Consider the following 42,726-nt stretch of genomic DNA (forward strand, 5'->3'; position numbering starts at 1 on the left):
TGGCGATGGCTACAGAAGAACCGAAATATGATGTCCTTGATCGGCACGGCAATATCGAATTGCGCTTATATCAGCCGATGCTAGTTGCGGAAACGTGGGTAGATGGCTCTATGAATGAAGCTTCTGGCAGAGGCTTCCGGGTGCTGGCTGATTTTATTTTTGGTAATAATAGAGCGGCTACGGGCGTTGGCCAAGAAATAGCCATGACGGCACCGGTAACTATGCAACCTCCCGCAGAAGAAATAGCCATGACTTCGCCGGTAACGATGGAACAGAAAGATAACCGCTGGCGAGTGCACTTTGTTATGCCGAGCGAATACACATATGAAACACTGCCGAAGCCAAACAACCCGCAAGTAAATATTCGACAAGTTCCTGCCACAAACTACGCTGTAGTATCGTTTTCAGGCCTTGCCGGAGAGAGTAAAACTGCACAAATTGCTGCGGAATTAATCACTTGGATGGAAGCCAATGGGCTAACCCCGATAGCAAGCCCGCATGTGGCTCGGTATGACCCGCCATGGCGCTTACCATTTATGCGCCGCAATGAAGTAATGGTAGCTTACCAACCGGATTGAAGTGACACGGGTTTAGTGATTGCGCAATAACTTCCCATGCTGGGTTAGATATTGCGCATAATAATTGGAAACAACCCTATAAGCTTATTGGCGTTACGCTAACTTATCCTCGGTGCGTAGCTCAAAATCACTGGCATCGTGGCGTTCATGTAACTGCTCGTGTGCTTCACCCCAAGCGCGGTTCACTATGCGGCCGCGCTTTACTGCTGGGCGTGCGGCAATTTCATCGGCCCAACGCAGCACATTTTTATAGGTGTGCGCTTCAATAAATTCCGCCGCTTCATACACTTCGTTCTTAACTAAGGCGCCATACCAAGGCCAAATGGCCATATCGGCGATGGTGTATTCGTTACCAGCGATAAAACGGTTATTGGCTAACTGTTTATCGAGCACATCTAACTGGCGCTTAACTTCCATGGTGTATCGATCAATTGCGTATTCAAACTTTTCTGGAGCGTAGGCGTAGAAATGGCCAAAACCGCCCCCTAACAAGGGCGCGCTGCCCATTTGCCAGAATAACCAATTCATACACTCTGTGCGTTGAGCAGGTGCTGCTGGAATAAACTTACCGAATTTCTCGGCCAAATAAAGCAAGATTGAACCCGATTCAAATAAGCGTGTTGGTGGCGTGGTGGTGTTATCGAGTAGCGCTGGAATTTTAGAATTTGGGTTTACTTCAACAAAGCCAGAGCTAAATTGCTCGCCGTCCATAATGTTTACCAACCAGGCATCGTATTCAGCTTCACTAAAACCAGCCTCGAGCAGCTCCTCGAGCAGAATCGTTACTTTCACTCCATTCGGGGTAGCGAGTGAATAGAGTTGAAACGGATGCTTACCCTGCTGTAAATCTTCTTCAAACGTAGCGCCGGCAATGGGGCGGTTAATATTGGCGAACTTACCACCGCTTTCTTGGTTCCACTGCCATACTTTTTGGGGGGTGTAGGGCTTATTCGGCATAGTGAACCTCGCTTATGTTAAACTAAAAACAATCATTACATAGTTCGTTATATAGTTCATTACATAGCTCACTACGTAACTCACTACGTAACGAGCTATGTAACTCACTACGTAAGCAACCATTACGCACCTTTTGGGAAATTAGTTGTATTTGTATGGCAAAACCACGGAAAAAACTACCCGCTCGCGCTGTGGACATCTTTTGCGCCAACTGCAAAACCAAACTATTCAAATATCGTAAGGGTGGGAAAGGCGCGCTCATTAAATGCTTTGTTGAACGCATCACTGAAGATTTCACAACAACACCCTGCCATTGTCCCCATTGTGAACAAGAATTTGCTCGCGAAACCATGATTCGAGGCACCCCCGCGTACAAAATTATCGGTGGTAAAGTTACCCATAAGTAAGCAACATTTAGAAACAAAAAATTCGTGGCATTAGTATGGTTAGCGAGGTTTAATAGCGGCCGAAAATAATAGCGTACCTGCTCGATTGATGTTGCTGTAGAGGTAAAACAGTATGATTAGCCGCATAAAAAGATTCCCGCGCCGTTACCGTGCTCTCGTATTATTACTTTTAGTTATCCTTACCTACCTTTTGCTCGGTAGCGAAATGCTGCGCTATTTAGGTATGTGGACACTGATCCTCTTTTTGTTATTTCCAGAAATGATGAGCCACAAAATACCTGCCGATAAAACCAAAGATATGCTGGGCTTACTCTCCCGCGAAGAAGATCGGCTGCGAGTGGGTATGGAGCAGGTAGCTATCAGCATAGTTAGAAAAGTAGCGATTGATGAATACGATAATCGCTACGGTATCATTTCATTCCCCTATACCAACAAAATCAGCGCCAGCTATTACTTTCCTATTGAACAGCTTCCGGCAGTGTGTGCTTGGTTTAAAGAAAATGCACCAGAGCTAGAGATAGTTCGTTAACGTTTAATCAGAGTGGAAGCGCCATTAGTCTATTTCTATAGTTTGAGTTGTGGCGTTCGAGAAGCGCATTCATTTCGTTCATCGCGGTTTCGGGATCAATATCGAATAGCTCTACAGCAAGCGCAAGCGGTGTGTTGCCTGCTTCGAGCTGAGCGCGCCAATCATAATCATCAGGCGAATACTCGTTTAATATGTCTACAAGAAAAGCGCCCGTAGCGTAAGCCGACGTGCGAACATGGTTGCTGTTTTCAAATCGAGCCTGAAAATGGCGAAGAAAATCGCCCAGCTGGTTACGAGAATGTTCAGCGTAAGCGGCCTGAATACCAACCCAATGCGCGGTACCCTCAAGATGCTCGAAACTCGCCAATAACTCGCCAATTTCGGGGGCTATGGCATGCTGAAACGCAACTCGAAAGGTAAGCCAATCTCTCACCAGCTCTTCACCCTGCTCTGCATGCGCTTTTTGCGCTAAAGAAAACTGAAAGCGCAGCAAACCTCGAACCGTAGGCTCACTAAAGTAACTGGGCTCTAAAAATGAAGAGGCATGTAAATTATTAAAATGCAGGCTTTGATAACCATGAAATGCTTCGTGCAGCAACGTATCTATTACCTCGCTGTTCAAATCATGAATGCGCACGGCAGTAGCTAATTGATTATTAGGTAATGGGTAATTAATAAAGTATGCAAAGTCGGTAGTATTCGGTAGGCGCTCGGTATAGTAGTAATAATTGCTATGCTTAGCCTCGTAGCCGGGAAGCGGTTCATCGGTGGTAAACAGCAACGTTTCACCAACAGTATTGAATACTATGAAGGGCTGATTTTCCGGCCAAAAGCCCGGCCATATTTGCGCCAGCCACGGCGATTTACTCCGAATTTTTTCCGCTTCTTGGCGCAGCTCTTCCGCTTGCTTGGGCAGTTCAACGGCGAATAGAGAACCATGAAATAAAAGCATAGCGGCCGCTAAAGAGGAAAATAGGATTGATTTCAAAGCGAGGCCCCAAAAGTTAATGGCAACGAGTTATAAAGCTTAATGTAGCTTGGGTTTTCGAACACTTCATGTAGGAAATTGTAAGGAAATGTATGCGCAATGTTTACGCAAAGGACATAATGCACCCTTCCATTAACAGTTGCTAATATAACTGAGTACGTTATGCTTTCAGTAACGGAACAAACGAGGTATGACAATGAAAAACGCATTAGATTTAGTGGCGGAAGCTAAAAGTAAAATCAATGAAGTATCGGTAACCGATGCGCCAAGCGAGATACAAAAAGCAGATGTGTTGATTGATGTGCGCGAGCCGGATGAATTTCGCGCTGGGCATATTGCTGGGGCAATAAATATTCCGCGCGGTATGCTTGAATTTAAACTGAGTGGAACGCCGGAGCTGCAAGATCGCGATAAACATATTGTGCTGTATTGCAAAACGAGTGGCCGCGGTGCTTTATCTACAGTGGCGCTTCAGGATATGGGATACATAAAGGTAAGCTCAATCGCAGGTGGCTTAGATGCGTGGATAGAGGCTGGCAAGCCCACAGTAAAAGCAGACCTGCCAGATTTTGGTTAAGTAGAACATTAGAAATCGATAACTTGCTGCACAACGCTCTTGATTTGTTTAATGTGCGCATCTTCTTTTAATGCGCCATTATCATCGAAGGCCTCGTGGGCTTTCCCAAGTGCAAACTGCGCTGGCGCCACCCACAGGCTTAGTTTTGCCAGTTCATCGCGTAGCTGCAGCAATGAGCGTAAGCCGCCTAATGCGCCCGGTGAAGCGGAAACAATACCCACCACTTTGCCTTTAAATAGTTCAATACCAGAATCACCACTGGCTTGCTCACGGGTGAGCCAATCAAGGGTGTTTTTTACCAGCGCAGGAACGGCACCGTTGTATTCCGGTGTGCTGATTAGCAAGCCATCGTGGCGCGCTAGAATGTTTTGTAGCTCACGTACTTTCGCAGGCATACCTTCTTCTTCAATATCGCCATTGTAGATTGGCAATGGAAAATCATTTAAATCAAGTAAGGTAACTTCCGCGCCAGCCTTCTCGGCTTCTTTTACAACACAGGTAATGAGCTTCTTGTTGAACGAACCGGCTCTTAGGCTGCCAGCAAAGGCTAAAAGCTTTTTGGGTTGTTTATTCGAATGCTTATCTGCCATGAATTACTCCTTCGGTTACTTAAAACGAATGCTGTTCTGATCTACGCAAAGCGTGTGGTTATTGTTCATAATTTGATTAGCGCCAAGGCACCTCCGGCCCGAGCATACGCGGTGCATTGGGGGTTTCTATACCCCCAAAACGTTCAGCTTCAGCGTGCCAATCTTGTTGCGCTTTGCTGATGTATTCTTTGCTGTGGCCCACGTAGTTCCACCAAATAGTAACGTTTTCCGCAAAGGGTTCCCCACCGATGAGGAGTATCCGTGAGCCTTTTTTGGCATTAAGCGTAAGATTGGTGTAGCCGCAACACAGAACGCAAAGCTCATCTTGCTCATAGTATTGATCACCAAGTTCAAAGCCACCTTCGAGCGCCAGCACGCCATATTCAAAGCCACGTTCCAGCTCTAAAGTTAAGCTCGCATTCTCAATAAATTGAAAATCTACCCCTACGATCGGCGAGAAGCATAGAGTTGGCGCTTCATGCCCTGCATAGGTGCCAATCAAAACGGTGCCAGACACCGATTTCTGGGTGAAGGTTGGGAGGTTTGGGTAGTGATCAAAGCGTGGGGCAATATCGGCCTTATCTTCCGGCAGGGCTATCCAAAGTTGCGCGGCGTGTAATTCTCGCGCTTCCCCTTTGGTAAACTGAGAAGATTCGGTGTGGCTAATGCCGTGGCCGGCCGTCATTAAATTTACTTGCCCCGGCTTTATGATTTGCTCTGAGCCTACGCTATCGCGGTGCAATATTGTTCCGGCCAACATCCAAGTAAAGGTTTGCAAGCAGGTATGGGGGTGCGGCCCTACTTGCATACCAGCAGAATCTTCGCTGAATTGCACCGGCCCTGCATGATCGAGAAAACACCAGGGGCCTATCATGCGTTGTGCTTTCGTGGGCAACGCACGGGTTACCGGAATACCGCCTACATCTGATATACGCGATTGAATTCGCTTACTTTTGCTTGCCGCTCCGGTGGTTGTGTAGCTTTGATTATCGTTTTCATGATTGCTCATAACGTTAACCTTCTTGTGCTTGTTTCTTTGCTTTAGGGCTATGTGGCGATAGTTGCTCGGATTTCGAGAGCACTTTGTAAACGCCCTGCATACTTGGAATATGGCTCACGATTACCATGATCACCGTCATCAACGGTACCGCAATAAACACACCTATGGGGCCCCATAACCAACCCCAAAAGAATATGGAGACAAAAATAATCACCGGGTTTACCGCTAAGCGCATGCCATGGATATAAGGTTCAAGGAAGAAGCCCACCAAGGTGCTAATAATCATGAAGCTTGCAGGCACGATGGCAATCATCCAAAGCTCATCGAAGCTCGCTACCGAAACAATAGTGAGCATGGTAAAGGCAATCATTACGCCAAGGTATGGAATAAAGCGCGTAAGCGCCACTACAACACCCCACACAAACGGAGTGGGCAAGCCCACCAACCAAGCAATTAAACCAATAGCGGCACCGATTGCCGTATTGGTGAGGGTAATTACACCCAAGTAGCGCGCTATTTGTTCTTGGCCGCTGCGAACAATGCGCATCATAATCGCCTTTTTGCGGCGCGATAGTTGCGCAGCTAGGTTTAGCAGCATGCGATCGCCACTGACAAGCAGAAAATAGGTGAGCGCCAATGCCAAAGTTACACCGGCAATCGTTTGATAGGCCCCTTCCGCTAACTGGCTGCGCCAAGATTCCGTTTGCAACACAACCGTTTGCGTTGTTTCTCCCTCCTCGTCGCCCATTTCTCTATTTAACTGTTCTTCTAACTGCTTGGCGGTGCTGGTGAGTTGTTCGATACGTTGCTGAACTTCGCTTTCGCCGACAAAGAGCTCTGATACCGTAGCCGGGGCACGCTCAGCCCATTGCAGTATGGGCCCGCTCATGGCCGCGCCAATACCAATAATGCCGCCAATCAGGCCAAGCAATAAAACTAATGCAGAAATGGCTTTAGGAATTCCGAACCGCTTAAACATACCTTCAACTGCGGGCGAAAATAACAAGGTTACCAATAGCGCCAAAACGATAGGTAAAACCACTTCATGCGCCAGATAAAAGGTATATAAAATGGCAAGAATAAATAGGCCATATATCGGTGTTGAAAGGTCGGCAATATTGCTTTTTCGTTCCTTACTCATGCAATGGCTCCATTCATATATGAGCGAATTCGGTAATATATAAACTATAGAGCATTGAAAACCTCGGTAAAGCCTTTATTTTAGACGCTTTTAGCGCGTGGCGGCTTTCTGGCATATGCCAGTTTGCTGCCTGGCAGGTGTTTGTCGGCGTATTTTGCGCGATATAGCGTTGTAATGGGTGCATGGTGATTGGCACCAGAAACAACTTGAATATCGTTAAATTTATGGAGAACATGATGAACACTAATGATAAACACAATGCTGAACAGCAAAATACGCAAAAGGAAACCCGCATAATGCCAGGTAGTTCATTTGAATTACGTAAAGGAGGCAACTTCTACTTTGATGTAAACGGGTGTCAAGTGCGCGTTTGGTTTGCCAGTTTTTCAGGCAAGCAAGAAGTTTACGTTGAGGATACCTTAGTTTCGAGTAGTCGATCTTGGCGCAAGATGGTTACTCATAATTTTGAAGTTGCAGGCCAGCCTTATAAATTGCTCGTTGGTATTCATAATTGGAGTGATGCTTCTAAAGGATTTTATCTCGCTGAGCTTTATCATAATGAAAAATTAATTGATAAAGATGAAATATTGATGTTTGAGGATGCAAGGAACGGAGCACCGTTTAGTTGGCGTAAATTTGCGATTGGCATTGCTCCTTGGCTCATCGGTGGGTTCATTTTTGGTTTTTTCACAACCAAGTTTATTTTTTCTCTATTTTCGTGAGGAGGCACCATGATTATTGATGCTTCCAAAATTCGTGAAGCCCGCCTTGCTAAAGGCTGGACCCAGCAACAATTAGGTGATGTAAGTACACTGAGCTTGCGCACGATTCAGCGCATCGAAAGCCAGGGGCAAGGCTCTATGGAAACTTGTAATGCATTATGTGCTGTTCTGGAATTAGAACGTGCCGAGGTAATGGTTGCTTCCCGAGCCCAAGGGAATGTGAAGAGCTCGATAAAGGTGTGGGTGATTACAGGAACTTTGTTGGGCGGCTTCCTTGCTGGCGTAGTGTTCACCCTAATCATTACTTATTTTTCGTAAGCTTTTACTCGCACCTAGTAGAGAGCTCTTTGGCAAAAAAACATGGGCTATCATTTTCGCTTGCTAAACACACCAGAACCAATGCGTGGCCGCGGTTCGCCGGCCACTGTAGTTCGGCGCCGCCATTGTTGCACCAGCAAGCCAAAGATAATCAGGAGTAAGCCGAAAATAGTGGCGGGGTAAATGGTTTCGCCGATAATAAAGGCCAGCAGCATTAGCGAAATAAACGGTGAAATAAAGATAAGGTTGCTGATCTTCGCGGTGTTGGTGGCTAGCTTCATGGCATTAAGCCACAACACAAAAGTAAGGCCCATTTCGAATAGCCCCACGTAAGTTACTGCGGCCCAGCCCTGCCAGGGAATACCACTCCAATCGGTGAAAATAAAGCTGGCGCCCAGCGAAAATGGCAGCGAAACCAAAAAGCAGATTAACAGCGTAAGCACCGCATCGGTTTGATGGCGGGTGTTTAGAATCCAGTAGCCAGCCCATAAGAATGTAGAGATCAGTGCAAGCGCTACCCCTGGGCCGCTCGTGAACTCCAGCGCCAGCAAATTGCCTTGAGTTGCTATCACTAACACCCCTAAATAACCAAATGCGCAGGCTACCCAATCACGCTTGCGAATTTTTTGCCCAAGAAATATCGCCGCCATTAACGTGAGCGCAATAGCCCACGTGTAATTCAGGGGCTGGGCTTGCGAGGCGGGTAGCAAGGTATAGGCTTGAAACAATACCAAGTAATACACTAAGGGGTTAAGCAGGCCGAGGCACAGATAATACAGCGGGTATTTTTTAAGTTCGGGTAGTATTTCTGGCAAACGCCCTTGGTAGAGCATTACCGCAAATAAAAACAGAAAGGAAACACAGCTCGCCGCCGCCACCATTTGGAGTGGGGTGAGATATTGCAGAGTGATTTTGAATGCGCTGGCCACGGTAGACCAAAGCAATACCGCCGCAAGTGCATACCCTAGTGCTTTTTTATCGTTTTGTGCGTTCGCCATTACCCGCTCTTTGGTTCCGAAAGCGGCTTGCTTAAGCCGCTGGTGGCGCAGTTGCAATAAACGAAGGTTGTTTCGCGGCTTCGGCCAAAAACTTCAATAGGTTCGGATAGCCGGAGAAATCGAGGCGGTTCCGATAAATAGCCCAATCTAAAAAGCACGCTAAACGAATATGGCCATCATCCCACTGAATTTCAGAAGGCCAGTGCCGCGCTTCTAACGTTTTTAATGTGCTTTGAATGCGCGCTGCTTGCCGCTGTAGATATGAATTAGAATTGCTACTCAAACCTTCGCGCTCAAGCAAAAATAAATTAATTGCGGTATCTAAGCAGGTGTTGGCCAAGCAATAGAGCTCTAGATTATCGGTATCGGCAAAAACCGGCTGCCCGGCTTTATCGCGTAAGTGCTTTAAAATCGAGGTGGAATCGGTAAGTTGTACATCGCCATCTTGTAAAAAAGGCACGCGCTGCGCTGGTGATTTAGCTGCACTTTGGGCGTAATCGGTTTCTACAAATTCGAAATCTAGGCCGGTTTCTTCGAGCACTACGCGAAGATGGCGCACGAACGGAGAGGTAAAACTGCCGAATAATTGCATTGGCACTGCTTTTGGCGTGGTAGTCATTTGAGCTTCCTTAATCAGAGGGTATTCAGTTAGATCTGAAACTAGGCAAAGGCCCGTTTGTACAAGGCCTGCATCATGCCACTTCCGCAAGCTTCTCAGCAAGTATTTCTGGATCCATAGAGTGTTGAATAATTAACCGAATCATCACCCCGCTGTAACAAAAGTGTCATTGTATGCGCCTACACTTCATTCACGTTCGCTAATGAGGAAAGCTAATGAAATGGCTTATGCAACTACCCTTGCAACTACAGCGCGTTGATGAAATTTCGTTCTTCTGGCTTAGTCGGCATTTACGCCGCCCATCGGGGGGCTCTTTAGCGCGCTGGATTTCGAAAAGTGGCGATGGCTATGGCTACCTGATCTTCTGCCTTTTAGCGTTTGCCGTGGGTGATGCCGATGCCGGCACGCTATTAGCCCTACTCTTATTAGCTTTTTTAATTGAATTGCCGGTTTACTGGTTATTAAAAAACACCTTGCGCAGAACGCGGCCTTACGAGCGTTCAGCGAAGTTTACCTCATTGATCAAAGCCAGTGATAAGTTCAGTTTTCCTTCTGGCCACACCACCGCAGCTTTTATGTTCGCCAGCCTCTGCGCCACGCTAATGCCAAGCCTAACATTACTCGTGTTTGCTTGGGCCAGCTTAATTGGCCTTTCACGAATTGCCCTTGGTGTGCATTACCCCACCGATATTCTTGCGGGTGCTGCATTGGGCTCAGGCCTTGCTTCACTAACGCTTATTGTGGCAACTGGCTGGTTAATTGGATGATTAACGGCCGCGCATTTAGCAGAACTAACGGTTTGAAATAAAGTTTATGGCTCCGTATTCAATAGAGATACAGATATGAAAATTTTAGTTGGCGTTCAAGGTACAGGAAATGGCCACATTAGCCGTTGCCATGCATTATCCGAAGCTTTTTCTGCGCACCCTGAAGTTGAGGTTGATTATTTAGTATCAGGCCGGGCGCGTGAAAAGCTTTTTGATATGGATGCATTTGGTGATTTCCAATGGCGCCAAGGCTTAAGTTTTCAGGTGCGCGAAGGCAGAATTTCGGTTCTCGATACCTTGAGCCAAAATCCATGGGGCCAGTTCTGGCAAGATGTGCGCGATCTCGATTTAAGCAGCTACGATTTGGTGGTAACTGATTTTGAACCGGTTACCGCGTGGGCTGCTCGTCGGCAAGGTGTGCGTTGTATTGGCCTTGGCCGGCAATATGCCTTCTTCAAGCAAACTTCGGCATTACCTACGAATATTTTGCAACGCGCGATGATGCGCCAGTTTGCGCCGTGCGATACCGTGGTTGGTATGCACTGGGAAGATATTGGCACGCACGTATTACCACCGTTGATTCACCACGCACCAAATGCAGAGCCGACGCTGGCACGAGAAATCTTGGTGTATTTACCATTTGAACCACTCGATCAAGTGTTGGCGTTATTGCAAGATTTCCCTGAATACCAGTTTTCGGTTTATCACCCGGAAACAAGCCGCGCCGATCTCGGCCATATTCAGTGTTACCCGCCCTCTCGAAAAGGCTTCGCGGAATCTTTTGCGCGTGCCGAGGGCGTAATCGCCAATGCCGGTTTTGAAACAAGTAGTGAGGCGCTTGCTTACGGCAAAAAACTGCTAGTAAAACCCCTTTCAGGGCAATTCGAACAGCTCGCCAATGCGCACTGTTTGGAACATCGCCAACTCGCTTCAGTAATGGAATCACTGAATGCCAACTACGTAGAAAGTTGGCTCGAAAACGCATTAGCGGTGCGCATGGATTGGCCCGATGTTGGCCCAGAGCTTGCTACTTGGTTGGCTAATGGCGCGAAAGAATCGGTACTTAGCCTGCATGAACGCCTTTGGCAAAGCAGCCAAAGAATCGCGCTCTCGGCTTAGGGTTACTAGTAATGGCTCGCTAGCATCAGCGCAGCGAGTGTGATGCCGCAGCTTAAGCGGCCGTTGGCGATATAGTGGGCGAGCTGTTTTGGGCTTGCCAGTTCAACTTTAGATACTTCGTTAAAATCGCTAGCTGCAGAGGTATGCTGAATGGGCTGGGTGTTCGCTGGTAAATGGCAGCGAAACACATTCACATTGGTAGTGAGTATCGCAGTGTTTGGCTTTACTACGCCGAGGAATTCAAGTTCACTGGCTTGATATCCGGTTTCTTCAAAGAGTTCCCGTGCGGCGGCTTCTACCGCTTTTTCTCCGGGCTCACCATATCCGCGAGGCGCTTCTAATAGCTCGGCTCCATGGGCTGCCCGTGGCACTTCAACGAGCACCAAATCGTCACCTACATAACAAAGTATCATAGCCCCGTTATCTGAGTTTTTTTCCTGTACATAGTGCCATTGCCCATCTTGCTCCACTTGGAACCAAGGGTTTTCGTATACTGTTTTTTTCATTATTTTTTAATTTCCAAACCAATGTAGTTCCGCATTTTCGGGTATAGCCCAAACCAATTCTTGCGAGTAGCAAAATCGTAGCCACGATCGGTAGCCTGAGTTTCGGCATAATCGATTCCTGATTCCACCAAAAACTTTAGCACTTCACCCGCGCCTAATGCAGAAACAAACTGAAATAACTTATAGGGAATCGCTAATAGTGAAAGCTCGCGTTGTAGCCCTTTTATTGAAAGCCCAACATCTAAAAGCCTGTGAGGAATCTGGGTAAGGTGTTTAATTTGATCTTGTAAAAAGCCTTCGCCAGAACTAATAAATAACGAATGATAAGCCGGATCTATTACTTCGAGGCGGAAACGTGCCGAGGCATCGATCGTATAGCGAGTTTGCTCAGCAAAATAAGATTGGGTGAAGTGATACCATTCAGAGCGGCTCACTACATCGCGCGCTGCATGCAAAAACAACTGGCGTTCGCCATCGCTTTGAAAGAAATGGTTAAACACATCAGCATCATCTAAGCGTAGGGTTATTTCTTGCTGCAAACTGGTGGGCATTAACTGCACGCTTTCGTAACTTGGATTGAGCGCTGTAAGCACTTGCTGAGTTTGATTCAAACGTGCAATCAGCGCCCGCGCTTGTACTCCGGTAAGCTGCTCTTTGCTAGGTGAGCCATCAATACTGGATACAATATAACTGCCGGGCAAAGCCTCGAAATAATCGTTCAGGGTAATATCTTGCTCAAGATTAAAACCGCGCAATACCAGCCTGCCGCGGCCTTCTTCATTGAGATACTTGAGCACATTGGCTTTGGCCAAGGTATCGCTAATATCGCGGTTATCGAGCACGGTGTTAGGCGATAGCACCACGCCATTTGCGAGTGTGAGGCCAAGTAAGAATCGCTTATGGAGCTCTTCAGAGGTGAGCGCACGTACCGAATCGCAATTCGATAAAAACATTTTTTCTTTTAGTAACATAAATGCAGCTCCAGGATAGATACTGCATCCTAACCAACAGCCTATATTCCGGCAAGCACCGAATGCGCTTTGTTTGCCTCTGGGATGTGAATAAACATGTTTTCTGGATTTCAGGAGCTCTTGGTTTCAGGTAATAAAAAGCCGGAGCAACATGAGCTGCCCCGGCTTATGCATCAAATTACGAATTTATTAGTTACGTTGCGCTTCGCTTTCTAAACGCACTGCCTCAAATTCGTTGCCTTCAGCCCACTGTGGCCATACGCGGCTGTTTGCCAGTTCGTTACCAACCCGGAAAAACACCCACATATCTTGGTGAATACCGCGTAAATCCCACTCTGGGTTAAATTTATCTGCTACTTTGTGGTAACGATTCGCTAAGAAATCGCTGGCTTCACGTTGGCCGTATTCAGGGCCTTCGAAGAAGTGATCAACACCACCTTTCGCATACATAACCGGCACGCCTTGCTTGGCTAAACTAAAGTGATCTGAGCGATAGAAAATGCCTGCTTCAGGGTTCGCTTCTGGCGCCAAATAACGGTTCTGTGCAATTACATGGGGCTCAGCAAAATTTTGCATATTGGAGTTGTTCCAACCCACAACAACAAAATCTTTTACTGGGCCGTGCGCATAGAGCATATCGATATTAATGCCGGCTACGGTTTTTTCTAGTGGTAGCAATGGGTTTTCGCCATACCAAGCCGAGCCCAATAGGCCGCGTTCCTCTGCGCCTACAAAAGCAAATACAATTGAGCGCTCGGGTGTTTCACCGGCTGCGAACTTCTCAGCCATGGCAAGTAAACCTGCGGTACCTGTGGCGTTATCTTGCGCGCCGTTAAATATTTCACCGCTGATTGGGTCAACACCCATGTGATCCCAGTGCGCCATATAAATAATATGCTCTTCTGGGTATTTGCTACCTTCAATCATGCCCACAATGTTGTAGGTATCGAGATCAGAGAACTCGTTTTCTACAATCATAGAAAGTTCGGTATTCAACGATACTGGAGCAAAATCGCTGCTCAGTGCCAACTCATGAGCTTCTGATAAGCTCATGCCGGCATTGGCAAATAATTTTTCTGCTGCATCGGCGTTTACCCAACCTTCGAGTTTTGCGCGGTGCATGTTGCGGTTTTCAGTTTTCATGGTGAAGCGAACTGGCGAACCACCAGCGATAACGCCCCAGCCATAACCTGCTGGGCCATCTTCATGAATAACAATAGCGCCGGTAGCACCTTGGCGTGCTGCTTCTTCGAATTTGTATGTCCAACGGCCGTAATATGTCATGGCGTTGCCATTAAATACGGCTGGATCTTGCGTGGCATAACCTGGGTCGTTTACAAACATCACCACGGTTTTACCTTCAACATCGAGGCCTTCATAATCATTCCAGCCGAACTCTGGCGCTACAATGCCGTAACCCACGAATACCATTTCGCTGTTCTCAACGCTTACGGAATCAACTACGCGGTTGGTCCAGCCCATCATTTCAGTACGATATTCGAGGCTGCTTTCTTCACCATTGTGGCTTAACGCCATATCCGTTACTCGGCTCGGAGCAATGCGTACAAGTGGTACAGCTTGGGTGTAATCACTGTTGGTTAGCGATTTAACACCTAAATCACGGAAGATATCGGTAATGTATTCAATAGTGAGTTCTTCACCGCGGGTGCCTGGCGCGCGGCCCTCAAACTCATCTGATGAAATCGTTTCTAAATGCGTGCGGTAGGTATCGGTAAAATGGCTATCAACTAAGCCATCGGCATCAGTTTGCGGTGGGTAAGGTTGTGTATCAGTTTCTGGAGCTGGTGCGCAAGCGGTTACCAACAACAAAGCCGATGCACACAGAGTTAAATGGCGCATGAATAATTCCTCTTTTATTGTGTAGCTTATATTTGTAGCACAATAATAGCGCACTTAGAGAAAAATTGAGAGTGGCAATTGGGGGAGTGAAAAGCACAAAAAAGAGGCTGCAGAGCAGCCCCTTCTACTTTAGCTTGCGCTTTCGTGCGGATGAACACGATTCGTTAGTTCAGCGCTCGCTTTGTAGTCACTTTCTTTGTAAGCATAAGCTTAGTAAGCATTGCGGTCGTCATCTTCCCGCATCTCTTCAACTTTACGCTGAATTTCTGGATCGTTCTGGAGGCGATACGCCATAGCGTTGTATTCTTCTACCGTAAGGCCTGAACCTTCAACCGATTCTACCATCTCACGCTGAGCATTCATTTGTAGCTCTTGCGCTTCTTCCTGTGTTTCCACTTCTTCAAGCGCTTCTACAAATTCATTATTGATACGCTCAATGTGATCAATAGCCACAACAAACATTTCTAACTGCTCATCGGTGATAGGCTGGCTAGCCATCTCTTCCATTTGCTGCTGTGCATATGCTTGTGCATCTTGATCTTGCGCAACTGCTGGCATTGAAAACATGGCTGCTGCTAAGGCTGAAAGTGCAAATGTGCGTTTTAACATAGTGTCCTCCTTCAAGAACTCTTTGGTTTAAAATGTTGTCACTTAGATATAAAGCGAAAACCGTGCCAACTTTTGTTAATGGCTCATAAGGTCATGATTTTAATCTAATAAATAATTAAGATAGAGGGCAAGCTCAACCATGCAGGTGTCAACGAAGCAATAAAAGTGTATATTAATGTCACATGTGACACCTTTGGTTGTGCCAAAAATGACACTTTCGGCCTAGTTTGTGGGTAGTAGTGCATTAAATACGAACTTTGTGAATAGTATTGCTCTGATTAAAAGGTAAACGTAGATCTCAAAAAAGGTGAGTAAATGACAAACTCTAAAGCACCGGCGATATGGCGATTATCAGGAATTCAGCGGGCCTTGCTGATTTATGTTGTGGTGCCGATTCTGGTGATTGTAGGCTTCGGTATTGGCATTGGCCTTGATCGTATAAACGTGCAGGAGCAAGAACGGTTAAAAGATGATTTAGAGCTTCTTGGCCGAGCTATAAGAGTGCCTGTGGGTGAGGCTTTAGCCGCAAACGATGAAGCCGCGGTGCAACGAGCGTTAGATTCAGTATTCGAAATTGGCCGGATTTACGGTGCTTCGGTTTTTGATGTGAATGGTAATCGAATCGCGGTGGCGGGCATTGCTGAGCGAGATTTATCGCGTAGCCGAGTTGCGCAAGAGTTGGTGATGACCGGGGAACAACAAGAGCGGGTTCGGCAGATTTCTGGAGTGCGAATGTTCTCGCATTTCTTACCGGTATTTGATGATTTACGCCAAGCTAACGGTTTTATTCAAATTAACCGCCAAGCTAGCGATTTCGATGCCACCTTTGCGCGGTTAAGCGCATGGGCTTGGGGAATATGGGTAGCCATGGCATTACTTACCCTTACCATTGTTATTTTTGGCCATTACCGCGGGGTTGGCCGTTATGTAAACGTACTTACCCAGAGCATGCACAGAGTAGAGGCAGGTGAACGTGATTACCGAGCGCCTGAAAATGGCCCGGGTGAGCTAGCGGATATTGCGCATGGCTTAAATAGTATGCTCGATAGTATGCAGCGTGGTGAAGTGGAGCTTGAGGCTCACCGCCAGCATGAGCAAGAAATGGAACGCAAGCTGCAGTATCAAGAGAAAATGGCGGCAATTGGTGGTGTGGCCTCTGGGGTGGCGCATGAACTTGGTGCACCACTTACCATTATTGATGGCCGGGCACGGCGATTACTAAAAAATAGCAATGATGCCGAATCTGAGCGCCAGCTAACCGCAATTCGTGGCCAAGTGGCAAGGCTCACACGCATTGTGCAGCAGCTCCTTAATTACTGCCGGCCAGCAGCCGAGCAGGAAACTCTCATTTTACCTGTGGCGATTACCAAGTTGTTGCCAGAGATTATCGATAATGTGCGCCATGAACAGCCAGAAAATGGGCCTGAGTTTATTGTTGCAGCTACGCCTGTTCCGGCAGAGCTCGAACTAATAGCCGATGAAGCACGGTTGGAACTGGCGTTGGTAAATCTGGTGCGTAATGCTGCACAAGTAGCGAAAAAGCAGGTGCAGCTTGGCAATGAAGTAGTTCAAAAGCCAGCGCTGGAAGGCAGTGATGAAATTAGCCACTGGCTGCAACTAGATGTGCTTGATGATGGCCCGGGGTTAACACAAGGCACTACAACCGAAGAATTGGTTACGCCTTTTTTCACCACAAAAGGGCAAGGCGAAGGTACCGGGCTGGGCCTCGCTATTGTGGATAATGTGGTGCGTGAACATCGAGGCTCGTTGGTGATAGAAAACCGAACTGATATTGCAAGCGGTTGCCGAGTGCGCATTCAATTACCATTACAATTAGTAGATAAGGATTAACTATGGCGCGCGAGCGAATATACGTTGTGGAAGACGACCCTGGCCTTGCCGAACTATTGGTAGAGGAGCTCGATAGCGAGGGCTTTAGTGTGCGCCACGCCGAATCGGTAGAAGCTGCTTGGCCGGAAATTGAGAGCTGGCAACCGGCGTTGGTGATTAGTGATTTGCGCTTACCCGGTGCCGATGGCATGTCGTTGATTCCGAAGATTAAGGCCATGCCAGATGCGCCAGCGATGCTACTAATTACTGCGTTTGGTACGGTAAACCAAGCGGTAGCTGCATTGAAACAAGGAGCGGATGATTTTCTTACTAAGCCGTTGGATATGGAATATCTTCTGCATACCGTAACGAAACTTTTAAAACATCGGCGCCTTACTTCAGTGGTGGCGGCGATTCGTACTAATAAGGCCGTAGAAACCTACCATGGCATGCTGGGCAAAAGCCGCGTAATGCGGGTGCTTTATCAGCAAATTGAGCAAGTGGCGAACGCCGATACGCCGGTACTTATTCTAGGCGAAAGCGGTACCGGTAAAGAGCTAGTGGCGCGGGCCATTCATACCGAAAGTGAGCGCCGTAAAGCCCCTTTTATTGCCGTTAATTGCGCGGGTATTCCTTCTGAGTTAATGGAATCTGAATTTTTTGGCCATGCAGCCGGTGCTTTTACCGGTGCGCAAAAGGCTCGTTCTGGTTTATTGAAAGAAGCTCAGGGCGGTACTCTATTACTTGATGAAATTGGCGAAATGCCCTTGGAGTTGCAGGCTAAGTTGCTGAGGGTATTGCAAGAAGGAACCATGCGGCCCGTGGGCACCGATCAAGAAGTTACGGTTGATGTACGAATTATTGCGGCTACGCATCGAGATTTAGAGGCGCGGGTGCAAGCAGGTTCATTCCGTGAAGATTTATTTTATCGTTTAGAAACACTGGCGCTTTCGGTGCCGGCTTTGCGTGAGCGTGGTGATGATCGTGAGCTGTTGGCGCAGAATTTCTTAGCAGAACTCACGGCTGAGAGCGAGCAACAACCGGTGTTTAGCCCACAAGCAATGGATTGTTTGTACCAATATCCGTTTCCGGGCAATGTGCGTGAACTGCACAATGCAGTGGAGCGCGCGGTAACGTTTTGTAATGGCGAAGTAATTGAACGCAGCCATTTGCCAGAGCGGGTGCAGAACAATTTAGCCGCTTCGGTGGCGGAATTAAGTAGTGATTCTAAATCATCAAACGATTCGGAAGCAGCAGCGCCGGAATTGAAACCGCTAAGTGAGGTACAACAAGATTATGTGCAATATGTACTGCGTGAAACTGGCGGCAACAAACGCAAAGCGGCAGAAATTTTGGGCGTTACGCGCCGCACGCTATACCGGTGGTTAGCCGAGGAAGCCTAAATGTAGGCTTCCTCCGGCCTCTCTAAAATATGCGTGCGGCTCGTTTTAAAACTCAAAGTGCGCTAATAACTAAGGGTGATACCAGCCATCCAAATACGGCCTGGAGCCGGTTCAAACGAGCGGCCGTTGCCTTGGTTTACTACTACCGAACCCACGTGCGCTTTATCAGCGATGTTTTCAATACGGAACCATGGTTGTAGTAACCAAGAGCCGTAATTAACTTCGCCTCTTATTGCGAAATCCCATAGGGCATAACTTGGGGCAAAGCTATCGTTGGCATCGCTGGTAGCAACGCGTGAACGGAAACGCTGTGTGAGCATTAATTGTAAACGTTGATCGCCATGCGGGCGCCATTCCAATTGTTGAAATACATTACTGCGGGCTAACCCAGGTAAGCGTTTGCCGCTAGCGTTATCACCAGGTATCTGGCCATAGCGTGCATTTAACCAAGTGTAACTGGCTTGCCAAGAGGCATTGGGGTGGAAATCCCAATGGCCACCTAGCTCAAAACCTTCGCGTTCGGTTTCCGCTGCATTACGATAAGTAGTGCGGCCATCGTTGTTCTGGTCCACTACCAAATCGTTTCGGCTATCGATCACAAACAAGCTGCTTTGTAAGCGTAGATTTTGTTGTTGCAGCTTAAGGCCTATTTCATGTTGACGAATGCGGGCTGAGCGCAAATCTGTATTCAACCCAGAGCCCTCGTTTCGGTATGCCATTTCGGTAAGTGTAGGGGTTTCAAAACCTTCCCCACTAGCCACAAAAACACTTAGTTCTGAGGTTAATTGATAGTTCAGGCCACTACTCCAAGCGTTTTCACGGTAATCTACCGCGCCACTATCATCGGGATTGCCCGGAACAATAAAGCGATCATCAACGGTGAAATCTATTTGGCTGGTGCGCACACCAGCAACCCAAACCCAACGCTCAGCAAATTGCCAATCGCTAATGATCGAAAAATCAGTGCTTTCTACACGGCCCGTTTCATCGCGGCGTAAATCACCACGGTTACCAAAATCATTTACAAAGCCTAAGCGTTCATCTTTTTGGTATTCGTGATCTACGGCAACGGTGAGTTGCCAAGGAGTTGCAACAAGGGGGTTAACGCTAGCGCTGGCATTTACACCAGTGAAACTGCGCTGCAAATCAATGACAGCGCCAGAGGCGGTAATTGCTGAACCAGGAAACCCTAAATATTGTTCAATATCGCGTTGGCCATTCCACACTGAAGCTTGCCAGTTTAGGCGCTGATCGCTTGCAAGCTGGCGCAAGGTGATCGATTGCTGTTGGTGGCGAATAGTTTTTCGTGTATTAAAAGTAAGCGCTTGGCTGGCGGTTTGCGTTGGATCTTCGCGCCATTGCGCTGGGCTTAACGCCGATGGATCTTGCAACAGCGGTGCGTTGTTATCATCGATACGAACAATCATTTCTATCGTATCAGTAATATCGCGATACCAGCGTAATGCCCACTGATCACGCTCAACATTCCCTTGCTCTCTATCACCATCGGTACGAAAGCGAGCGTAATCGGCACTAATGCTTTGTTGATCATCTACATACACACCCCGCAGATGCTGGCGCTCACGGTTAGCACTGCCGGCACTTAGATTCGCCGAAACATAGCTTTGCCATGGGCGCTCGCTTTGTAGATCAATAACACCACCGGCCGAATTACCATGAATAGCTGCGAGCGGGCCACGAAGTACTTCTACTGAACGCGGTTCATCTAGCAAAATGCTCGATGTTTGCGCTTGGCCATCGGGCATTGAGAGCGGAATACCATCGAGGCGTAAGCGCACACCACGCACACCAAAGGCAGCGCGAGCACCAAAACCACGTAAAGTAATGCGGGTATCTTGGGCGAAATTAAAGCGCGTATCTACCTGTAAGCCAGCAATACCTTCGAGCAACTCCGCCGCATCGGTACGCATACCAGGAGCTTGTTGGCTGATATCTACTCGCTCAACTGATGCGGGGGTGGAAAGCCACGGCCGCGCTGAACGAGTAGCGGTGATCACAATGCGCTCTTCCACTTCAACATTGGTATCTTCTTCGGCTTCTTGGGCCAATACTGCGGCGCCTAACGGAGCATTGAAAAAAAAGCCCGCGAGGATCGCGAGCTTTGTATATTTACTACAAGTTAACAACATGAAAAACCTTATTTAGCTGGGCGTAAACGTAAGATTTTGGCGTTATCGCGTTCATCAGTAAGTAGGTAAATATAGCCATCTGGCCCTACGCGTACTTCCCGAATGCGGTAATCCATTTTCATTACTTCTTGGTGAATAACTCGATCACCATCTACTTCTAACCGGGCTACTTGTTGGCCGCGTAAGCCGCCAGCCAAGATATTACCCTGCCATGCTGGAAACTTATCGCCGGAATAGAAGTTCATGCCCGATACGGCAATAGAAGGTGTCCAATGCCAAACTGGCTGCTCCATGCCTTCATTTTTGAAACCAACGGCCTCAGCTAATTCACCGCCGCCATATTGCTCACCGTGGGTGATTACTGGCCAGCCATAGTTTTTACCGGGCTCTGGCGAATTTACTTCATCACCACCTTGTGGGCCATGCTCAACCGACCAAAGCTTATTAGTACCCGGTTGTAAATCGATACCTTGAATGTTGCGGTGGCCATACGAATAAATTTCTGGCAATGCGCCTTCATGATTCACGTAAGGGTTATCACTTGGCACTGAGCCATCTGGGTGAATACGAATTAACGTACCTGTATGGCTATCAAGTTCTTGTGATTGCTGCATTTGATGGCCGCGATCACCCAAACCAACAAACAAGTGTTCGCCATCGGCACTAAATACCATGCGGCCACCGTAATGTCGGCCACCATCTACTTTCGGGTAACCACTAAACACACGGGTAAAATCGTGCAATGCACCATCTTCTAAGCGAGCATGAGCAACCGCTGTACTGGTTACATTGCTACCTGCACTTTCTGGTTCTGACCAGCTAATATAAATGCGTTTTGATTCAGCATAATCAGGTGCCAAGGTAACATCGAGCAGCCCGCCTTGGTTGCGCACACGAACTTCGGGTAGGCCGGTGATAGGCTGGCCTAATGTGCCATCGGCTTCAACGATACGTAGGCGGCCTGGTAGCTCACTTACTAACATGCGGCCTTCACCAATAAAGGCGATACCCCACGGGCGCTCTAATCCTTCGGCTACGGTTTCTATTTCAACATCAACCCAGCGGGTTTTAATTGGTTCGGCGTTGGCCGTGGTGATACCTGCACTGCCAAGTGCGATAATTGCGGCGATACTTACACTCGATAATTTCATCTGCGGTAATCTCCTGCATTTAAATACTCATAAGTATTATTTTAAAGTGGATTCAGGTAATAACTCAGCCAGCGTTTCTGCAAGTTTGCGGAACGTTTGCCTGCGGCTGGTGGTGGGCCTAAACACTAACCCAATTTCACGATAGGCTTCACCATCACTTGGATCCGTTATGATTAAATCTGTGCCATCTAAAATGCCTGCGTTTATCGCTAATTGCGGCACAAAAGTGGCGCCATTTAAAGATTCAGCCATTTGAATCAAACTGTGCAAGCTAGAAGCAGTAAATGGATTAATTTTTTCTTTGTTACCAAGCCTGCAGGCAGTAACTGCATGCCCGCTCATGCAATGCTCTTTTTCTAGTAAAAAAATGCTTTTGTTAGGTAATTTATCATAGGCTACAGGGCTTCCTGCCGCCACTGAGAGGCTCGGTGAAAGCGCCATCTTGAAATGATCTTTACCTACAGTCCATTGTTGATTGCCTTGTAAATCAATAGGTAATGCAAGAATAAGTACATCAAGCTCGCCATCGCGCAAAAGGTTCATTAACTGCTGTGTAGTATCTTCACGAATTAATAGCTCTAGTTTTGGATACTGCTGTTGCAGAGATTTGCTAAGAATACCGAGTAAGAATGGGCCAATAGTAGGTATGCAACCAATTCGCAGCGGGCCTTCCATTACGTTGCCTTGGCTTTGTGCGTAATTTGTTAACTCTTCCGTGTACGTAAGAATTAACCGTGCCCGATCAACTATTTCTTCACCCATGGCAGTAAACAAAAACGATTTATGATCACGTTCTATTAACTGGCAACCAAGTTGATCTTCTAGATTTTGAATACCGCTACTCAGCGTAGATTGGCTCACAAAACAGGCTTGTGCGGCGCGATTAAAGTTCTGATGCTGATGTAGCGCCAGCAAATAGCTTAAGTTTTTCAAGCTGGGAAGTTTGCTCATTCAATCCTCGTTACTTGTTTGGTCATCTTATCCAATCATCTTATTCGATTATATTAATAGCTTTTATTCGCTTTAATCAATAGTAGCACGCCGCTACCATACAGCTCGAATTTAACGGCACTCGCGTTTAAAAGCATTCTTTGAAAGCCTTTCATTTTGCTTTTGGTATGCTTCGAAGCGCGGGAACAAACTTAGTATTTAGGAGAAGTAATGTTAACAATCGGCGATAAATTACCTGAGTTTTCAGTAGTAGCAGCTAAGCCTGGCTTCAATATGCCAGAAGAAAACGGCGAAAGCGCGTTTGAAACTATCACGCAAGATAGCTTCGAAGGTAAATGGAAAGTAATTTTCTTCTACCCTAAAGATTTCACGTTTGTATGCCCAACTGAAATCGTTGAGTTTGCAAAATTAAACGATGAATTTGCGGATCGTGATGCAGTTGTTCTTGGTGGCAGTACCGACAATGAATTCGTGAAATTAGCATGGCGCCGTGAGCATCCAGATCTAAACGGTTTGAACCAATACTCATTTGCTGATACTTCAGGCCAGTTGGTAGATGGCTTAGGTGTACGCGATAAAACTGGAAGCGTAGCGCTTCGTGCAACTTTCATTGTAGATCCACACAATGTAATTCAACACGTTTCTGTAAACGCATTGAACGTTGGCCGCAACCCAAATGAAATCGTACGTATTTTAGACGGTTTGCAAACTGACGAATTGTGCCCATGTAACCGTCCATTAGGTGGCGATACTTTATAAGCCGAAAGCTTATGGCACATTAAGTATTTGAAGGGCAGCAATGGCGCTGCCCTTTTCTTAGCAGATAATGGGTATGAGAGGCATTATGAGTATTGCAGATTATAAACAGTTGCTTGGCGATCACGGTAAAGATACTAAGTTAAACTTATCAAACTTATTTAGTAACGTTGATTCTTCAGGCTTAACTGCAGACCAGTTTTACGGCACTGCGCTTTCTCTAGTTTATAGCATGGAAGAGAAAGAACTTATTGCAGCGGTAGAAGCTGAAGCTGAAGGAAAGGTAGAAGCGAACGTATTTAGTGCGGCAAAATTAGCAGCTACGTTGATGTCGATGAACAACATTTATTATCGCTTTTTGCACCTTTGTTCAGATAGCCAATTTTCAAAACTTCCGGCAGGCCTGCGCATGAACGGCATGGCGAACCCGGGCGTAGATAAAGCTGATTTTGAGCTCTATTCGTTAGCAGTTTCAGCGTTGAACGGTTGCGGAATGTGTATTGATTCGCACGTAGGTGTATTGCTCAAGCACAACATTTCGGCGCAAGCGATTCAAACCTCGATTAAATTAGCGGCAGTATTGAACGCAGCGAAAACTGCGCGTGCACTATCTTAAAAAAAGCTGAGTGTTTTTTCAGCGAGTGTCATAAATCTGACACCTCAGGGAGCTAATATCTCTCCTAGTTTCCCTGGGGTTTAAGTGAACCACGGTTGTTCCCCCATAAAACCGTACCTTTGGCCCGCCATCCCCATGGCGGGCTTTTTTTATTCCTAATCTTGCCACACCAGCACAATGCGTTGTTCTTCTCCAGAGCCCACCAAGTGCAAGCTGCTAGCGCCAAAGTGGCTTTCGCCCTGCTCCATCATCACTCGGTTTAATCGCATAAGTTCAGCAATCGGCTGAGTTTCCTTATCGATACTGAGTTGGCAGCCATAACTGCTGCATGCCTCAACCTGAATGCCTAAACCACGCGCATGTTCGCTGGCGATCAAGAAATCGCGGAGTGCGAGTTCTGTATCTGGGCGAGGTTCACTGGTTTCGAACTCGGTAATATCGGTGTGATTGATAATGCGTATGCTCTCTGCAAACGCCTGTATAGCCTGATCTCTGCGCATTTCTTCGAGTGTGAGGTTAGTTTCGTTGCTTTCATTTAATTCGTTTATTTCAGATTTAACGCGGGCAATGTTGGCGTTGAGTTCGGCAATTTGCTGCTGATTATCATCTTGCGCATACGCGTTTTCTGTTCGGTTGAACGTTGCAGTATCAATTTTATCTACCGATGCGTTACTTTGATGAAAGCTCTCACTCGCCGCTGATTCAGCGGCTAAAGCGCTTGGTTCAAGCGTATAGTTCAAAGCAACGGGTGATTCGCTCACTTTACTGAAATAGCTCCAAGCAAAAAGTAAGCCCGCGATGATTGGAATAAAGATAATATGGATGAGTGTTTTATTCATTTTTTGCGCCCAACCGATAATTTAATTAATCGCGTGGAGGGCGAAAACCGTATGCTGATACTCAAGGTAGGGTGATTACGTAATCGCTCGTTAGATTCTAGGAAAAACTCGGACTGCATTTTTGCATATACGTCCTCTGGTAGATCAGTAAAACTTGCATCACAACTGCTACTGGTGCAGGTGAAGTTATCAAAATACTCTTGAAATTCTGATTCGTCATAACCGAGCCGAGCATAAAACGCATCGAAAAATTCCTGTTCTTCGATAAATTGCCAATCATCAGGGCGAATCGCAAAAGATTCCTGAAGTGGGATTACGCCCATAGCAAACTTCAGTAATGCCGAATCTAGTTCAGGCGTTTTTTCCTCTTTCGGTATGGCGTTCAACCAATCGAGTTGGCGTTGCACATTTTCCATAGGTTCAAGGTCATTGGGCGATGTATTGCGCGCGAGGCGATCGCGCTCATCCAGTAAGGCTTCATATTCTTCTGTAAGCGCTTGTAGTTGCGCCGCGGCTTCTTCATCGGTTAACCGCGTGCTTGCCTGTACGGTTTCACTCGCGGTGTTCGTGGATGAAGGCGCTATGTTGGCGGTTGCAGTGGGTGCAACTTGCTGAGTTTGATATGTACCCACTTGCCAGCGGTTATACACACCAATCAGTAATAGAGTGCTCACACATAGGTATATGAACAGAATTTGGCGCTTGCTGAGGCCTTTATCACGAGGCCCAGTTTCAGTGTTTGGCTGCATACAAATCCTTTTGCGCTCGCGTTTGGTGCGAGCTATTTATTGAGTAGGCTCTGTTCCATTTTTAAACAATTTTTCCAGTTGAAGCAAGCCTCGAATTACCAAGGCACCGATAATAAACGCTAGAACAGCATAACCGAGTTGGCTGGAACCAAAATTTTCACTGTAGGCCGTAGGGCTTACCAATTGATTCTCAATTTGCCACGGCCAAATTCGAAAAAGCGCACCCAGTACAATGCCTGATAGTAATGCTAGCATGGCATCATGAGCGCGCTTTAACGCAAAGGTGAGCACCCGCGCGAAAATCATTAAGCCGGTAACGCAGCCCAACGCAAAGAGAATGAGCACACCGAACTGCAATCCACTTACGGCCGTTGTCATGGGCGCGTACATACCCATAATCAATAACAAAAAGCTGCCTGAGATGCCGGGCAAAATCATGGCGCAAATGGCGATAAAGCCGGCAATGAAGAACAACCATGCTGATGGGTTTGTTTGCATTGGCGTTAAGGTGGTAATTAGCATGGCAAATACTGCCCCGAGAACAAACAGTATGCCGCGCAACACGTTCCATTGGATATTGCGAACGAGTAGGGGCAGCGAAGCGATGATCAAACCATTAAAAAAGGCCCATAGCGGCACCGGATGAAATTCGAGTAGGTATACAATAAGGTTCGCAAGGCTGAAAATGGCGAACAGAATGCCGCCAAATAAACAGAGCAAAAATGCGCCATCGATATGCTGCCAAAGCGCTTTGATTTGCCCTCGGAACAACAGGCGAATTGCGGCTACGTTGAACGACGTAAGTGCTTTTAAAAGCCGTTCGTAAATACCTAAAATGAAAGCTAAGGTGCCACCAGAAACACCAGGAACAATATCTGCGGTGCCCATGGCAAGGCCTTTAATCACCCACTGTACATAGTTTTTCATTATTACTTTCTTCCACTGAAACTTTATTTAAGAAGTGTACCTGATTGGTGATTGAGTGTCTTTCTCTGCTACAATCGCGGCTGAATTTTAATGTGTTTTATCAGTGTTTAGCAAAACAGCCTTTATTGAAACGGAATCAGCATGGATTACATCACCGCTTTTTGGCTTGCATTAGTGCAGGGAATTACTGAGTTCTTACCGGTTTCAAGCCAAGCGCATTTAGTGCTGGCGGGGCAATGGTTGGGTGATATTTACCAAGGCCTAGAGTTTGATGTCATTCTGCATGCTGGATCGTTAGTGGCAGTAGTGGCTTATTTTCGCAAAGAAGTGTTTTCGATGGGCCGAGATTGGTGTGGCGCATTAGTAGGCGGCGAGAAAACCAAAGATTCAAAACTGGCGTGGTGGGTGATCATCGGTACAATTCCTGCTGGGATATTGGGCATTTTGCTCAAAGATGCTGCCGAGGTGATATTACGCAGCGAAGTGGTAATGGGCTTTGCACTGATCGTTTTTGGCCTACTCTTAGGCCTCGCCGATTGGAAAGGCCGTGGTAGCCGCGATGAATATTCGTTGGGGCTAAAAGATGTATTAATTATTGGTTTTGCTCAAGCGCTGGCGCTTATTCCGGGTACGTCACGTTCCGGTATCACCATGACAGCGGCTCTGTTTTTAGGCTTGAACCGCGAATCAGCCGCTCGTTTCTCTTTTTTACTCTCAATTCCGATTATTGCGGCTGCAGGTTTGCTGCTTACACTCGATCTTGTGCAGAATGGCACCAGTATGGGATGGGATGTTTTATTGGTGGGTTTCGTGGTTGCAGTGATTAGCACCTATGCTTGTATTCATTATTTCTTAGCCTTTATTAAACGAATTGGTATGCAACCGTTTGTGATTTATCGGATTGCACTCGGCGGCCTACTTTTATGGTATTTCTTGTAACTAATTTTGGAGCGATTGCTATGTTGAAAAAGTTATCATTGATTCTGGTTGTTCTCTTTTTAGCAAGCTGCGCCCGAAATTCAGAGCCGCAGCCAGAAGTGTTAGAAGGGCGCATTTTTGGTACTTTTTTTGAAGTAAGCATTGGCACTCAGCACCAATTTGAACGAACAGAGATCGAAGCTGGGGTGATGGATATTTTGAATGAGATTGATCGTCAGATGTCTACCTATCGCCAAGATTCGGTATTAATTGCGGTAAATAATGCGCCGTTAGGTGAGCCTGTGACTGTGCCTGATGAGCTCTTTTACGTGCTGGCATTAGGTTACGATATTGCGGAAGTTTCTTCTGGTGCGTTTGATTACACCATTGGTGGGTTAGTAAATTTGTGGGGATTTGGCCCAGAAGCAAGCATTACCAAAGCACCTTCAGAAGCTGAACTGCAGCAGCGTTTACAAGAGGTTGGTTATCAAAACGTAGTACTCGATGCAGAAAGTAAAACGGTAACTCGCTTAACCGATGTATTTATCGATCTCTCTGGCATTGCCAAAGGTTATGCGGTTGATGAAGTGAGTGATTACTTACATGCTATGGGGCTATCGAACCATTTAATTAATATTGGTGGTGATTTGATTGCTCAAGGTAAGCGCAGCGAGAATAGAGAATGGCGTATTGGTATTGAAGCGCCAAACGATAGCATGCAAGTAGTTCGGCATATTTTGCCATTACACGATATAGCTATGTTGGGCTCTGGTGATTATCGTAACTATTTTGAGCACGAAGGTGTGCGTTATTCCCATACAATTAATCCAATTAATGGTCGGCCAATTACTCACAAACTCGCCGCAGTGAATGTACTGGGCACTAACGCTGCTGAGGCAGATGCATTGGCTACCGTGTTGCTGGTGTTAGGTGAGGAGCTCGGGTTAACGTTCGCTAATCAGCATGATATTGCCGCCTTGTTCATATATCGTGATGGTGAAGAATTTAACAGTGTGATGTCGGAGCGTTTTCTGAGCGAACACGCTGACAACATGGAAATACCAACAGTTCATTAAGGCGAGTTGCTAGGATAACGGTTGTTAGAATTAGTAAATGAGCTTATAAGTTCTTGGATTTCGTTTATTTTTTCACCGTGGGGTTGACCAATCGTCAGCCCTTTTCTAAAATTACTGCGTTAATTGTAGCGCGGAGAGAGTAAATCTTGGATAGTTCACGACGAATATGCCGTTCAGGTACGTTGAAGTCCCAGTCGCTCTGATTCAGTGTTACTGCGACTTTGCCGAGCTTGAGCGCTTAAGGTAGAGTTGCAGCCCATCCCCTGCTAAAAATAGCAGAACCTGCACAACCACCCCAATCCGTGTGTTCTTTTGAGGATACTCTCAACGGCGATGTACGCTGGAAGAGGAGTTTGCCCATGAATCAAAGTTTATTGTTGCTGCACATTTGCGGATTACGTGGGCTCATGACCAAGGAGATATTGGCATGACATACGAAGGTTATGAACATTTAATTGATTTGGTTGCACAAGGTGATGAGCAAGCGTTGAGTGCTGCGTTGGCTGAAATTCCAGCGGCTGACGTTGCCGAATATATTGATCAAAACTTTGAAGTGTATAGCACGCTGGCATTACTCGATAAAATGCCAAGCGAGCAGCAAGCCGAAGTTTTTGGGTATTTACGCCCGAACAACCAAGAAGATTTAGCAAGCCACATGGAAGTAGGCGTGTTAGCGCAGTTATTCCGGGATATGTCGTCGGATGAACGGGCCGATGTGTACGCTTTGCTCGATGTAAAACTGCAAGATGCGGTAATGCGCCGCTTAGCAAAGAAAGAACGCGAAGATTTGTTGCGCTTAGCGAGCTATGAAGAAGGCACCGTAGGCTCGGTAATGACTTCAGATTACGCGGTAATTCCAGTTTCTGGCACGGTTGATGATGCACTGAAGCGTTTACGCCAGAGCGCTCCAGAAAAAGAAACGATTTATCAAACTTACGTGGTAGATCGTGAACATAAGTTGCAAGGTGTGGTATCACTGCGCCAGCTGATTACTATGGCGCCGAGTGAAAAAATTGAAGATATCATGACCCGTGATGTTGTGGTGTTGCGCCCAGAAATGCCGCAATCGGAAGCCGCGCGGATTATCAGCCGCTACGATTTAATCGCTATTCCAGTGGTTTCAGATGACGATGTGTTGATTGGTATGGTTACCTTCGATGACGCGATGGACGTTGTTGAGGAAGAAGATACCGATACCATGCACAAATCAGCAACGGTTGGTAAATTAGAAGGCGGTATTAAAGATGCTAGCCCATTTCTTATTTATCGGAGCCGAATTAACTGGTTGGTGTTGTTAGTATTCGCTAACATTTTCTCTGGTATGGGCATGATTTACTTCGAAGATCTGATTGCTACCAACATTGCGTTGCTATTCTTCTTGCCGTTGCTTATCGCTTCGGGCGGTAACACCGGAGCGCAGGCGGCTACGCTTATCGTGCGGGGTATGGCCACCAACGATGTAGAGAAAAAAGATTGGCTGTATATGTTGGGTAAGGAATTAATCGTTTCGGTGGGGCTTGGCGTTACTATGGCCGTTGCCATTTCAACGGTGGCGTTTTTCCGAGTTGATCCGGTGATTATTCCTATTGTTGCACTCAGCATGATTAGTATTGTGTTGGTGGGTAGCTTTGTGGGTATTTTATTACCGTTTTTGCTCAAGCGTTTGGGTTGGGACCCGGCGGTTGCAAGTGCTCCTCTTGTAACCACGATTGCGGATGCCGGCGGTGTGCTTATCTACTTTGGCATTGCGGCAACCTTTTTAACCATGAGTGCACCCGTGTAAACCTTGATCCAGATCAGCGAAATCCCCTGATATTTATGGGGAATGGGCGTATAATTTGCCCACTCCCCTTGGTTTCATTAAATGGCAGGATATATCGTGGTTGATCAACCTTTTGAAAACTCAAAACGATCAGATAGTAGCCAAGCCCAAGCGCAGCCTATAACCGTGCAACCGGCACCGCCGAGAAAGAATGTTTCAATTCAAAAGCCTGATTCTAGTTCAGGTGGTAAAAAGCCAGGAAAAAATCATATTTACGTGCGTGAAACTGAGGGTAAGGTAGAAACTACTCGGCGCGTTCTTGGTTTTGTGCTTATGGCGCTTTTTGCTGCTTTACCATGGCTTACCTGGAATGGTGAGCAAGCGATTTTATTCAATATTATTGACCAACGATTCCGCATTTTTGGCATGACGCTGTGGCCACAAGATCTCACGATTCTGGCATGGATTTTTATGATTTCTGCCTTCGCTCTCTTCCTCGTTACTACTTTATTTGGCCGTGTTTGGTGCGGTTTCACCTGCCCGCAAACCACATGGACGTTCATTTTCATGTGGTTTGAGAGGAAGATTGAAGGTAGCCGACATCAGCGTATGAAACTTGATGAGCGCAAAATGGACGCCGATAAATTTTGGCGTAAGTTTGCTAAGCATGCGGCATGGATTATTGTAGCGCTGCTCACAGCGATGACATTTGTGGGCTACTTCACCGATATTCGCACCCTGTTTACTGATTTTTGGTTTTTACAATCAAGCGCTTGGGCTACGGGTAGCGTGCTGTTTTTTACTTTCGCTACGTATGGTAATGCCGGCTGGATGCGAGAAATCATGTGCACGCACATGTGCCCTTATGCGCGTTTTCAAGCCGCGATGTTTGATAAAGATACGTATATCGTAGCCTATGATGTGGAACGCGGGGAGCCTCGTGGCCCGCGGAAACGAAAAGTAGATCCGGCCACCATTGGTAAAGGTGATTGCATTGATTGTAACCTTTGCGTGCAGGTATGCCCTACCGGAATCGATATTCGTAATGGCCTGCAATATGAGTGTATTAATTGTGGTGCCTGTATAGATGCCTGCGATGATGTAATGGAGAAGATGGGGTATCCGAAGAAACTTATTAGCTTCACTACTCAAAGCCGCTTAGAGGGTGGGGAAACCAAGGTATTCCGCTTTAAGAGTGTAGGCTATGGATTGGCATTATTAGCGCTTACAGCATTGTTGGTAGCTGATATTCTGCTGCGGGTTCCACTTGAGTTTGATGTTATTCGTGATCGCAATACGTTATATCGAGAGAACCAAGAAGGTTGGATAGAAAATGTATATACCTTGCGGGTGATTAATAAAACTCAAGAAGTTCAAACGTATCGAGTAAATGTTCAGGGTATTGAAGATATGCAGTTACAAGGCATTACTGAAATTCAGCTCGCGCCGGAAATGACAGAGACAATACCTGTTACTATAGCGGTAGACCCTTATTTCTTAGAGCAACCGTTAGTTGAAATTAACTTCACGATTGAAGCTATTGATGATGGGCGGATTCGTAAAACAGTAAAAACGAACTTTATCTATCAATAACAATTCACCCACACTGCTGGAGTGCCTTTGGCTGCTTTTAGTTTTCAAGATTTAACGCCTGATTTTATTCTCGATGCGATAGAGGCCACTGGCCTCTATCCTACTTCTGGCTTATTGGCTTTGAATAGCTATGAGAACCGGGTTTATCAATTTATTGCCGAAGATGGTAAGCGCTATGTGGTGAAATTTTATCGCCCGAATCGCTGGAGTGATGAACAAATACAAGAAGAGCATGATTTTACTTTTGCTTTGTATGATGCCGAGATTCCGGTGGTATGCCCGCTAAAGATGCCCACCAGCTTGCTGCATTATAAAGGTTATCGCTTTGCATTATTTCCAAGCATCGGTGGCCGAGCGTTAGAGCCTGAGCAGCTTGATCAATTAGAGAACTTAGGCCGCCACTTGGGCCGTTTACATATGGTTGGCAAAGCGAAGCCGTTTGCACACCGGCCGGTGTTAATTGATTTAGAGCTGCTGAATAAGCATCAAGAGCGCTTACTCACCTGCTCATTATTACCTGATTCGTTGCGAGAATCGTTCGCGGCGATTATTAAGCCTGTAGTGAAACGTTTGCAACAAGTTCCGTGGCATGAGCATGAGCAAATTAGGCTGCATGGCGATTGCCATATTGGTAACTTACTTTGGCGCCCAGATGGCCTTACCTTGGTAGATTTTGATGATTGCCGGCAAGGCCCAGCTATTCAAGATTTATGGATGATGCTTTCGGGCGAGCGTATGGAGCAACAAATTCAACTGGAAACGCTGATTGAAGGGTATGAAGAGTTTGCGGAATTTAACCTTGCACAACTTCGCTTAATTGAACCTTTACGCGCATTTCGAATCATTCAATACATGGCATGGCTTGCTGAACGTTGGAGTGACCCAGCTTTTGAACGTAGTTTTAGTTGGTTTGCTGAGCCTCGTTATTGGGAACAGCAAATATTAGCGCTGAAAGAGCAGTTGGCCGCGTTCGATGATGAACCGTTACGCTTGCAGCCAGGTTTTAACTAACGGCATAATGGCCGTAATATTTCGATATTTCACAGGAAAATATAATGAAAAATTTAGCAGTAGCATTATTTGCCCTTGTATTGGTAGCCCTAGCACCAGCTCAGGCGCAGAATTTTGAAGAAGGTGTGCATTATCGTGTGGTGGGTGATACGGCCAGCCGTAACCCAGAAATTATTGATTTCTTTTCTTTTTATTGTAACGGCTGTTACCAGTACGCACCGTTCAGCGATATGTTAAAAGCCGAATTTGGCGATGCTTTTCAAAAATATCACGTGAACTTGGTTGTTCCGAATGCCGCAATTCGCGATAACATTCAGGCAATTTGGGCTACAGCGATTATGTTGGGTGTTGATGAGCAATTTAAAGAGCGTATGTTCCAGAAGCACTTTGTACGCAATAACTTTACCAATAGCGTAGCTGAAGCAAAGCAAGTAATGCTTGATTTAGGTGTTGAAGAACAAATGTATGATCGCGCATTTGCTAGTATGCAGGTACGTGGTTTAAGTAATCGTATGAGCTCATTGCAGCGCCAATTTGCCATTAGCCGTACACCAACCTACATTGTGAATCGTAAGTATGAAATGTTGCCAGGTGGCTTTAATAACTCGGCGAACTTTTTCGAAGATTACTTGAAGCTTGCGCGTTACCTAATGGAAAAAGGGTAACCAGCACTTTTATGTACTTAAGCGAAGCTTAGTACCGGAGTTATTTGCATGGAAGAAATGATCGCCTTATATAATCAGGGCCTTGCTTGGCTTGAACAGTATCCGCAGCTCAATTTAGCTGCGGGCTTGTTTGTGCTTTTCATTATTGCTTGGTTGAGCAACGCGGTAGTAAAACGGCTCTTGGTTAGTGGCTTGATGCGTGCTTTGCGAGCAACCCCTTTAGGGCAAGATGATACGCTCTCCAACTCAACAGTTATTGCCCGGCTTGCGAATGTAATTCCGGCATTGGTGCTTTCAGCGGGTATTGTTCTGGTACCTGGAATTCCCGAAATCGTAGTTGCGATAGTACAAAACGTTGCGAATGCCTTTGTAATACTTACCGTAGCATTGGCGATAAATGGTGCGTTAACGCTAATTAACACGATTTATGAGCGGCGCCCCGATTCGCACATGAAGCCTATTAAAGGCTACATCCAAGTTATCAAAATTGTTATCTATGTTATTTCAGCAATTCTGATTATTGCTACGTTAATTGATCGCTCGCCAGTAATTTTACTTTCAGGTATTGGTGCAATGGCGGCGGTAGTTATCTTGGTATTTCAAGATACGCTGCTTTCGCTTGTTGCTAGCATGCAAATCTCATCTAACGATATTGTTCGTGTGGGTGATTGGGTAGAAATGCCTACCCTGAATGCCGATGGAGATGTAATTGATATCGCCCTGCATACGGTGAAAGTGCAGAACTGGGATAAAACCATTACAACTATTCCTACTCGCCGTTTTATTACCGATTCGTTTAAGAATTGGCGTGGTATGCAGGAATCGGGTGGCCGGCGCATAATGCGAAACATTTTACTGGATCAGCAAAGCGTAGGCTTTTTAAGCTCAGAAGAAAAAGAGCGCCTGAGCCGCTTCCGTTTATTACGCGATTACTTGCCGGAGAAACAAAAAGAAATTGATGAGTGGAATCAATCTTTAAAAGATGAAGGTAAAGAGCCGGCGAATACTCGGCGAATTACTAATATCGGAACATTCCGCGCATATGTGCTGAACTATTTGAAGAGCCATCAGGGAATTCATCAAAAAATGACCATGATGGTACGCCAGCTTTCGCCAAGCTCAGATGGTTTGCCTTTGCAGGTGTATGCCTTCACCAATACAACTGAATGGGTGAAATACGAAGGGATTCAATCGGATTTATTCGATCACTTGCTTTCTATCTTGCCAGAGTTTGGCTTGCGGGTTTATCAGCATCCAAGTGGCGTAGATTTGCGTTCATTGCGTGATTTTGGTGTAAAAGATTCAGAGAAAAAAGATGAATCTAAGGAAACCTCGTTGGGAGAAGAGGTTCCTAAAAATCAAACCGCGGATCATGAAGAAGCAAGAATCGAAAAAGAAGAGAAAACCAACAAAGATTAATTAAGTTAACGTAGAAATCCAGCTATCGTTTACCGATGGCTGGATTTTTTATTAGCGGTTTAAAACTTCCTCAATACGTTTATCTTTCAGTTCCCAGCGGCTGTTCAGCCAGCCTTGAAAGTGATCGCGAAACTCTGGATCGTTAAAGTAATCGCCGCGTAAATCATCGGTTACCGGAATACGATCAATATATACATAAACACTCTGCAAGCGGCCAGCGAGTAAATCGAGCACTATCGATTTATCAGTTTGCCGATCTGGGTACACTAAAGTGATATCAAGAATTTCTTGGAATTGGTTACCCATGGCTTGTAGCGTAAATGATGTGCCCCCGGCTTTAGGGGTAAGCAAATGCTTATACGGGCTGCCTTTTTGCTTATGTTTTATTGGCGTGAAACGAGTGCCTTCGCAGAAATTAATAACGGTAGTAGGTATGTGCCGAAATTTCTCACACTTCTCACGCGTTGTTTCAATATCTTTGCCTTTCAACTCTGGGTTTTTCGCGATTTGCTCTTTGCTGTAACGCTTCATGAAAGGCATATCGAGAACCCAACAGCCCATACCAATAACGGGAACCCACAAGAGCTGATGTTTTAAAAAGAAACGTGGCATGGGTAGATTTTTTCGTGAAAGGTGCATGAGCGCAACAATATCAACCCAGCTTTGATGGTTACATAAAATCATAAACCAACCATCACGATCATCGGGAATATCACCTTCAATGTACCATTTCACTGGGTAACTAATACGGAACATGGCGGAAACTGAATAAGCCCAACCGCGAAATGCAGCATTCGCTATGCGTGAAACAAAGCGCTGAATGGCAGGAATGGGAAGAATAAATTTAATAATACCTAATAAAATGATGGTGATGCCGATCACTGTAGTAGCTAAAGCTCCCCAAAGGAAGTTCACTAAAATTCGAAATGGAGCTGGTAAAAAGCGCAGCATAATCAAGCGTTCCCTGTTTATTCTTATTTTTGTAATGATACCTGAAGTTTTACAGAACAGTAGAACCCCTTGCAAACAAAATAGATTAGCCTAATATATACTGTATAAATATACAGTATATTATCGAGGTGTTTTTATATGCAGGCTAATCTTCAGCAATTGATGGATAAAGGCGCACTTTGGCGAGGTGGTGAATGGAAGAATAGTGGCCAGAATAGTGGCAAGAACGGAGAGTTTGGTGCTTTTGGTAAAGCCGCAGCAACCGATTATGTTTCTACTGGCCAGCCTTTGCTTGATCAAGCGCTTGGTGGCGGTTGGCGTTGCCAGCGTGTGCATGAATTACAGTGTGAATATGCCTTTAGTGGTGAATTAAGCTTGCTTGCCCCGGCGGTTATAGCCGCAGCATCAGCAGCGCGGCCGGTTTTTTGGTTAGCGCCCCCTGCTCTCCCTTATGCTCCTGCGATAGCTGGAATGCTGCAACAAGCGGGTTTAACAAACCCAGAAAGCGCGCAGCATATAGTGCTTACGCCAGCGAGTGAGGCTGATACTTTATGGGCCGCTGAAAGTATTTTGCATAGCGGGCAAGCAGGTGTGTTGTTGCTCTGGGCTGATAGTTTGAGTGCTACCGCAGTGCGCCGTTTACATTTGGCGGCGGCAGAAACCGATGCTTGGGTGTTTGTGCTTACCGGTATACAAAACGAAGAGGCGCGTAGTTATGCCACTCGCTTACGGGTATTGCTTACTCCTGATAAAACCCATGCTATGGCGGCAAATGCGCCGCGTGGCCAGGTGCAGTGGCAGCTATTAAAGCGCCATGGCGGTTGGCCCATTCGCTTGCCTCGGCAGCCTCTTCCGCGCTGGCCAGCTTAACTTTTAAAGGTAATTGAGTATGTGGGTATATGTGCAGTTACCCTCGCTGCAGCTTGATCGAATGTTGGCATTGCAGCCGGAACTGGCTGAGCGGGCGCTGGTGCTGTATTGCGAGCAACAGCAACGAGTAATTCAATGCAACGATATTGCCGCTAACATGGGTATTCGCCCTAGTAGCTCGCTTTCTGATGCTTGGCTTTTGGCTGAAGATCTTGTCCCGTACCGTTATCGTGAAGCGCAACAACGGCATTTATTGCAGCACTTGGCGGCCGATTTATACCAAGTGTTTGCCGTTATCAGTTTAGATCCACCCAATGGTTTGTGGTTAGATTTAAAGCCCATGCAAAAGCTCTACCCAGATATTCGGCAAAGCCAAGAGCAACTACAATTGCAACTGGCGCCTTGGCAAGTTCGTTATCATTGTGGTGTGGGGAATACTCCGCCGGTAGCGAAGATGCTGGCGCAGTCGGGGGTAGAAACGGTGGGTGATATACCGATTCAATATTTGCCCTGCGATGCCAAACTGCAAGCACAATTAATACGCATGGGTTTGAATACGCTGGGGGCGCTGCAAGCTATTCCGCGCGCACTTGCGGGGCAACGCTTGGGGAAAGAGTTAGTGCATTTACTGGCGCGCATTCAGGGTGAGCAACATGAATCACTGCGCTACTTTCAACCTCCGCTTTGGTTTTACCAACGCTTAACCTTATTGGCCGAAACTTCCGGGTGGCAAGCCTTGCGCTTCCCGTTAAAGCGCTTATTGCAGGAATTAGAGCATTATTTAGAAGGGCGGCAACAAGAAACGCGTTATTTGTTATTAACCTTTTATCATCGTGATATTGAACCTACTAAATTAGAAATTGGCCTTGCCCATGGCGGCTATTTGGCTGCTGAGCTCGCGGTATTTTGCCAGTTAAAAATGGAATCATTGAAGCTGCCGGCGGCGGTTTTAGAGATGAGCATTCAGGCAAAGCGTTTGCAACCGCGTAGTAAAGAGCATGGTGATTTACTTAATGGTGGGAAGAAACAACGAAAATCATTACCGCGTTTATTAAATGAACTGCAACTACGGCTGGGTTATTCGCGGGTATTTGGCGTACAGAATCGCCATGATTGGTTACCTGAAAGAGCTTGGCAACGCTCAGCTGCGGGCTCAGCGATACACACTACGCATGTTCTAGGGCGGCCATTATGGTTGTTACCAACACCAAAGCCTGTGCAAATACAACAATGGTGTTTATTGCGGGGCCCTGAGCGTTATCAACCACCGTGGTGGCAACTTGCGGCAGGTGATACGCCCTACTTGTCTGCGCCAAATGCTATGCAGAATTGTATGAATAGTTCTATGCGGAGATCCATGAAAGAATCCACACAAGAGCCTATGGCAAATTCGTGGGGCGAATACACATCAGCTGTTATTCAAGGTTTGGGGCATCGTGATTATTGGGTAGCTCGAAATCAACGCGGCCAGCCCGGTTGGTTATTTTATGATTACCAGCAGGAATGTTGGTGGTTACATGGCTGGTTTAGCTAATGGCCTACGCTGAATTACATTGCTTGAGCCATTATAGTTTTCTACGTGCAGCTTCTGCTCCAGGTGAATTAGTAGAACGCGCTGCTAAACTTGGCTATCAAAGTATCGCTATTACCGATGAATGCTCATTTGCCGGTTTAGTAAAAGCATGGAAAGTCGCAAAAGCTCTGCCTGCTAATAGCTCGGAAGCACAACACTTTCATTTAATTTCTGGTAGCGAGTTTCGTTGTAAAGAATTCGGTATCTTTGTGCTACTTGTGCAAAATCGGCAAGGCTATGCTGAGCTAGGTAAGTTTATTAGCCAGTGTCGGCGAGCGGCTGCAAAAGGTAGCTATGCCTTTCATGCCAAAGATTTATTGAAAAGTGAACTGGCAAATTGTTTATTACTTTGGAAACCGCCGGAAGAAGGTTTTTATGCTGAAGTTGCCGCTGATGGGGCTGAGAGTTCTTCACTTAGAGCTGAAAGCAATAAGCTGTTGGTTTTAGCGAGCGAACTTAAGAATCATTTTATCGGCCGAAGCTGGTTAATGTATCAGCGTTATCTACAAGCTCATGATCGTCAACATATGCGCACTTTTCGGCAACTTAGTGAGCAAATGAATTGGCCGGTGGTAGCTACTGGCGGTGTTTTAATGCACCACAGCCAACGGTTGCCATTACTACATGTATTACAAAGTATTCATAGCCATGAAACGGTTGCTAATCTGGGTGATAAACTGGTGCCTAATGCCGAGGCTTGCCTGCGAGATCTCAATTCGTTGCAACAGATATTTCCGGCCGCTTGGCTAAAAGAAACGGTTCGGGTTAGCGAACGCTGTAATTTCAACTTATCAGAATTACGCTATGAATACCCAGCCGAAGTAGTACCAGAAGGGTTTACACCTAACGGCTATTTACAGCAATTAGGGCAGCAAGGGTTACGTTGGCGCTATCCAAACGGTGTGCCTGAAAAAATACGTGCGCAATTAAATAAAGAACTTGAGCTAGTAGCCGAGCTTGGCTATGCGCATTTTTTTCTTACCATACATGATGTGGTGGTATTTGCTCGCCAGCAAGGTATTTTGCATCAAGGCCGCGGCTCGGCTGCTAACTCGGTGCTCTGTTATTGTTTGGGCATTACGGCAGTAAACCCAGCACAATCCGATTTGCTATTTGAGCGCTTTATTTCCCGTGAGCGTAACGAGCCACCCGATATTGATGTTGATTTCGAGCATGAGCGCCGCGAAGAAGTAATTCAATATATTTATAATAAATACGGCCGGCATCGAGCGGCCTTAGCGGCAACGGTAATTACCTATCGGCTGCGTAGTGCCTTACGTGATGTTGGTAAAGCACTTGGTTTTCCGGAAGCGCAATTGCAGCAATTACTGCATCGTTTAGATAGGCGCGATAGCGAAGAAGATTGGCGGCAGCAATTGCAAAGTATGGGGGTTATGAATCACCCGCAAGGGGCACACCTGCTGGCGCTAACTAGCGAGTTGCTCGGTTTTCCGCGGCACCTTTCTCAGCATGTTGGTGGCTTTGTTATTGCTGCTGGCGAGCTTTCTGATTTAGTGCCGGTAGAGAATGCGGCGATGCCAGATCGCACAGTTATTCAGTGGGATAAAGATGATATTGAAGCGCTCTGTTTATTAAAAGTAGATGTGCTGGCGCTAGGTATGTTAACCGCCATTCGTAAGAGCCTACATTTACTTCCTGAGTTTTATCAACAGCAATATACCCTTGCGAGTATTCCGCTAGATGATCCGGAAGTATATAGAATGCTGCAAAAGGCAGATTCAGTGGGGGTATTCCAAATTGAATCGCGGGCGCAAATGAATATGTTGCCACGCTTAAAACCAAAGTGTTTTTACGATTTAGTGATTCAGATTGCAATTGTGCGGCCAGGCCCTATTCAAGGCGATATGGTGCACCCTTACCTGCGCCGCCGTGCGGGCTTAGAAGCCGTGAGTTATCCCAGTGCTGAAGTTGAAAGCGTGCTGCATCGAACGCTCGGCGTACCCATATTTCAAGAGCAAGTGATAAAGTTAGCTATGGTAGCGGCCGGTTTTACCGGTGGCGAAGCTGATTCCTTACGCCGAGCCATGGCTAGCTGGCGCAGCAAAGGCAAGCTTATGGGGTTTGAAGAAAAACTAATTCAAGGCATGTTGGCGCGTGGTTACAGCCAAGAATTTGCCGAGCGTTTGTTTGCGCAAATTTGTGGATTTGGCGAATATGGTTTTCCTGAATCACACTCGGCAAGCTTTGCCAACTTAGCTTATGTTTCTGCTTGGTTAAAACGCCACTGCGCGGGGGCATTTTATGTTGGTTTACTAAATAGCCAGCCAATGGGTTTCTATACCGCTTCGCAGTTAGTGCAAGATGCTCGTAGGCACCGAGTTGAAATACTGCCTATATCGATTAACGCTAGCAACTGGGATCATCAGTTACAAAAAAGTAATGGCGAACCAGCTATTCGTTTAGGTTTTCGTTTAATTAAAGGGTTAGCGAAGAAAGATATGGTGGCGTTACTTGCGAACCGCCCTACTTCTGGCTTTAACGATATGGCCGAATTTGAACGTTATGCTACAGAAAATTCATTAAGCGGTAATGCGCAGGAGCACTTAGCTAGCGCCAATGCGTTTGCTGAGCTTTCCGGTAACCGCTATCAAACGCGCTGGGATACCACCAAGCTAGGTGAGCAATTACCATTATTAGCAGGCGCCGAAACTCAAGCGGGTGATTATGCGCTTGCGGCACCTAGTGAATTAGCGGATATGCAAGAAGATTACAGTACTACTGGGTTAACTTTGGGCCGGCACCCATTGGCCATCTTAAATGACCATGATGTATTGCCGAAGCACCGTAAGGCATCAGAGCTAGCGGGTTTACGGGCGGGGCAATTAGTTACCGTAATAGGTTTGGTAACCAATCGGCAGCGGCCGGGTACGGCAAGCGGCGTTACTTTTATGACACTAGAAGATGAGAGCGGCACAATAAACATAGTGCTTTGGCAAGATCTAGCAAGGCGGCAGCGGCGGCAATGGATGAAAGCTCGGCTGCTACAAGTGAAAGGTATTTTAGAAATGGAAGGCGATGTAATTCATATTGTTGCGGGTGATATGCGAGATCTCAGTGGCCAACTACCTATTGCTCAGCTGAAATCTCGCGATTTTCATTAGTTATAATAAGGCGGTTATTTTATTCGTTTTCAGCAAGATATTCATTTTTCAGCCAGACGTAATTTTCTGCTGATTTTGTTAAGAAGGCTTGCTCATCGGCGTTAAGTGGCCGCGCTTTCTTCACCGGGCTACCTACGTAAAGAAAGCCACTTTCTAAACGCTTACCCGGAGGCACCAAAGAACCCGCACCGATAATAACATCATCTTCCACTACAGCACCGTCCATAACAATCGCCGACATTCCTACTAAAATGCGATTACCAAGTTGGCAGCCGTGCAACATTACTTGATGGCCAACGGTTACATCGTTACCAATTAATAATGGATAACCTTCAGGGTCGTTTGGGCTGGTGCGAGTAACATGCAAAATAGCACCATCTTGTATGTTAGTGCGGGCACCAATTCGAATATGATTCACATCACCACGCCCAGCAACTAAAGGCCAAATACTGCTATCCGTACCAATTTCGATATCACCAACTAAAACAGCTGAAGAATCGATATAACAACCTTCCGCGATTTTTGGGTATTTACCTTTATAAGGACGGCCAATTTCGATACGTGTAGACATAGTTACCTCTGCTATTGCGTGCGCTGCTATTGTGTTAGGGAATGCTTTGCTTAGAAAACATTCATGATATGGGTGATCTTACGCCAACCTGAGTGATTTTTCTGCGGTTAACACAAAAAAAGCAGAAAACTTGCAAAAAGTACTTGCTGGATTCGTTCAGGTCTATATAATTCGCCCCACTTCGACGGCATACACGACAAGCACTTAGCGAATCGAGCCAACGAAAACGGGAATTAAGTAATAGAGTAAAGTTGTGAAAACAACCACTTCTTACGAAAAAGAAAGTTAAAAGCCTATAACAGGATGTTAACTTTCCAATAACAACCCCGAAAGCTCGATATTAGCATGAGAAAATGAAAAAACTTTTCGAAAGCGATTGACAGCAAAAATGAGGTGTGTAGAATACGCCCCTCGCTACGAGCTCCACTGAGCCGAGCAAACGTTCTTTAACAATATATCAAGCCAAGTAATCTGTGTGGGCACTTGCGCAAGAAAAGCATCAACCAAACGCCATTTCGGTGGCCGTTATGAAAGTTTACTTTTATAACAAGGTTCAGCTTTCGAGTG

Annotated in this window: 41 protein-coding genes (1 of these 41 cut by a window edge); 22 read left to right on the forward strand and 19 right to left on the reverse strand. The window is 46.3% G+C overall.

Going from position 1 to position 42,726, the window contains the following annotated elements; all coding sequences use genetic code 11:
- Positions 1 to 578, forward strand: the 3' portion of a protein-coding gene (locus A28LD_RS02870) for an SOUL family heme-binding protein (RefSeq protein WP_007419558.1). The gene continues 58 nt to the left of window position 1, outside the view; 578 of the gene's 636 nt are visible here — the last part of the coding sequence; its start codon lies off the left edge, out of view; its stop codon occupies positions 576 to 578.
- Positions 579 to 671: 93 nt separating this feature from the next.
- On the opposite strand, the gene yghU is transcribed toward A28LD_RS02870, so the two are convergent.
- Positions 672 to 1,535, reverse strand: coding sequence for a glutathione-dependent disulfide-bond oxidoreductase (gene yghU, locus A28LD_RS02875; protein ID WP_007419559.1), 864 nt, complete (start codon positions 1,533 to 1,535; stop codon positions 672 to 674).
- Between the two features lie 155 nt (positions 1,536 to 1,690).
- Between yghU and A28LD_RS12355 the strand changes: the two genes are divergently transcribed.
- Positions 1,691 to 1,942: a hypothetical protein gene (locus tag A28LD_RS12355; RefSeq protein ID WP_083824765.1), complete on the forward strand. Its 252-nt coding sequence runs from the start codon at positions 1,691 to 1,693 to the stop codon at positions 1,940 to 1,942.
- 112 nt (positions 1,943 to 2,054) lie between these two features.
- The gene (locus tag A28LD_RS02880) at positions 2,055 to 2,471 is read left to right on the forward strand and encodes a hypothetical protein (protein WP_007419561.1); all 417 of its coding nucleotides are present in this window, start codon (positions 2,055 to 2,057) and stop codon (positions 2,469 to 2,471) included.
- A 7-nt stretch (positions 2,472 to 2,478) separates the two neighbouring features.
- On the opposite strand, the gene A28LD_RS02885 is transcribed toward A28LD_RS02880, so the two are convergent.
- Positions 2,479 to 3,459, reverse strand: coding sequence for a hypothetical protein (locus A28LD_RS02885; RefSeq protein ID WP_139043500.1), 981 nt, complete (start codon positions 3,457 to 3,459; stop codon positions 2,479 to 2,481).
- A gap of 196 nt (positions 3,460 to 3,655) precedes the next feature.
- Here A28LD_RS02885 and A28LD_RS02890 point away from each other — a divergent pair, with 196 nt between their 5' ends.
- Positions 3,656 to 4,036 carry a rhodanese-like domain-containing protein gene (locus A28LD_RS02890; RefSeq protein ID WP_007419563.1) on the forward strand — a complete coding sequence of 127 codons (381 nt, stop codon included), beginning with the start codon at positions 3,656 to 3,658 and terminating at the stop codon, positions 4,034 to 4,036.
- An 8-nt stretch (positions 4,037 to 4,044) separates the two neighbouring features.
- Here the strand turns inward: A28LD_RS02890 and A28LD_RS02895 are convergent, their stop codons facing one another.
- The 3 genes from A28LD_RS02895 to A28LD_RS02905 all read right to left on the reverse strand — a co-directional run bounded on the left by A28LD_RS02895 (position 4,045) and on the right by A28LD_RS02905 (position 6,767).
- A complete protein-coding gene (locus A28LD_RS02895; RefSeq protein ID WP_007419564.1) occupies positions 4,045 to 4,626 on the reverse strand; it encodes an NADPH-dependent FMN reductase in 582 nt (193 codons plus the stop codon).
- Positions 4,627 to 4,702: 76 nt separating this feature from the next.
- Entirely contained in the window at positions 4,703 to 5,635 is a 933-nt protein-coding gene (locus tag A28LD_RS02900; protein ID WP_007419565.1) for a pirin family protein, read from the reverse strand.
- A 4-nt stretch (positions 5,636 to 5,639) separates the two neighbouring features.
- A complete protein-coding gene (locus A28LD_RS02905) occupies positions 5,640 to 6,767 on the reverse strand; it encodes an AI-2E family transporter (RefSeq protein WP_007419566.1) in 1,128 nt (375 codons plus the stop codon).
- A gap of 233 nt (positions 6,768 to 7,000) precedes the next feature.
- On the opposite strand from A28LD_RS02905, the gene A28LD_RS02910 reads away from it, so the two are divergent.
- Together A28LD_RS02910 and A28LD_RS02915 are read left to right on the forward strand one after the other, a co-directional pair.
- A complete protein-coding gene (locus A28LD_RS02910; protein ID WP_139043501.1) occupies positions 7,001 to 7,489 on the forward strand; it encodes a hypothetical protein in 489 nt (162 codons plus the stop codon).
- 9 nt (positions 7,490 to 7,498) lie between these two features.
- A complete protein-coding gene (locus tag A28LD_RS02915; RefSeq protein WP_007419568.1) occupies positions 7,499 to 7,807 on the forward strand; it encodes a helix-turn-helix transcriptional regulator in 309 nt (102 codons plus the stop codon).
- A gap of 50 nt (positions 7,808 to 7,857) precedes the next feature.
- Here A28LD_RS02915 and A28LD_RS02920 read toward each other — a convergent pair whose 3' ends face one another.
- Positions 7,858 to 8,805 carry a DMT family transporter gene (locus tag A28LD_RS02920; protein WP_007419569.1) on the reverse strand — a complete coding sequence of 316 codons (948 nt, stop codon included), beginning with the start codon at positions 8,803 to 8,805 and terminating at the stop codon, positions 7,858 to 7,860.
- Between the two features lie 31 nt (positions 8,806 to 8,836).
- A complete protein-coding gene (locus tag A28LD_RS02925) occupies positions 8,837 to 9,424 on the reverse strand; it encodes a glutathione S-transferase family protein (protein ID WP_007419570.1) in 588 nt (195 codons plus the stop codon).
- Positions 9,425 to 9,639: 215 nt separating this feature from the next.
- On the opposite strand from A28LD_RS02925, the gene A28LD_RS02930 reads away from it, so the two are divergent.
- Together A28LD_RS02930 and A28LD_RS02935 are read left to right on the forward strand one after the other, a co-directional pair.
- The gene (locus A28LD_RS02930) at positions 9,640 to 10,191 is read left to right on the forward strand and encodes a phosphatase PAP2 family protein (protein WP_007419571.1); all 552 of its coding nucleotides are present in this window, start codon (positions 9,640 to 9,642) and stop codon (positions 10,189 to 10,191) included.
- A 75-nt stretch (positions 10,192 to 10,266) separates the two neighbouring features.
- Positions 10,267 to 11,310: a glycosyltransferase family protein gene (locus tag A28LD_RS02935; RefSeq protein ID WP_007419572.1), complete on the forward strand. Its 1,044-nt coding sequence runs from the start codon at positions 10,267 to 10,269 to the stop codon at positions 11,308 to 11,310.
- A 5-nt stretch (positions 11,311 to 11,315) separates the two neighbouring features.
- Here the strand turns inward: A28LD_RS02935 and A28LD_RS02940 are convergent, their stop codons facing one another.
- The 4 genes from A28LD_RS02940 to A28LD_RS02955 form a co-directional block, all read right to left on the reverse strand.
- Positions 11,316 to 11,816, reverse strand: a complete 501-nt coding sequence (locus tag A28LD_RS02940; RefSeq protein WP_007419573.1) for an NUDIX hydrolase — start codon at positions 11,814 to 11,816, stop codon at positions 11,316 to 11,318.
- Positions 11,816 to 12,787 (reverse strand): hypothetical protein, encoded by a 972-nt coding sequence (locus A28LD_RS02945; protein ID WP_007419574.1) that lies wholly within the window; start codon positions 12,785 to 12,787, stop codon positions 11,816 to 11,818. The genes A28LD_RS02940 and A28LD_RS02945 overlap by 1 nt, the downstream gene beginning before the upstream one ends.
- Before the next feature lie 189 nt (positions 12,788 to 12,976).
- On the reverse strand, positions 12,977 to 14,647 hold the full coding sequence (locus tag A28LD_RS02950) for a M28 family metallopeptidase (RefSeq protein WP_007419575.1): 1,671 nt from the start codon (positions 14,645 to 14,647) through the stop codon (positions 12,977 to 12,979).
- Positions 14,648 to 14,857: 210 nt separating this feature from the next.
- Positions 14,858 to 15,256, reverse strand: coding sequence for a DUF4168 domain-containing protein (locus A28LD_RS02955; protein ID WP_007419576.1), 399 nt, complete (start codon positions 15,254 to 15,256; stop codon positions 14,858 to 14,860).
- Between the two features lie 315 nt (positions 15,257 to 15,571).
- Between A28LD_RS02955 and A28LD_RS02960 the strand changes: the two genes are divergently transcribed.
- Both A28LD_RS02960 and A28LD_RS02965 read left to right on the forward strand, forming a co-directional pair.
- Positions 15,572 to 17,107 (forward strand): ATP-binding protein, encoded by a 1,536-nt coding sequence (locus A28LD_RS02960; RefSeq protein WP_007419577.1) that lies wholly within the window; start codon positions 15,572 to 15,574, stop codon positions 17,105 to 17,107.
- A gap of 2 nt (positions 17,108 to 17,109) precedes the next feature.
- Entirely contained in the window at positions 17,110 to 18,489 is a 1,380-nt protein-coding gene (locus A28LD_RS02965; RefSeq protein WP_007419578.1) for a sigma-54-dependent transcriptional regulator, read from the forward strand.
- Between the two features lie 62 nt (positions 18,490 to 18,551).
- Here A28LD_RS02965 and A28LD_RS02970 read toward each other — a convergent pair whose 3' ends face one another.
- The 3 genes from A28LD_RS02970 to A28LD_RS02980 are packed head-to-tail and all read right to left on the reverse strand — an operon-like array spanning position 18,552 to position 22,741.
- The gene (locus A28LD_RS02970) at positions 18,552 to 20,639 is read right to left on the reverse strand and encodes a TonB-dependent receptor family protein (RefSeq protein ID WP_007419579.1); all 2,088 of its coding nucleotides are present in this window, start codon (positions 20,637 to 20,639) and stop codon (positions 18,552 to 18,554) included.
- An 8-nt stretch (positions 20,640 to 20,647) separates the two neighbouring features.
- Complete coding sequence (locus tag A28LD_RS02975) at positions 20,648 to 21,790, reverse strand: PQQ-dependent sugar dehydrogenase (RefSeq protein WP_007419580.1); 1,143 nt, start codon at positions 21,788 to 21,790, stop codon at positions 20,648 to 20,650.
- A gap of 36 nt (positions 21,791 to 21,826) precedes the next feature.
- Positions 21,827 to 22,741: a hydrogen peroxide-inducible genes activator gene (locus A28LD_RS02980; protein WP_007419581.1), complete on the reverse strand. Its 915-nt coding sequence runs from the start codon at positions 22,739 to 22,741 to the stop codon at positions 21,827 to 21,829.
- Positions 22,742 to 22,951: 210 nt separating this feature from the next.
- Between A28LD_RS02980 and A28LD_RS02985 the strand changes: the two genes are divergently transcribed.
- A complete protein-coding gene (locus A28LD_RS02985) occupies positions 22,952 to 23,500 on the forward strand; it encodes a peroxiredoxin (protein ID WP_007419582.1) in 549 nt (182 codons plus the stop codon).
- A gap of 85 nt (positions 23,501 to 23,585) precedes the next feature.
- Complete coding sequence (locus tag A28LD_RS02990; RefSeq protein ID WP_007419583.1) at positions 23,586 to 24,113, forward strand: carboxymuconolactone decarboxylase family protein; 528 nt, start codon at positions 23,586 to 23,588, stop codon at positions 24,111 to 24,113.
- Between the two features lie 155 nt (positions 24,114 to 24,268).
- Here A28LD_RS02990 and A28LD_RS02995 read toward each other — a convergent pair whose 3' ends face one another.
- Genes A28LD_RS02995 through A28LD_RS03005 form a run of 3 tightly spaced genes read right to left on the reverse strand, consistent with a single transcriptional unit; the run spans position 24,269 to position 26,628 of the window.
- Complete coding sequence (locus A28LD_RS02995; protein ID WP_007419584.1) at positions 24,269 to 24,952, reverse strand: hypothetical protein; 684 nt, start codon at positions 24,950 to 24,952, stop codon at positions 24,269 to 24,271.
- A complete protein-coding gene (locus A28LD_RS03000; RefSeq protein ID WP_007419585.1) occupies positions 24,949 to 25,701 on the reverse strand; it encodes a hypothetical protein in 753 nt (250 codons plus the stop codon). The genes A28LD_RS02995 and A28LD_RS03000 overlap by 4 nt, the downstream gene beginning before the upstream one ends.
- Before the next feature lie 36 nt (positions 25,702 to 25,737).
- Positions 25,738 to 26,628, reverse strand: a complete 891-nt coding sequence (locus tag A28LD_RS03005) for a DUF368 domain-containing protein (RefSeq protein ID WP_007419586.1) — start codon at positions 26,626 to 26,628, stop codon at positions 25,738 to 25,740.
- A 141-nt stretch (positions 26,629 to 26,769) separates the two neighbouring features.
- Here A28LD_RS03005 and A28LD_RS03010 point away from each other — a divergent pair, with 141 nt between their 5' ends.
- The 7 genes from A28LD_RS03010 (at position 26,770) to A28LD_RS03040 (ending at position 35,072) form a co-directional block, all read left to right on the forward strand.
- Positions 26,770 to 27,567, forward strand: a complete 798-nt coding sequence (locus tag A28LD_RS03010; protein ID WP_007419587.1) for an undecaprenyl-diphosphate phosphatase — start codon at positions 26,770 to 26,772, stop codon at positions 27,565 to 27,567.
- A 20-nt stretch (positions 27,568 to 27,587) separates the two neighbouring features.
- The gene (locus A28LD_RS03015) at positions 27,588 to 28,622 is read left to right on the forward strand and encodes an FAD:protein FMN transferase (RefSeq protein WP_007419588.1); all 1,035 of its coding nucleotides are present in this window, start codon (positions 27,588 to 27,590) and stop codon (positions 28,620 to 28,622) included.
- Positions 28,623 to 29,049: 427 nt separating this feature from the next.
- Positions 29,050 to 30,405, forward strand: coding sequence for a magnesium transporter (mgtE, locus tag A28LD_RS03020; protein ID WP_007419589.1), 1,356 nt, complete (start codon positions 29,050 to 29,052; stop codon positions 30,403 to 30,405).
- Positions 30,406 to 30,486: 81 nt separating this feature from the next.
- Entirely contained in the window at positions 30,487 to 31,977 is a 1,491-nt protein-coding gene (gene ccoG, locus A28LD_RS03025; RefSeq protein WP_083824766.1) for a cytochrome c oxidase accessory protein CcoG, read from the forward strand.
- A gap of 27 nt (positions 31,978 to 32,004) precedes the next feature.
- Entirely contained in the window at positions 32,005 to 32,988 is a 984-nt protein-coding gene (locus A28LD_RS03030) for a serine/threonine protein kinase (protein WP_007419591.1), read from the forward strand.
- Positions 32,989 to 33,032: 44 nt separating this feature from the next.
- A complete protein-coding gene (locus tag A28LD_RS03035; RefSeq protein WP_007419592.1) occupies positions 33,033 to 33,653 on the forward strand; it encodes a DsbA family protein in 621 nt (206 codons plus the stop codon).
- A gap of 48 nt (positions 33,654 to 33,701) precedes the next feature.
- On the forward strand, positions 33,702 to 35,072 hold the full coding sequence (locus A28LD_RS03040) for a mechanosensitive ion channel family protein (RefSeq protein WP_007419593.1): 1,371 nt from the start codon (positions 33,702 to 33,704) through the stop codon (positions 35,070 to 35,072).
- 51 nt (positions 35,073 to 35,123) lie between these two features.
- Here A28LD_RS03040 and A28LD_RS03045 read toward each other — a convergent pair whose 3' ends face one another.
- A complete protein-coding gene (locus A28LD_RS03045) occupies positions 35,124 to 36,023 on the reverse strand; it encodes an acyltransferase (RefSeq protein ID WP_007419594.1) in 900 nt (299 codons plus the stop codon).
- 138 nt (positions 36,024 to 36,161) lie between these two features.
- Between A28LD_RS03045 and A28LD_RS11840 the strand changes: the two genes are divergently transcribed.
- Genes A28LD_RS11840 through A28LD_RS03060 form a run of 3 tightly spaced genes read left to right on the forward strand, consistent with a single transcriptional unit; the run spans position 36,162 to position 41,588 of the window.
- Positions 36,162 to 36,893 (forward strand): ImuA family protein, encoded by a 732-nt coding sequence (locus A28LD_RS11840; RefSeq protein WP_007419595.1) that lies wholly within the window; start codon positions 36,162 to 36,164, stop codon positions 36,891 to 36,893.
- Between the two features lie 19 nt (positions 36,894 to 36,912).
- Positions 36,913 to 38,427 carry a Y-family DNA polymerase gene (locus A28LD_RS03055; RefSeq protein WP_007419596.1) on the forward strand — a complete coding sequence of 505 codons (1,515 nt, stop codon included), beginning with the start codon at positions 36,913 to 36,915 and terminating at the stop codon, positions 38,425 to 38,427.
- On the forward strand, positions 38,427 to 41,588 hold the full coding sequence (locus A28LD_RS03060; protein WP_007419597.1) for an error-prone DNA polymerase: 3,162 nt from the start codon (positions 38,427 to 38,429) through the stop codon (positions 41,586 to 41,588). The genes A28LD_RS03055 and A28LD_RS03060 overlap by 1 nt, the downstream gene beginning before the upstream one ends.
- Positions 41,589 to 41,607: 19 nt before the next feature.
- Here the strand turns inward: A28LD_RS03060 and A28LD_RS03065 are convergent, their stop codons facing one another.
- Positions 41,608 to 42,159, reverse strand: coding sequence for a gamma carbonic anhydrase family protein (locus A28LD_RS03065; protein WP_007419598.1), 552 nt, complete (start codon positions 42,157 to 42,159; stop codon positions 41,608 to 41,610).
- Positions 42,160 to 42,726 lie beyond the last annotated feature (567 nt).

Source organism: Idiomarina sp. A28L (assembly GCF_000218785.1).
Taxonomy (GTDB): Bacteria; Pseudomonadota; Gammaproteobacteria; order Enterobacterales; family Alteromonadaceae; genus Aliidiomarina.

Coding starts and splice junctions, on each gene's coding strand:
- yghU (WP_007419559.1), bottom strand. CDS start 1,535: ATGCCGAATAAGCCCTACACCCCCCAAAAAGTATGGCAGTGGAACCAA.
- A28LD_RS12355 (WP_083824765.1), top strand. CDS start 1,691: ATGGCAAAACCACGGAAAAAACTACCCGCTCGCGCTGTGGACATCTTT.
- A28LD_RS02880 (WP_007419561.1), top strand. CDS start 2,055: ATGATTAGCCGCATAAAAAGATTCCCGCGCCGTTACCGTGCTCTCGTA.
- A28LD_RS02890 (WP_007419563.1), top strand. CDS start 3,656: ATGAAAAACGCATTAGATTTAGTGGCGGAAGCTAAAAGTAAAATCAAT.
- A28LD_RS02895 (WP_007419564.1), bottom strand. CDS start 4,626: ATGGCAGATAAGCATTCGAATAAACAACCCAAAAAGCTTTTAGCCTTT.
- A28LD_RS02900 (WP_007419565.1), bottom strand. CDS start 5,635: ATGAGCAATCATGAAAACGATAATCAAAGCTACACAACCACCGGAGCG.
- A28LD_RS02905 (WP_007419566.1), bottom strand. CDS start 6,767: ATGAGTAAGGAACGAAAAAGCAATATTGCCGACCTTTCAACACCGATA.
- A28LD_RS02910 (WP_139043501.1), top strand. CDS start 7,001: ATGATGAACACTAATGATAAACACAATGCTGAACAGCAAAATACGCAA.
- A28LD_RS02915 (WP_007419568.1), top strand. CDS start 7,499: ATGATTATTGATGCTTCCAAAATTCGTGAAGCCCGCCTTGCTAAAGGC.
- A28LD_RS02920 (WP_007419569.1), bottom strand. CDS start 8,805: ATGGCGAACGCACAAAACGATAAAAAAGCACTAGGGTATGCACTTGCG.
- A28LD_RS02925 (WP_007419570.1), bottom strand. CDS start 9,424: ATGACTACCACGCCAAAAGCAGTGCCAATGCAATTATTCGGCAGTTTT.
- A28LD_RS02930 (WP_007419571.1), top strand. CDS start 9,640: ATGAAATGGCTTATGCAACTACCCTTGCAACTACAGCGCGTTGATGAA.
- A28LD_RS02935 (WP_007419572.1), top strand. CDS start 10,267: ATGAAAATTTTAGTTGGCGTTCAAGGTACAGGAAATGGCCACATTAGC.
- A28LD_RS02940 (WP_007419573.1), bottom strand. CDS start 11,816: ATGAAAAAAACAGTATACGAAAACCCTTGGTTCCAAGTGGAGCAAGAT.
- A28LD_RS02945 (WP_007419574.1), bottom strand. CDS start 12,787: ATGTTACTAAAAGAAAAAATGTTTTTATCGAATTGCGATTCGGTACGT.
- A28LD_RS02950 (WP_007419575.1), bottom strand. CDS start 14,647: ATGCGCCATTTAACTCTGTGTGCATCGGCTTTGTTGTTGGTAACCGCT.
- A28LD_RS02955 (WP_007419576.1), bottom strand. CDS start 15,256: ATGTTAAAACGCACATTTGCACTTTCAGCCTTAGCAGCAGCCATGTTT.
- A28LD_RS02960 (WP_007419577.1), top strand. CDS start 15,572: ATGACAAACTCTAAAGCACCGGCGATATGGCGATTATCAGGAATTCAG.
- A28LD_RS02965 (WP_007419578.1), top strand. CDS start 17,110: ATGGCGCGCGAGCGAATATACGTTGTGGAAGACGACCCTGGCCTTGCC.
- A28LD_RS02970 (WP_007419579.1), bottom strand. CDS start 20,639: ATGTTGTTAACTTGTAGTAAATATACAAAGCTCGCGATCCTCGCGGGC.
- A28LD_RS02975 (WP_007419580.1), bottom strand. CDS start 21,790: ATGAAATTATCGAGTGTAAGTATCGCCGCAATTATCGCACTTGGCAGT.
- A28LD_RS02980 (WP_007419581.1), bottom strand. CDS start 22,741: ATGAGCAAACTTCCCAGCTTGAAAAACTTAAGCTATTTGCTGGCGCTA.
- A28LD_RS02985 (WP_007419582.1), top strand. CDS start 22,952: ATGTTAACAATCGGCGATAAATTACCTGAGTTTTCAGTAGTAGCAGCT.
- A28LD_RS02990 (WP_007419583.1), top strand. CDS start 23,586: ATGAGTATTGCAGATTATAAACAGTTGCTTGGCGATCACGGTAAAGAT.
- A28LD_RS02995 (WP_007419584.1), bottom strand. CDS start 24,952: ATGAATAAAACACTCATCCATATTATCTTTATTCCAATCATCGCGGGC.
- A28LD_RS03000 (WP_007419585.1), bottom strand. CDS start 25,701: ATGCAGCCAAACACTGAAACTGGGCCTCGTGATAAAGGCCTCAGCAAG.
- A28LD_RS03005 (WP_007419586.1), bottom strand. CDS start 26,628: ATGAAAAACTATGTACAGTGGGTGATTAAAGGCCTTGCCATGGGCACC.
- A28LD_RS03010 (WP_007419587.1), top strand. CDS start 26,770: ATGGATTACATCACCGCTTTTTGGCTTGCATTAGTGCAGGGAATTACT.
- A28LD_RS03015 (WP_007419588.1), top strand. CDS start 27,588: ATGTTGAAAAAGTTATCATTGATTCTGGTTGTTCTCTTTTTAGCAAGC.
- mgtE (WP_007419589.1), top strand. CDS start 29,050: ATGACATACGAAGGTTATGAACATTTAATTGATTTGGTTGCACAAGGT.
- ccoG (WP_083824766.1), top strand. CDS start 30,487: ATGGCAGGATATATCGTGGTTGATCAACCTTTTGAAAACTCAAAACGA.
- A28LD_RS03035 (WP_007419592.1), top strand. CDS start 33,033: ATGAAAAATTTAGCAGTAGCATTATTTGCCCTTGTATTGGTAGCCCTA.
- A28LD_RS03040 (WP_007419593.1), top strand. CDS start 33,702: ATGGAAGAAATGATCGCCTTATATAATCAGGGCCTTGCTTGGCTTGAA.
- A28LD_RS03045 (WP_007419594.1), bottom strand. CDS start 36,023: ATGCTGCGCTTTTTACCAGCTCCATTTCGAATTTTAGTGAACTTCCTT.
- A28LD_RS11840 (WP_007419595.1), top strand. CDS start 36,162: ATGCAGGCTAATCTTCAGCAATTGATGGATAAAGGCGCACTTTGGCGA.
- A28LD_RS03055 (WP_007419596.1), top strand. CDS start 36,913: ATGTGGGTATATGTGCAGTTACCCTCGCTGCAGCTTGATCGAATGTTG.
- A28LD_RS03060 (WP_007419597.1), top strand. CDS start 38,427: ATGGCCTACGCTGAATTACATTGCTTGAGCCATTATAGTTTTCTACGT.
- A28LD_RS03065 (WP_007419598.1), bottom strand. CDS start 42,159: ATGTCTACACGTATCGAAATTGGCCGTCCTTATAAAGGTAAATACCCA.